General features: G+C 43.7%; 54 protein-coding genes (1 of these 54 running past the window's edge). 36 read left to right on the top strand and 18 right to left on the bottom strand.

Annotation, left to right across the window (positions count from 1 at the left end; genetic code table 11):
* The 3 genes from aroA to gyrA all read right to left on the bottom strand — a co-directional run.
* On the bottom strand, positions 1 to 1,063 hold the 5' portion of the coding sequence (gene aroA / locus MHM87_RS00270; protein ID WP_239257483.1) for a 3-phosphoshikimate 1-carboxyvinyltransferase. 221 nt of this gene lie to the left of the window's left edge; 1,063 of the gene's 1,284 nt are visible here — the first part of the coding sequence; its start codon is at positions 1,061 to 1,063; its stop codon lies off the left edge, out of view.
* A gap of 1 nt (position 1,064) precedes the next feature.
* The gene (gene serC, locus MHM87_RS00265; RefSeq protein ID WP_014949645.1) at positions 1,065 to 2,150 is read right to left on the bottom strand and encodes a 3-phosphoserine/phosphohydroxythreonine transaminase; all 1,086 of its coding nucleotides are present in this window, start codon (positions 2,148 to 2,150) and stop codon (positions 1,065 to 1,067) included.
* 145 nt (positions 2,151 to 2,295) lie between these two features.
* The gene (gene gyrA, locus MHM87_RS00260; protein WP_014949646.1) at positions 2,296 to 5,010 is read right to left on the bottom strand and encodes a DNA topoisomerase (ATP-hydrolyzing) subunit A; all 2,715 of its coding nucleotides are present in this window, start codon (positions 5,008 to 5,010) and stop codon (positions 2,296 to 2,298) included.
* 302 nt (positions 5,011 to 5,312) lie between these two features.
* On the opposite strand from gyrA, the gene ubiG reads away from it, so the two are divergent.
* The 5 genes from ubiG to MHM87_RS00235 all read left to right on the top strand — a co-directional run bounded on the left by ubiG (position 5,313) and on the right by MHM87_RS00235 (position 11,278).
* Positions 5,313 to 6,017 carry a bifunctional 2-polyprenyl-6-hydroxyphenol methylase/3-demethylubiquinol 3-O-methyltransferase UbiG gene (gene ubiG, locus MHM87_RS00255; protein ID WP_239257482.1) on the top strand — a complete coding sequence of 235 codons (705 nt, stop codon included), beginning with the start codon at positions 5,313 to 5,315 and terminating at the stop codon, positions 6,015 to 6,017.
* A 549-nt stretch (positions 6,018 to 6,566) separates the two neighbouring features.
* The gene (nrdA, locus tag MHM87_RS00250) at positions 6,567 to 8,888 is read left to right on the top strand and encodes a class 1a ribonucleoside-diphosphate reductase subunit alpha (protein ID WP_014949648.1); all 2,322 of its coding nucleotides are present in this window, start codon (positions 6,567 to 6,569) and stop codon (positions 8,886 to 8,888) included.
* Positions 8,889 to 9,010: 122 nt separating this feature from the next.
* Positions 9,011 to 10,141 carry a class Ia ribonucleoside-diphosphate reductase subunit beta gene (gene nrdB, locus MHM87_RS00245; protein WP_014949649.1) on the top strand — a complete coding sequence of 377 codons (1,131 nt, stop codon included), beginning with the start codon at positions 9,011 to 9,013 and terminating at the stop codon, positions 10,139 to 10,141.
* A 12-nt stretch (positions 10,142 to 10,153) separates the two neighbouring features.
* Positions 10,154 to 10,426 carry a class I ribonucleotide reductase maintenance protein YfaE gene (yfaE, locus tag MHM87_RS00240; protein ID WP_014949650.1) on the top strand — a complete coding sequence of 91 codons (273 nt, stop codon included), beginning with the start codon at positions 10,154 to 10,156 and terminating at the stop codon, positions 10,424 to 10,426.
* 114 nt (positions 10,427 to 10,540) lie between these two features.
* Positions 10,541 to 11,278, top strand: coding sequence for an SDR family oxidoreductase (locus MHM87_RS00235; protein WP_239257481.1), 738 nt, complete (start codon positions 10,541 to 10,543; stop codon positions 11,276 to 11,278).
* 82 nt (positions 11,279 to 11,360) lie between these two features.
* Here the strand turns inward: MHM87_RS00235 and MHM87_RS00230 are convergent, their stop codons facing one another.
* Entirely contained in the window at positions 11,361 to 11,603 is a 243-nt protein-coding gene (locus MHM87_RS00230) for a DUF2164 domain-containing protein (protein ID WP_014949652.1), read from the bottom strand.
* A gap of 326 nt (positions 11,604 to 11,929) precedes the next feature.
* Between MHM87_RS00230 and MHM87_RS00225 the strand changes: the two genes are divergently transcribed.
* Together MHM87_RS00225 and MHM87_RS00220 are read left to right on the top strand one after the other, a co-directional pair.
* The gene (locus MHM87_RS00225) at positions 11,930 to 12,241 is read left to right on the top strand and encodes a hypothetical protein (protein ID WP_014976674.1); all 312 of its coding nucleotides are present in this window, start codon (positions 11,930 to 11,932) and stop codon (positions 12,239 to 12,241) included.
* Positions 12,242 to 12,571: 330 nt separating this feature from the next.
* Positions 12,572 to 13,669, top strand: coding sequence for an NADH:flavin oxidoreductase (locus MHM87_RS00220; RefSeq protein WP_014949654.1), 1,098 nt, complete (start codon positions 12,572 to 12,574; stop codon positions 13,667 to 13,669).
* Positions 13,670 to 13,706: 37 nt separating this feature from the next.
* Here the strand turns inward: MHM87_RS00220 and MHM87_RS00215 are convergent, their stop codons facing one another.
* From MHM87_RS00215 to dapA, 6 genes are all read right to left on the bottom strand, one after another.
* A complete protein-coding gene (locus MHM87_RS00215; protein ID WP_239257480.1) occupies positions 13,707 to 16,040 on the bottom strand; it encodes an EAL domain-containing protein in 2,334 nt (777 codons plus the stop codon).
* A gap of 65 nt (positions 16,041 to 16,105) precedes the next feature.
* Positions 16,106 to 16,435: a GGDEF domain-containing protein gene (locus MHM87_RS00210; RefSeq protein ID WP_239257479.1), complete on the bottom strand. Its 330-nt coding sequence runs from the start codon at positions 16,433 to 16,435 to the stop codon at positions 16,106 to 16,108.
* A 225-nt stretch (positions 16,436 to 16,660) separates the two neighbouring features.
* Positions 16,661 to 17,536: a DMT family transporter gene (locus tag MHM87_RS00205; protein WP_239257478.1), complete on the bottom strand. Its 876-nt coding sequence runs from the start codon at positions 17,534 to 17,536 to the stop codon at positions 16,661 to 16,663.
* Between the two features lie 188 nt (positions 17,537 to 17,724).
* Positions 17,725 to 18,438 (bottom strand): phosphoribosylaminoimidazolesuccinocarboxamide synthase, encoded by a 714-nt coding sequence (gene purC, locus MHM87_RS00200; protein ID WP_014949658.1) that lies wholly within the window; start codon positions 18,436 to 18,438, stop codon positions 17,725 to 17,727.
* 12 nt (positions 18,439 to 18,450) lie between these two features.
* Positions 18,451 to 19,554 (bottom strand): outer membrane protein assembly factor BamC, encoded by a 1,104-nt coding sequence (gene bamC / locus MHM87_RS00195; RefSeq protein WP_239257477.1) that lies wholly within the window; start codon positions 19,552 to 19,554, stop codon positions 18,451 to 18,453.
* Between the two features lie 12 nt (positions 19,555 to 19,566).
* A complete protein-coding gene (gene dapA / locus MHM87_RS00190; RefSeq protein WP_014949660.1) occupies positions 19,567 to 20,451 on the bottom strand; it encodes a 4-hydroxy-tetrahydrodipicolinate synthase in 885 nt (294 codons plus the stop codon).
* Between the two features lie 178 nt (positions 20,452 to 20,629).
* Between dapA and MHM87_RS00185 the strand changes: the two genes are divergently transcribed.
* Both MHM87_RS00185 and bcp read left to right on the top strand, forming a co-directional pair.
* Entirely contained in the window at positions 20,630 to 21,193 is a 564-nt protein-coding gene (locus tag MHM87_RS00185; RefSeq protein ID WP_014949661.1) for a glycine cleavage system transcriptional repressor, read from the top strand.
* A complete protein-coding gene (gene bcp, locus MHM87_RS00180) occupies positions 21,171 to 21,635 on the top strand; it encodes a thioredoxin-dependent thiol peroxidase (RefSeq protein WP_014949662.1) in 465 nt (154 codons plus the stop codon). The genes MHM87_RS00185 and bcp overlap by 23 nt, the downstream gene beginning before the upstream one ends.
* Positions 21,636 to 21,794: 159 nt before the next feature.
* Here the strand turns inward: bcp and MHM87_RS00175 are convergent, their stop codons facing one another.
* Complete coding sequence (locus MHM87_RS00175) at positions 21,795 to 22,868, bottom strand: AI-2E family transporter (protein ID WP_014949663.1); 1,074 nt, start codon at positions 22,866 to 22,868, stop codon at positions 21,795 to 21,797.
* 344 nt (positions 22,869 to 23,212) lie between these two features.
* On the opposite strand from MHM87_RS00175, the gene MHM87_RS00170 reads away from it, so the two are divergent.
* Entirely contained in the window at positions 23,213 to 24,676 is a 1,464-nt protein-coding gene (locus MHM87_RS00170) for a M48 family metalloprotease (protein WP_014949664.1), read from the top strand.
* 17 nt (positions 24,677 to 24,693) lie between these two features.
* Here the strand turns inward: MHM87_RS00170 and MHM87_RS00165 are convergent, their stop codons facing one another.
* Positions 24,694 to 25,206, bottom strand: coding sequence for a TlpA disulfide reductase family protein (locus MHM87_RS00165; RefSeq protein ID WP_239257476.1), 513 nt, complete (start codon positions 25,204 to 25,206; stop codon positions 24,694 to 24,696).
* 218 nt (positions 25,207 to 25,424) lie between these two features.
* On the opposite strand from MHM87_RS00165, the gene arsC reads away from it, so the two are divergent.
* The 4 genes from arsC to MHM87_RS00145 all read left to right on the top strand — a co-directional run bounded on the left by arsC (position 25,425) and on the right by MHM87_RS00145 (position 28,878).
* Positions 25,425 to 25,778 carry an arsenate reductase (glutaredoxin) gene (gene arsC / locus MHM87_RS00160; RefSeq protein ID WP_049588881.1) on the top strand — a complete coding sequence of 118 codons (354 nt, stop codon included), beginning with the start codon at positions 25,425 to 25,427 and terminating at the stop codon, positions 25,776 to 25,778.
* On the top strand, positions 25,778 to 26,368 hold the full coding sequence (wrbA, locus tag MHM87_RS00155) for an NAD(P)H:quinone oxidoreductase (protein WP_061485949.1): 591 nt from the start codon (positions 25,778 to 25,780) through the stop codon (positions 26,366 to 26,368). The genes arsC and wrbA overlap by 1 nt, the downstream gene beginning before the upstream one ends.
* Before the next feature lie 76 nt (positions 26,369 to 26,444).
* Positions 26,445 to 26,867 (top strand): DUF2069 domain-containing protein, encoded by a 423-nt coding sequence (locus tag MHM87_RS00150; protein ID WP_039220793.1) that lies wholly within the window; start codon positions 26,445 to 26,447, stop codon positions 26,865 to 26,867.
* Between the two features lie 43 nt (positions 26,868 to 26,910).
* Positions 26,911 to 28,878 carry a hypothetical protein gene (locus MHM87_RS00145; RefSeq protein ID WP_239257475.1) on the top strand — a complete coding sequence of 656 codons (1,968 nt, stop codon included), beginning with the start codon at positions 26,911 to 26,913 and terminating at the stop codon, positions 28,876 to 28,878.
* 77 nt (positions 28,879 to 28,955) lie between these two features.
* Here MHM87_RS00145 and hda read toward each other — a convergent pair whose 3' ends face one another.
* Positions 28,956 to 29,693 (bottom strand): DnaA regulatory inactivator Hda, encoded by a 738-nt coding sequence (gene hda, locus MHM87_RS00140; RefSeq protein WP_014979421.1) that lies wholly within the window; start codon positions 29,691 to 29,693, stop codon positions 28,956 to 28,958.
* Positions 29,694 to 29,699: 6 nt separating this feature from the next.
* The gene (locus MHM87_RS00135) at positions 29,700 to 31,151 is read right to left on the bottom strand and encodes a DUF2066 domain-containing protein (RefSeq protein ID WP_239257474.1); all 1,452 of its coding nucleotides are present in this window, start codon (positions 31,149 to 31,151) and stop codon (positions 29,700 to 29,702) included.
* Between the two features lie 304 nt (positions 31,152 to 31,455).
* Here MHM87_RS00135 and purM point away from each other — a divergent pair, with 304 nt between their 5' ends.
* From purM to MHM87_RS00110, 5 genes are all read left to right on the top strand, one after another.
* Complete coding sequence (gene purM / locus MHM87_RS00130) at positions 31,456 to 32,496, top strand: phosphoribosylformylglycinamidine cyclo-ligase (RefSeq protein ID WP_014976688.1); 1,041 nt, start codon at positions 31,456 to 31,458, stop codon at positions 32,494 to 32,496.
* Complete coding sequence (gene purN / locus MHM87_RS00125) at positions 32,493 to 33,143, top strand: phosphoribosylglycinamide formyltransferase (RefSeq protein WP_014979424.1); 651 nt, start codon at positions 32,493 to 32,495, stop codon at positions 33,141 to 33,143. The genes purM and purN overlap by 4 nt, the downstream gene beginning before the upstream one ends.
* A complete protein-coding gene (locus MHM87_RS00120) occupies positions 33,103 to 33,864 on the top strand; it encodes a DUF3108 domain-containing protein (RefSeq protein WP_231506486.1) in 762 nt (253 codons plus the stop codon). The genes purN and MHM87_RS00120 overlap by 41 nt, the downstream gene beginning before the upstream one ends.
* Positions 33,865 to 34,250: 386 nt before the next feature.
* Complete coding sequence (fadE, locus tag MHM87_RS00115) at positions 34,251 to 36,713, top strand: acyl-CoA dehydrogenase FadE (RefSeq protein WP_239257473.1); 2,463 nt, start codon at positions 34,251 to 34,253, stop codon at positions 36,711 to 36,713.
* On the top strand, positions 36,697 to 37,410 hold the full coding sequence (locus MHM87_RS00110; RefSeq protein ID WP_039227628.1) for a CAP domain-containing protein: 714 nt from the start codon (positions 36,697 to 36,699) through the stop codon (positions 37,408 to 37,410). Before fadE ends, MHM87_RS00110 begins: the two co-directional genes overlap by 17 nt.
* A gap of 35 nt (positions 37,411 to 37,445) precedes the next feature.
* Here the strand turns inward: MHM87_RS00110 and MHM87_RS00105 are convergent, their stop codons facing one another.
* The gene (locus MHM87_RS00105) at positions 37,446 to 38,081 is read right to left on the bottom strand and encodes a response regulator transcription factor (RefSeq protein WP_014976692.1); all 636 of its coding nucleotides are present in this window, start codon (positions 38,079 to 38,081) and stop codon (positions 37,446 to 37,448) included.
* Between the two features lie 173 nt (positions 38,082 to 38,254).
* Here MHM87_RS00105 and cmoA point away from each other — a divergent pair, with 173 nt between their 5' ends.
* The 9 genes from cmoA to MHM87_RS00060 all read left to right on the top strand — a co-directional run bounded on the left by cmoA (position 38,255) and on the right by MHM87_RS00060 (position 48,405).
* Entirely contained in the window at positions 38,255 to 38,986 is a 732-nt protein-coding gene (gene cmoA, locus MHM87_RS00100) for a carboxy-S-adenosyl-L-methionine synthase CmoA (protein WP_239257472.1), read from the top strand.
* 53 nt (positions 38,987 to 39,039) lie between these two features.
* Positions 39,040 to 40,038 carry a tRNA 5-methoxyuridine(34)/uridine 5-oxyacetic acid(34) synthase CmoB gene (gene cmoB, locus MHM87_RS00095; protein WP_014949679.1) on the top strand — a complete coding sequence of 333 codons (999 nt, stop codon included), beginning with the start codon at positions 39,040 to 39,042 and terminating at the stop codon, positions 40,036 to 40,038.
* Positions 40,039 to 40,132: 94 nt separating this feature from the next.
* Positions 40,133 to 41,005, top strand: coding sequence for a kinase (locus MHM87_RS00090; protein WP_014976694.1), 873 nt, complete (start codon positions 40,133 to 40,135; stop codon positions 41,003 to 41,005).
* Positions 41,002 to 41,811 (top strand): HAD-IIB family hydrolase, encoded by an 810-nt coding sequence (locus MHM87_RS00085; RefSeq protein ID WP_014949681.1) that lies wholly within the window; start codon positions 41,002 to 41,004, stop codon positions 41,809 to 41,811. The genes MHM87_RS00090 and MHM87_RS00085 overlap by 4 nt, the downstream gene beginning before the upstream one ends.
* 12 nt (positions 41,812 to 41,823) lie before the next feature.
* The gene (locus MHM87_RS00080) at positions 41,824 to 43,047 is read left to right on the top strand and encodes a glycosyl transferase (RefSeq protein WP_014949682.1); all 1,224 of its coding nucleotides are present in this window, start codon (positions 41,824 to 41,826) and stop codon (positions 43,045 to 43,047) included.
* A gap of 5 nt (positions 43,048 to 43,052) precedes the next feature.
* The gene (locus MHM87_RS00075) at positions 43,053 to 44,807 is read left to right on the top strand and encodes a sugar phosphorylase (protein ID WP_061095214.1); all 1,755 of its coding nucleotides are present in this window, start codon (positions 43,053 to 43,055) and stop codon (positions 44,805 to 44,807) included.
* Positions 44,808 to 44,864: 57 nt separating this feature from the next.
* On the top strand, positions 44,865 to 45,578 hold the full coding sequence (locus MHM87_RS00070; protein ID WP_239257471.1) for a phosphoglycolate phosphatase: 714 nt from the start codon (positions 44,865 to 44,867) through the stop codon (positions 45,576 to 45,578).
* A gap of 138 nt (positions 45,579 to 45,716) precedes the next feature.
* Entirely contained in the window at positions 45,717 to 46,931 is a 1,215-nt protein-coding gene (gene glp, locus MHM87_RS00065; protein WP_239257470.1) for a gephyrin-like molybdotransferase Glp, read from the top strand.
* A gap of 100 nt (positions 46,932 to 47,031) precedes the next feature.
* The gene (locus MHM87_RS00060) at positions 47,032 to 48,405 is read left to right on the top strand and encodes an MATE family efflux transporter (protein ID WP_239257469.1); all 1,374 of its coding nucleotides are present in this window, start codon (positions 47,032 to 47,034) and stop codon (positions 48,403 to 48,405) included.
* Between the two features lie 88 nt (positions 48,406 to 48,493).
* Here the strand turns inward: MHM87_RS00060 and MHM87_RS00055 are convergent, their stop codons facing one another.
* Genes MHM87_RS00055 through MHM87_RS00045 form a run of 3 tightly spaced genes read right to left on the bottom strand, consistent with a single transcriptional unit; the run spans position 48,494 to position 51,279 of the window.
* Positions 48,494 to 49,213, bottom strand: a complete 720-nt coding sequence (locus MHM87_RS00055) for a nucleotidyltransferase family protein (protein WP_239257468.1) — start codon at positions 49,211 to 49,213, stop codon at positions 48,494 to 48,496.
* A gap of 48 nt (positions 49,214 to 49,261) precedes the next feature.
* Positions 49,262 to 50,443: a VWA domain-containing protein gene (locus MHM87_RS00050; RefSeq protein WP_014949688.1), complete on the bottom strand. Its 1,182-nt coding sequence runs from the start codon at positions 50,441 to 50,443 to the stop codon at positions 49,262 to 49,264.
* Complete coding sequence (locus MHM87_RS00045) at positions 50,443 to 51,279, bottom strand: MoxR family ATPase (protein WP_039220753.1); 837 nt, start codon at positions 51,277 to 51,279, stop codon at positions 50,443 to 50,445. The genes MHM87_RS00050 and MHM87_RS00045 overlap by 1 nt, the downstream gene beginning before the upstream one ends.
* Positions 51,280 to 51,550: 271 nt before the next feature.
* Here MHM87_RS00045 and cysK point away from each other — a divergent pair, with 271 nt between their 5' ends.
* The 8 genes from cysK (at position 51,551) to MHM87_RS00005 (ending at position 57,446) form a co-directional block, all read left to right on the top strand.
* Complete coding sequence (gene cysK, locus MHM87_RS00040; RefSeq protein ID WP_014949690.1) at positions 51,551 to 52,516, top strand: cysteine synthase A; 966 nt, start codon at positions 51,551 to 51,553, stop codon at positions 52,514 to 52,516.
* 246 nt (positions 52,517 to 52,762) lie between these two features.
* On the top strand, positions 52,763 to 53,221 hold the full coding sequence (locus MHM87_RS00035) for a hypothetical protein (RefSeq protein WP_014949692.1): 459 nt from the start codon (positions 52,763 to 52,765) through the stop codon (positions 53,219 to 53,221).
* A 225-nt stretch (positions 53,222 to 53,446) separates the two neighbouring features.
* Positions 53,447 to 53,758: a hypothetical protein gene (locus tag MHM87_RS00030; protein ID WP_239257467.1), complete on the top strand. Its 312-nt coding sequence runs from the start codon at positions 53,447 to 53,449 to the stop codon at positions 53,756 to 53,758.
* Positions 53,759 to 53,870: 112 nt separating this feature from the next.
* Positions 53,871 to 54,209 (top strand): hypothetical protein, encoded by a 339-nt coding sequence (locus tag MHM87_RS00025; protein WP_239257466.1) that lies wholly within the window; start codon positions 53,871 to 53,873, stop codon positions 54,207 to 54,209.
* A gap of 124 nt (positions 54,210 to 54,333) precedes the next feature.
* Positions 54,334 to 54,747, top strand: coding sequence for a hypothetical protein (locus tag MHM87_RS00020; RefSeq protein ID WP_239257465.1), 414 nt, complete (start codon positions 54,334 to 54,336; stop codon positions 54,745 to 54,747).
* A 119-nt stretch (positions 54,748 to 54,866) separates the two neighbouring features.
* Complete coding sequence (locus MHM87_RS00015; RefSeq protein ID WP_239257464.1) at positions 54,867 to 55,190, top strand: hypothetical protein; 324 nt, start codon at positions 54,867 to 54,869, stop codon at positions 55,188 to 55,190.
* Positions 55,191 to 56,173: 983 nt separating this feature from the next.
* Positions 56,174 to 56,557 (top strand): hypothetical protein, encoded by a 384-nt coding sequence (locus tag MHM87_RS00010; protein ID WP_239257651.1) that lies wholly within the window; start codon positions 56,174 to 56,176, stop codon positions 56,555 to 56,557.
* Between the two features lie 550 nt (positions 56,558 to 57,107).
* The gene (locus MHM87_RS00005; protein WP_239257463.1) at positions 57,108 to 57,446 is read left to right on the top strand and encodes a DUF6694 family lipoprotein; all 339 of its coding nucleotides are present in this window, start codon (positions 57,108 to 57,110) and stop codon (positions 57,444 to 57,446) included.
* Positions 57,447 to 57,671: the final 225 nt, after the last annotated feature.

The following is a 57,671-nucleotide window of genomic DNA, read 5'->3' as shown; positions in this document are numbered from 1 at the left end:
TTTGAAGCTCGGTGGCCATAGCCGCAAGACGATCTGTTTCCTTAACACGCCAGTTATAAATATTGGTCATGGTCGTTGGACCTTCAGCAAACAATGCCGTAGTCGCGATGGTCATGGCCGCATCTGGAATATGGTTCATATCCATGTTCACGCCTTTAAGCGGCGCACCCGTTATTTCAACATACTCATCGTTCCAAACCACCGTTGCACCCATGGCCTCAAGTACATCAGCAAAACGAATGTCACCTTGAATGCTGTTCTGGCCAATTCCGGTTACGCGTACCGTTCCACCTTTAATGGCACCGGCTGCAAGGAAGTAAGATGCTGACGATGCATCGCCTTCTACCATAAATTTACCCGGCGCAATATACTTAGCGTCACCAGAAATCGTGAACGTTTGGTAGTTATCATTTTTAACAGTAACGCCAAACTTCGCCATGGTATCTAACGTGATATCGATATAGGGTTTAGAGACCAACTCACCTTTTATTCGTATAGTCACATCACCTGAAAATAATGGGGCAGCCATTAAAAGCGCAGTCAAGAATTGGCTAGATACGCTGCCGTCTACCGACATTTCACCGCCGTTTAAAGTCTTACCTTTAACTTGTAGCGGCGGGTAACCTTCATTTTTAAGGTAAGTTACTTCAGCATCGGCTTCGCGCAGCGCATCGACTAAGTCGCCAATTGGGCGCTCTTCCATACGCGGCTCACCGGTAAGTACTGTGTCGACATTACTAGCAGCAAGTGCCGCGCACAAAGGTCGCATTGCTGTACCGGCATTGCCTAGGAAAAGCTCTAAGGGCTCAGCTACGTTGAACGCGCCACCGTTACCTTGTACAACACATTGCGTTTTGTCTTCGCTCAAGCGATAGTTAATGCCTAATTTAGTGAGTGCATTTAACATGTGCTCAATATCTTCGCTATCAAGCAAGTTAGTTAATTCAGTTTCACCTTCAGCTAACGCGGCTAGCAGTAGTGCGCGGTTAGACAGACTTTTTGAGCCAGGTACATTGACCTCTCCCGATACTTTTGCAATCGGGTCTAATGTTAACTGCTCCATTTTATCCATTCACTCTTTCAAATTCGCGCATAAATTCAACTAGCGCAACAATGCCCTCTACTGGCATTGCATTATAAATACTGGCACGCATGCCCCCTACTGAACGATGCCCTTTAAGAGCAAGTAACCCTGCTTCTTGTGACTGTTTAAGGAACAATCCGTCAAGTTCAGCATTGGCTAAATGAAACGGCACGTTCATTTTTGAACGGTTGTCAGGGTGAACTTTACTTGAATAGAAGTCAGAGCTGTCGATAGCTGAATACAATAACGCCGCTTTTTCAGCATTGCGTTTAGCCATAGCGTCAACGCCGCCCATATCTTTAAGCCATTCAAATACAAGCCCCGCTAAGTACCAAGAGAACGTTGGCGGTGTGTTGTACATAGAGTCAGACTTTGCCGCTAGTGCATAATCGAAGATAGAGGGCGTTTCTTTACGTGCTTTGCCAACCAGGTCTTCGCGAACAATAACAACTGATAAGCCGCTTGGGCCGATATTCTTTTGTGCGCCAGCGTATATAACGCCATGTTTTGCTACATCTAACGGCTGAGACAATATAGTCGAAGACATATCAGAAACAAGCGGAACCTTGCCCGACTCTGGTAGCCAATCAAAAGCTATTCCGTCAACGGTTTCATTTGGACAGAAATGGTAATACGCGGCAGATTGATCAATATCGCTCAACTGAGGCTGCGCAACGTAGTGACAGCCGTCTTTTTCAGACACTTCACCCACCACTTTGGCGTGGTTGTATTTGTTTGCTTCGTCAACGGCACCTTTAGACCAAGAACCGCTGACTAAGTGAAGACTGGTATCGTTAGCGTTGGATAAGTTGAGCGGTACAGCGGCAAATTGCCCACGCCCACCACCGTGCGTGAACAGCACATGGTAGTTGGAAGGAATGGACAATAAATCTCGCAAATCTTGCTCAGCTTTTGCCGCTATTTCAATGAAGTCTTTACCACGATGGCTTACTTCCATTACAGAGCAGCCTAGATCGCGCCAATTTGTAAATTCTGATTGTGCTTTTTCCATGACTTCTTTTGGAAGCATAGCCGGGCCAGCACTAAAATTAAAAACCTCTTTCATCGCGTTTTTCAACACCTGTAGATAATTACCGTTTAACTCGCTTTTTTTTGAACGTTTTGCGGGTCTATTAGGTAAACAAGCGGCTTAAGCCGCTTGTTTGAAAGAACACTGATAATGCGCAAGTATGAATACCTGCGCCCTATCCCTACTCTTCTGTCGTTGAGCCGTCACCGTCTTCTGCGGTGTTCTCTTGCTCTTGAACAGCAGTTTCTGCTTGTTCTGGCGCATCGTCTGAAATGATTAGGTTACCGTCTTCGTCGAATTCTTGTAACTCTTCCACTTCTTCAATGCGTTGTAACCCTACAACGTGCTCACCTTCTACTGTACGTATTAAGCGAACGCCTTGTGTGTTACGGCCTACTACTGACACTTCGCCTACACGGGTACGAACCAGTGTGCCTTGGTCACTAATAAGCATAATTTCATTGGTTTCGTCTACTTGAACCGCGCCAACCACTTTACCATTACGCTCAGACACCTTAATTGATACAACACCTTGTGTCGCACGGCTCTTCGCAGGGTAATCTTCAAGCGGAGTACGCTTACCGAAACCATTCTCTGTTGCTGTCAGGATTGGGCCGTCGCCTTTAGGAACAATAAGTGATACCACTTTTTGACCATCTTGCAGACGAATACCGCGAACACCTGTGGCTGTTCTTCCCATAGGACGAAGTGCCAGAAGCTCTTCACCCGTCTCTGGGTCACGCTTAACTTCACCGGTTTCGCTGTCGCGAAGCTTCTCGTTGAAGCGAACCACTTTACCTGCATCAGAGAACAACATAATGTCGTCATCACCGTGAGTGATATCAACACCAATCAGCTCATCACCTTCGTTCAGGTTAACGGCGATAATACCGCTTGAACGTGGGCGAGAATATAGGCTCAGGTCAGTCTTTTTAACCGTACCGTTTGCCGTCGCCATCAGTACAAACTTGCCTTCCTCAAACTCTTTAATAGGAAGAATAGCAGTAATACGTTCGTTTTCTTCAAGCGGTAGAATGTTAACAATTGGGCGTCCGCGCGCGTTACGGCTAGCAAACGGCAACTGATATACTTTCAACCAGTACAAACGACCACGGGTTGAGAAGCAAAGTATGTGATCGTGGGTATTCGCTACCAATAATCTTTCGATGAAATCTTCATCTTTCATCTTGGTTGCTGATTTACCACGGCCACCACGACGCTGTGCTTCGTAGTCTGTAAGTTTTTGATATTTCACATAACCTTCGCGAGAAAGCGTTACTACAACATCTTCTTGCTCTATAAGATCTTCAATATCAATATCGTGACTTGCTGCCGTAATTTCAGTTCGACGCTCATCACCAAATTCATCACGTACTTTCTCAAGTTCTTCTTGAATCACTTCCATCAAACGCTCTGGGCTGTTTAGGATGTGAAGAAGTTCAGCGATGATCTCTAGAAGTTGCTTGTACTCTTCTAGAATTTTCTCGTGCTCAAGACCTGTTAGCTTGTGTAAGCGAAGGTCAAGAATAGCTTGCGCTTGCTGTTCTGTCAGGTAGTACTTGCCGTCGCGAATACCAAATTCTGGCATTAGCCAATCAGGGCGTGCAGCGTCATCGCCTGCGCGCTCAAGCATTTGCGCTACATCACCTAAGTCCCAACCTTGTGCTACAAGCGATTTCTTGGCGTCTGCTGGGCTTTGTGACGCTTTAATCAACTCGATAATCGGGTCGATGTTCGCAAGCGCTATCGCCAAACCTTCAAGAATGTGAGCGCGGTCACGGGCTTTACGTAATTCAAAAACCGTACGACGTGTTACTACTTCACGGCGGTGAAGAATAAAGCATTCTAGCGTTTCTTTAAGGTTGAATACCTTAGGCTGACCGTTATCAAGCGCAACCATGTTAATACCGAATACCGTTTGAAGCTGGGTATTCGCGTATAAATGATTAAGTAGGACTTCGGCAGATTCGTTGCGTTTAACTTCGATAACAATGCGCATACCGTCTTTATCAGACTCGTCTCGCAGTGCAGAAACGCCTTCGATGCGCTTTTCTTTTACCAGTTCAGCAATCTTTTCAATAAGACGCGCTTTGTTAACCTGGTAAGGGATCTCGTTAACAACAATGGTTTCTTTACCGTTGCTGTCAGTTTCAATTTCCGCCTTAGCACGAAGATAAATTTTACCGCGACCTGTGCGATACGCATCTTCAATTCCCTTGCGCCCGCTGATCATAGCTGCCGTTGGGAAATCTGGACCTGGGATGTGTGTCATCAAGTCGTCGATGGTAATAGACGGATCTTGAATTAACGCTACGCAGCCGTTGATCACTTCGGTGAGGTTATGTGGCGGAATATTCGTCGCCATACCAACCGCAATACCCGATGAGCCGTTAACAAGAAGGTTAGGCACCTTCGTTGGTAATACTTCAGGAATATGCTCTGTACCATCGTAGTTAGGTACGAAATCTACGGTCTCTTTATCTAAATCGGCAAGTAACTCGTGCGCAATTTTAGCCATGCGAACTTCGGTATAACGCATCGCAGCAGCAGAGTCGCCGTCTACCGATCCGAAGTTACCTTGACCGTCTACTAGCATATAGCGAAGTGAGAACGGTTGGGCCATACGAACAATAGTGTCGTAAACTGCAGAGTCACCGTGAGGGTGATATTTACCAATTACGTCACCTACCACACGGGCAGATTTTTTGTATGGCTTGTTAAAGTCGTTTTTCAGTTCGTTCATTGCGAACAGCACACGACGGTGCACTGGCTTCAAGCCATCTCTTACGTCAGGCAAGGCTCGCCCGACAATAACGCTCATCGCGTAATCAAGGTAAGAGTTCTTTAACTCTTCCTCAATATTAACGGGGAGGATTTCTTTAGCGTTATCAGACATAAACTGCTTAATCCCTTTATCTTGGTTTGTTCTGCGTTATCCAGCACTTCGCTTCACATCATTGTGAAAACAAGGCGTGGGAGCGCACTGTTATTATTATGTGGGTCATAATCGTGCTTCGAGTGTACCACTTGATGACAGAATTATGTAGCGCTTAATTACGCTTATTAATCAACTAAAAGGCAAGCGATTATTTTTCGTTCGACCCTTCTTATAATTTGTCTATTTCTGTTTAAAAACAGTGAAACACAACCTCGATTTACGATATCTTAAAAAGAGATAGATTAAGGATTGTTTTACTCATGACGAACGTCGATCAACAAGAAATCAATAAGTTCTCTGAACTCGCTTCACGCTGGTGGGATCCAGAAGGCGAATTTAAGCCATTGCACCTTATTAACCCACTTCGCTTAGACTTCATTAATCAACACAGTGAAGGCCTGTTTGACAAAAAGGTCGTCGATATTGGCTGTGGTGGCGGTATTTTAGCAGAGTCTATGGCGTGTGCAGGCGCGACGGTAACCGGCTTGGATATGGCTGAAGCCTCGTTAGAAGTAGCGAAGCTGCACGGTTTAGAATCAGGGGTAAAAGTTGACTACGTATGTTCAACTGCCGAAGCATTCGCAGAAGCAAATGCGGGACAGTTCGACGTGGTAACCTGTATGGAAATGTTAGAGCATGTACCCGACCCGGCTTCTGTTGTATTGGCCTGTGCTAAGTTGGTTAAGCCTGGTGGCCATGTTTTCTTTTCTACGCTTAACCGAAACCTAAAGTCTTATCTGATGGGGATCGTAGGAGCGGAATATATCCTTAAACTGGTTCCAAAAGGCACCCACGATCACAGTAAGTTCATCAAACCATCTGAACTTATGGCGATGACCGATAATGCTGGTTTGCTGCCTCGAGATATGACAGGTCTACACATGGACCCAATTTCTCAAGGCTTTTATCTTTCTGCGAATAATGTCGACGTTAACTACTTACTATATACAGTAGCGCAAAATTAATTTAACACTATATATTGGGTTGCGGCGATATTTTAAACACCATATATCGTGTTTATATAAAAACTATTTTCTAAGAATAAATTAATTTTTATGTCGAAGAAATAATTAAAAATGCTTGCAATCCAGATATTTTACGCTTGTAGAACGCTAAAAAGTTAGTTGTTACTAACATAAATTTCATGCCAGATTGAGTGCTTGAAATACCACCAGATATTGGGTTGCATTAAGACTAAAACCTCACTATCTTGTGTTTAATTCAGCACGTGATCCCAATGCAGATTTTCTGGGATCGCACAGATCGCTAACGAGATTATGGCAATGCCATATGAAGTGTGTGACATCAACCTCGCTGAAAATATAAATGCAGTGAAAAAATTAAATGAGCAGTCTCTACTTTGTACTTTCGGTATTGGTTTAGGCCGCTTTCGTGTGTGTTGTTATCTGGCGTGAGCCGATGGTGATAATGTCACTCACACTCAATAAATTAAAAATGAAAATGGGCATTACATAGCCCACGCATCAAGCGCTAACAGACAAACGGCCAGTAACATGAACAACAACTTATTAGTCACCAAACGCAACGGTGAAAAAGAGTCCATCGACTTAGAGAAAATCCACAAAGTCGTGACATGGGCAGCCAAAGGACTTAAAAACGTTTCAGTTTCACAAGTTGAAATCAAGGCACAAATCCAGTTTTATGACGGTATCAATACTAGCGAGATCCATGAAACCCTGATCAAATCAGCGGCAGATCTTATTTCTACCGATGCGCCAGATTATCAATACCTAGCTGCGCGCTTGGCCATTTTCCACCTTCGCAAAAAAGCCTATGGTCAATTTGAGCCGCCTGCCCTACTTGAGCATGTAGGTAAGATGGTTGATATGGGCAAATACGATAAGCACTTGCTTGAAGACTACACGCCTGAAGAATTTGCTGAAATGGACTCGTATATCGACCATTGGCGAGACATGAACTTCAGCTACGCTGCAGTTAAACAGCTTGAAGGTAAATACCTGGTTCAAAACCGAGTTACAGGTGAAATCTACGAAAGTGCACAGTTCCTATATATCTTAGTGGCGGCATGCCTTTTCGCAAATTACGATAAAGCGACGCGTATGGACTACATCCGCCGCTTCTATGATGCCGCTTCAACATTCAAGCTGTCATTGCCTACACCTATTATGGCTGGCGTACGTACGCCTACTCGCCAGTTTAGCTCATGTGTACTTATCGAAACCGGCGATAGCTTAGACTCAATCAATGCAACGGCAAGTGCCATTGTTAAATACGTAAGCCAGCGTGCGGGTATCGGTGTAAACGCAGGCCGTATTCGCGCACTAGGTAGCCCTATTCGCGGCGGTGAAGCATTCCATACGGGTTGTATTCCGTTCTACAAATACTTCCAAACAGCCGTTAAAAGCTGTTCACAAGGTGGTGTTCGTGGTGGCGCTGCTACGCTGTTCTACCCTATTTGGCATATGGAAGTTGAATCACTGTTAGTGCTTAAGAACAACCGTGGTGTTGAAGAAAACCGTGTACGTCATCTAGATTACGGCGTTCAGTTCAACAAACTAATGTACCAGCGCATGATGAAAGACGGCTATATCTCACTATTTAGCCCATCTGACGTTCCAGGTCTTTACGATGCTTTCTTCGCTGACCAAGAGAAGTTTGAAGAGCTATACGTTAAATACGAAAACGACGACAGCATCCGCAAAAAGCAAATTAAAGCCATGGAGCTATTCAGCTTGTTCATGCAAGAGCGTGCAAGCACAGGTCGTATTTATCTACAAAACGTTGACCACTGTAATACGCACAGCCCGTTTAACCCAGAAGTTGCGCCAGTTCGTCAGAGCAACCTGTGCCTTGAAATTGCGCTACCTACTAAGCCGCTTCAGCACGTTAATGATGAGAACGGTGAAATTGCACTATGTACGCTGTCAGCGTTTAACTTAGGTGCGATTAAGTCACTGGACGAGTTTGAAGAGCTGTCTGACCTTGCAGTACGTGCGCTAGATAACCTGCTTGATTACCAGGACTACCCCGTTCCTGCTGCATATAACGCTACAATGGGACGTCGTACGCTAGGTGTCGGTGTTATCAACTTTGCATACTACCTTGCTAAAAATGGCGTTAAATATTCTGATCACAGCGCGAACGGTCTAGTTCACCGCACATTCGAAGCAATGCAGTACTATCTACTAAAAGCGTCGAACAATCTTGCGAAAGAAAAAGGTGCGTGTCCTAAGTTTAACGAAACCACCTATTCTCAAGGCATCATGCCAATTGATAGCTATAAGAAAGATCTTGATAGCGTATGTAATGAACCACTTCACTACGACTGGGATGCACTTCGTGAAGAAATCAAAACTCACGGTTTGCGTAACTCTACGCTGTCAGCATTAATGCCGTCAGAGACGTCTTCTCAGATTTCTAACGCGACAAACGGCATTGAGCCACCGCGTGGTTTTATCAGCATTAAGTCGAGCAAAGATGGTGTACTTAAGCAAGTTGTACCTGAGTACGAAACGCTAAGAGACCAATACGAGCTACTTTGGGATATTCCTTCAAACGATGGTTACCTACAACTTGTTGGTATCATGCAGAAGTTTATCGACCAAACTATCTCAGCGAATACCAACTACGATCCAAGCCGTTACGAAGGTAACAAGGTACCAATGAAGCTTCTTCTTAAGGATCTTCTTACTACGTATAAACTGGGCGTTAAAACACTTTACTATCATAACACTCGCGACGGCGCGTCAGACACATCTGCTCTCGATGCTAAAGCGAGCGAGCCTATGCCACGTCAAGAAGAAGTGGTTGTAGAGGAAGATGATGATTGTGCAGGTGGTGCGTGTAAGATTTAGAACACGCCCCCTGTTTAAATGGCAAATGCATAAAAGGAGTTAACTGCATTTGCCATTAACGTTTCGCAGCAAGAACACAAACAATAATACGCGTTAATCATTAAGTTTTTAGTTAGGCCATCATGAAATACACTACGTTTAATCAGCAAAGTACTAATCCATTGATCGAGCCGATGTTTTTCGGTAACCCCGTAAACGTTGCACGCTACGACCAGCAAAAGCATGCCATATTCGAAAAGCTTATTGAGAAGCAAATTAGCTTTTTTTGGCGCCCTGAAGAAGTTGACGTTTCTCGCGACCGTGTTGATTTCCAAAAATTGACCGACCCAGAAAAGCACATCTTTATTTCAAACCTTAAGTACCAAACCCTGTTAGATTCGGTGCAAGGCCGTAGCCCGAACATCGCGTTCTTGCCTATTATTTCATTACCAGAGTTAGAAACTTGGGTTGAAACATGGTCTTTCTTCGAGACTATTCACTCACGTTCGTATACTCATATTTTGAGAAACTTGTTCTCAGACCCAAGCGAAATATTCGAAGATATCGTAGTGAATGACGAAATTAAGCGACGTGCTGCTGATATTTCTAAATATTACGATGATCTCATTTTCGCCACTCAGCTTTGGCAGACACAGGGTGAAGGCGTACATACAGTGAATGGTGTTGCACACACTATCAACATGTATGAGCTTAAGAAGAAGCTTTACCTATGCATGAACTCGGTGAACGCACTGGAAGCAATCCGTTTCTACGTGTCTTTTGCCTGCACATTCGCTTTCGCTGAGCGGAAGCTGATGGAAGGTAATTCTAAGATTATTCGTTTGATTGCCCGTGACGAGAATCTGCACTTATCTTCAACACAGCATATCCTTAATTTGTGGGCTAAGGGTAAAGATGACCCTGAAATGGCGCAAATTGCAGAAGAGTGTAAAGAAGAAGCGCGCGCTATCTTCATGAACGCTGTTGAGCAAGAAAAGCAGTGGGCTGACTACTTGTTCCAAAACGGCTCAATGATTGGTTTGAATAAAGAAATTCTTTGCCAGTACGTTGAGTACATTGCGAATCAACGTATGTCTGCTATTGGTCTAGACACCCCGTTCGAGATAAGCAGTAATCCACTTCCATGGATGAATAACTATTTGAATTCAGACAACGTGCAAGTGGCACCTCAAGAGTCTGAAATCAGCTCTTATCTTGTTGGTCAAATCGACTCTGCCGTGAGCGAAGACGACTTTGCTGATTTTGAGCTGTAAAACTACAGCTTGATGAGCAGCAACGATAAATCACTCCGCATCGACGTTGTCGATGTGGGGGCGATTATTTCCCCTTCTGATTCCACTATCTTAAACGCCCTTGAAGCAGCGGACGTTCATATTCACTACCATTGTCGTGAAGGCTTTTGTGGTGCATGCCGCACAAAGCTAATTGAAGGCGAAGTTGAGTACACCACAGATCCCCTCGCCTTCATTGACGACGATGAAATTCTTCCTTGTTGTTGCGTGGCTAAATGCCCGCTAAAAATAAAAGTACCGCTGTAAAATCTTCATTCATCGTTCTCACTATCACTCTCACAGTGTTTCTGCGCGTTAGAGTAATCCACTTCAATAGTTTTACGTAGCAACTTAACACTAATCAAACGTAAGGATAATGTTATGAGCGAAGTTTCTGGAAAAGTTGTCATCATTACAGGTGCAAGTAGCGGGCTTGGAGAAGCAACGGCGAAAATGCTTGCGGATAAAGGTGCTAAATTAGTGTTGGGCGCCCGCCGTGAAGACCGTCTTAAAAAACTTGTAGATGAAATTGAATCTTCAGGTGGCCAAGCTACTTATCAAACGGTAGATGTCACGAAAAAGGATGAAGTCAAGGCGCTTGCGAAAGCGGCCATAGATGCCTATGGGCGTATTGACGTGCTCGTCAACAATGCTGGTCTTATGCCACTCGCTCCGCTTGACGAGATGAAAGTTGACGAGTGGGATCAGATGATAGATGTAAACATAAAAGGCGTTATGTATGGAGTAGCAGCTGTATTAGGACAAATGCGAGAGCAAAAAAGCGGGCATATTATCAATCTTTCCTCTGTGGCAGGTCATGTTGTGTTCCCTAGAGCAACGGTTTATTGCGCAACTAAATTCGCTGTTAAAGCAATAAGTGAAGGCATTCGCAGAGAGTCAAATGGTGAAATTCGCTCTACCAACATCTCACCTGGTGCAGTGGCGACAGAACTTACTGACCACATTTCTCACAAAGACTCAAAGCAAATGGCAGATGATATGTATGACGATGCTATAGATGCAGATGCTATTGCACGTGCAGTAACGTTTGCCATAGAGCAGCCTGGCGACGTAGACATAAACGAAATGATCATCAGACCTACCCGTCAGGAACTCTAATACAGCTCATTTCTAACGTAATGGTATAGATTGGCCATCTAATAATTAAGCCTGCAAAAGCAGGCTTAATTTATTTCTGAATCTAAAGTACTTTTTCGATGGCATACAATTCTTCATCGATGACCTGTAAGCGAGATGCAACAACGGCTCTCGCGTCGTTTACGCCTTTATTATAAAACGATGCGCCCATTTCTTTACTAATGAAGTCCAGAAGAAATTCTCCGTCAAATTGACCAAGTTCCACGCTTAATTCATCATCAAAATATCGTTGCAGTTTAGCGACTAGCGCGTCTTTTTCCTCACGGGTAAATGCAATATCACTCATTGTCATCCTTCATTTGTCACTTATAAAATGTCACGTTCTTTGTGTTAGACTCAACTATCGTTTTTCTTGCTCGTTAGCAATTATAAACGTTTTAACGTTAACACGCCGCACGCCTAATTTTAGATTTTTTTAGCATGTAGACTCGGCCTGGTATGATTTTCGTATACACCTTGTAGGCTTCTCTATTTTTAATTGCTGATTGTCTAAAAACAGTTATTTTAATGCAGAGTCTACATGCCCTTTTGTTCAAAGCACTAGCGCAATAGTTTGCGTAGATAATTACATCAAAATGGGGCATCGCTTTCACGTAATTTGCGAGGTTAACAATGAAAGTTCTACCTATTATCGGAATAACAACCGTACTAGCAGCAAATAGTTTACCTGCTTGCGCCAACCCTAACCCTCATAAAGATAAATCACTCCCTCCGGGTATAGAGAAGAAGTATGAACGAACAGGTGAATTACCGCCGGGTTGGGAAAAAAAGCTAGCCGTTGGAAATCGTTTAGATCGTGATATTTACAACCATGCCCGCATCATTGTGCCTTTGGGAGAAGACGGGTTAGTAACAGTTCGCATTGAAAACAAAGTGGTACGCCTTATTCAAGCCACAAGGGAAATTGTAGAGATTTTAGATTAAGCCTGCTCATAGCTGAAAGAGAGCTTCTGATATGGAGCTCTTAGCTCACTTTTACTTATGGCTTACTATCAACATTTGAAAATTGACTTGCCCTCACTCGACAGTAGTATCTGGAATCAACCATAGTTTTTTAGTTGGGTAGCCATCATGTTATCCCTGCAACACATCACGCAGGATATACTAGAGCCAGTTATTCTTTGTTGTACATCAAGACTCAACAATCCCCAACTTAATGACTTGTTTAACACTTCTATAATAATGGCGGCGTTTCATTTTCTATGATGAAAGTACAAACGGCCCCAATTGCAATAAAGAAATCAGGAACAAAAAATGGCAGCTAACGCACTGTTTAAGCCTTACTCAAAGGGCAACTTATCGTTAACCAACCGAATTGTTATGGCCCCCATGACTCGTCAATTTTCGCCTAACGGCGTACCTACCAACGATGTAGCTGGTTACTATAAACGCCGAGCTCAAGGTGGCACAGGTTTGATTATCACCGAGGGCACTACAGTAAACGATAAGGTAGCTACGATGGATGCAAATATCCCTCAATTCCATGGCGATGAAGCGCTAGCCGGTTGGAAAAATGTGGTAGATGAAGTTCACAGTGTCGGTGGGAAAATTATGCCTCAACTATGGCACGTGGGTATGGCGAGGGTAGCGGAAAAAGCGCCTTATCCTGAACTTCCAAGTGCAGGGCCTTCAGGTTTATTCAAACCAGGAAAACAGGGCGCTGAACCTATGACCGTTGAACACATTGAATCCGTGATTACTGCCTTTGCACAAGCAGCAGCAGATGCCAAAACTATCGGTATGGATGGAATTGAGATTCACGGTGCTCATGGTTATCTAATCGACCAGTTCTTCTGGGAAGGCACAAACCAGCGAACTGACAGTTGGGGCGGTAACATGGAAAATCGTGGACGATTTGCGGTTGAAATAATTAAAGCCATACGTGATGCAACCGGTCCCGATTTTCCGATCGTACTGCGCTATTCGCAGTGGAAACAACAAGATTACACCGCTCGTTTAGCGCACACGCCCCAAGAACTAGAACAGTTTCTTCTTCCGCTAAGTGAAGCTGGTGTAGATGTTTTTCATTGTTCTCAGCGCCGCTATTGGGAAAACGAATTTGAAGGCAGTGATTTAAACCTTGCAGGCTGGACGAAAAAATTAACTGGAAAGCCCACCATAACGGTAGGTTCAGTTGGGCTAAATGACGACTTTTTCGGCGCATTCAAAGGGCAAGATTCCAGCACTCGCTCAGTCGATGATTTACTTGAACGTTTAGACGCTGGCGAATTTGATCTGGTTGCTGTAGGAAGAGCGTTACTACAAGATCCGAACTGGGCAAACAAAATAAAAGAAAACCGCACCAACGAACTAGAGCAATACTCTGGTAAAGCGTTAGCAACGCTGTCTTAAGCCCGATTAAATTAAGCACTAGCGCGGCAAAGTTGCGCTAGTGCCTCTCCCAAAATGACTCAAAGTCTGATTTGCTGAGCGGTTTTGCAATGAAATAACCCTGCGCATAATCACAGCCCATGCTTTTTAGAATATCGTATTGTTCTTGTGTCTCGACACCTTCCGCTACTACCTTTATTCCGAGTTTATTCGCCATCACAATAATGGCTTCGCACAGCACCTTATCATTGCTAACGTCAGTCATCGACTTCACAAAGCTCCTGTCAATCTTGATAAAGTCTGTAGGAAAGCGCTTTAAATAAGAAATAGAGCTGTAACCTGTACCAAAATCATCCAACGCGATATCAACGCCCGCTTGCCTAAACTGGAAAAGCTTCTTGGACACCATCTCATTGGCTTCCATTAATAAGTTTTCCGTGACTTCAAGAAGTATAGAACGCGCAGAGATCTTCTGGTCTAAAAGCAGGTTTAACCATTGAGTTATATTAGATTCTAAATTGAAGTAGTGGCTAGGTGACGTATTAATACTCACCTGCAGCTCTTGACGGTTTTGGGCTTTCCATTGTTTGATATTGGCACAGACTTCATTAAATACCCAATTACTGATATCAATGATGAGTCCAGATTCTTCAGCAAGTGGAATAAATTCATCGGGTGTAATTCTCCCCTTCGTGGGATGCTGCCATCGAAGTAACGCTTCAGCTTTCATCACTTTCTGGCTGCTGAAACATGCAATTGGCTGGTACTCAATAAACAATTCTTTGTTCTTAACTGCATAGCGCAAATCATTCAACAAGGTCATTCTCTTGATTGCTGCAGTTTGCATGTCGTGGGTATAATACTGATAGTTGTTTTTACCGAGATCTTTAGCACCGTACATCGCTTGGTCGGCATTCTTTAACAGGCCTTTGACATCTTTTGCGTCGTCCGGATATAAGGTGACACCTAGGCTCGCGCTAGTATGCACACGTTCCAGCTCTAAACTATAAGGTTTTACGATCTCGCCAAGTAGCTTTTGTACGACCAGTTCTATAGAACTTAGGCCTTTAATGCCGTTTAGGATAATGACAAATTCGTCACCGCCTAATCGGGAAACGGTGTCATCTGAACGCAAACACTGCTTTATTCTTCTGGCGCACTCAATTAAAAGCTTATCACCTATATCGTGACCAAGCGTGTCATTAATATCTTTGAAATTATCAAGGTCCAAGAATATCACCGCTACCTTATCGCTCTCTCTATCGGCAGCCTTAATGGCTAACTGTAAGTGATCCAACATAAGGTTTCGGTTAGGAAGTCCTGTCAAAGAATCAAAGTTGGCTTGCTTCCATATAAGTTGATTCGCCAGCTCTCTTTCAATAGCGATGCTAGCGATATGCGCGAACTGCTCGATTAAGCGCATTTCTTCCGCTGTCGGTACTGCTTTTTCTCTATGATAAATTGCAAAAGTACCAATAGCGTCACCATTAGCTCCTTGTATTGGTTGTGACCAACAAGAGCATACACCAGCGCGCAATGCTAAATCTTTCCAATCGGTCCAAAAGGGGTGCGTACTGATATCTTCAACAATGGTCGGTAAGTTCGTCGCGGCTGTATTTCCACATGATCCCCTGCCTACACCAAACTCAACGCCATCGATAGCGTCGTTATAAAAGTCGGGTAAAGAAGGCGCAGCACCCTTTTTCAGCTTGCCATCTTCTAATAGCAGGATACTGCAAATTTGATCTGTGTATTCGGCCTCTATAGCATTCACAATGTCGTGGAGTACGGTATGCAATGACTCTGCATTTACCACTTTCTCTAAAATAGCGCTCCTCACACGGGTGATTTTTTGTGTTTGAGCTAGCTTAAATTGGTACTCTTCCAACTGAGTTGAGAGATCATTGAATTCTTGTCGCTGTAGTTCCGACTCTACAAGTTTTGCAAGCTGCTCTAATTGCTGTATTTGAACGCAATTGAATATTTTTGGATTATTATCCGACACACATAGCGTTCCCACCGCAAACCCTTCTATCATCAGCCTAACACCCGCGTAAAAACGAATGCGAGGATGACCAACCACAAAAGGATTGCTTTTGAAGCGAGGGTCCTCTTGAGTATCTGGAACGACTAAGGTTTTGTCCTGCGCTATAGCATGGGCACAAAAGGCGACATCCCTTTCTGTTTCAGTCATATCGAGATTAATAGCCGACTTAAACCACTGCCTACTGTCATCGACAAATGTGATGGATGCGAATCTACAATCAAAAATGCTACTTGCTAGTCGAGTAATACGGTCAAAGCGCTCTTCTGGTGGGGTATCGAGCACTCTCAGTTTGTTGAGTGCGGCTAGCCTCTCATGTTCATTTACAATAGTCGGGGGTGTGCGCACAACTCACTCCTAAATCCAACACGGTCGAATTGCGCACATTGTGCAACACGCTTTCAATAGCGTGGTTAAGCCAGTTGGACATTATTTCTGCCGCTCTCTTTGGCTTTATATAATGCGTCATCGGCTTCCGATAGTGCTGACTCAATAGTGTCATGATGTTCTTTTACATAAGATACACCCGCACTAACAGTGATATCAATAAACTTCCCATTCACATCTAGAGGGTTTTTACTTATTCGATCTCTTAACTTTTCAGCTAACTTGAAGGCGCCTGCGCGGTCGGTATCAGGCAATAAAAGTACGAATTCCTCGCCGCCAATGCGCGCTACGCAATCTGCATTACGCGAAGACATTTTTAAAATTTTTGCTACGTGTTTAATCGCTTTATCACCCATGTCGTGGCCGTGAGTGTCGTAGATACGTTTAAAAAAATCGATATCGAATCACCACTGACAGCGATCGCTTGTAGCGGTGACTAGCCGCTATTGCTTGTTGGAAAATTCAAATATTGCTCTTTAGTCTAGAAATATGCGTTAACGCTCCCCCATTAAACTCTATAGAACTATTTCGCCACGGCGGAAAATAACGCTTTTTCTATTTTAAACGTAGCGTATAAAACGCTATTTTTTTATAACCAAGTAGATGCCACCCAACGTAGCTATTGAAGCAACCAGGATCTGCATTGTGAGTGGCTCACCAAGCGCTATCCACCCCATCAGCGATGCTATGACAGGCACGCTCAGTTGCACTGTCGCGGCGGTGGTTGATTTGATAAGGGGAAGCGCGCTGTACCAAATAGCGTATCCGCAACCCGATGCAAACACCCCTGATGCAAGCGCGTAATAAACACCCTCGCTGTCTAAGACAAAATTATCTGCGCCCACGAAGCAAACCACACCAACCAAAGGAACACAGAAAAATGCGGCATAGACGAAATTACCCGATGTAGATAAAAGGGCTGAGCTACTTTTTTTACCCAATAGCGAATAGACGCCCCAAGCCATACCCGCCAAAACCATAACCGCGCCTGCTAAAAGAGGCGGTGCTGCCGCGCTAGGCAACAGTAAGATAACAAGGCCTAAAAATGCCAACACAAACCCCAACCACTGCCATTTTTTAAATCGCTCGCCATTGAACAACCCTACGGAAATCATAGTGAGTTGCACAGCACCAAATAATAAAAGTGCCCCCGTTCCCGTGGACATTGAAATATAGGCATATGAAAAGCAGATAGCGTAAACGAACAACGAAATGCCACCGAGTACGCTGGCGTTGATTTTTAGGCCATGAAAAAGGCCTTGAGAAGGCACGCTCTCACTTTTGCGACGTTGGAAATAAGATGACAAAAGTAATAACGCTATCGCCCCGCTCGCTAAGCGTAAGATAGTAAAACTAGCTGGATCTATATCGGTGTTAGCAAGAGCCATGCGGCAAAGTAGCGAATTAGCAGCAAATGCAATCATGGCAATAGCGACCAATACAAAGGTTTTCAACAAACCGAATCTCCCTAGTTTTAAACGCAAAAATGCTTAGCGGTACACTAACTTATCCCTTAATGCATCGAAAAGTAAATGCTTAAACGCAAGAGACAATATTTTACAACGACGTAGACAAGTCAAACAGCCTAAAACGAAAAAGAGGACCGAAAGGTCCTCTTTAAATTAGTAATTACTTGATGAGAGTTTTAAAGCGATAAGCCTAAGCGCTCAGCCACTTCAATATAGGTCTCGACTACAGAGCCCAAACCTTGTCTAAAGCGGTCTTTGTCCATCTTTTTACGGGTTTCTTTATCCCACAAGCGACAGCCATCTGGTGTGAACTCATCACCTAGTACGATATTGCCATCTTTGTCGACACCAAACTCTAGTTTATAGTCTACAAGCAACATACCCGCGTCATCAAAGAGTGCTTTCAAAACACTGTTAACCTTGAAGGTCAATGCTTTCATTTCAGCAATTTGCGCTTCGGTTGCCCAACCAAATGATAAAATATGGTAGTCATTTACCATTGGGTCGTGAAGTGCATCATTCTTTAAGAAAAACTCGAAAATAGGTGGGTTAAGCTCTTTGCCCTCTTCCACACCCAGTCTGCGAACTAAAGAGCCAGCAGACAAGTTTCTCACCACACACTCAACAGGGATCATGTCAAGCTTCTTAACCAAAGACTCAGTGTCAGAAACCAGCGCCTCAACTTGCGTTGCAATGCCTGCTTCTTCAAGCTTTGTCATAATAAAGTGATTAAACTTGTTGTTTACTTCACCTTTGCGTTCTAGCTGTTCAATCTTCTCACCATCAAACGCCGAAGTGTCGTTTCTAAAGTGAAGAATAAGTTTATCGCTATCATCAGTGTAATAAACAGTTTTTGCTTTACCGCGGTAAAGCTCGTCGCGTTTTTCCATTCTCAGTCTCAGTTATATATCAAGGTTATCTTCTGACATGACCTCAGCAAATGCACTGTAAAGGTCGGAAACCTGATTTGCTTCAAACGGTACACTTTCATTATTCATGAAGGTAACTGACGTGCGATCTGCACCCGCTCTTGCAACTTTCAAACGATAGTCACCTTTCTTTAGTAACTCTTTATCGCTTGAGAATAAACCATCCCACCAACTACCTTGATCACCATTGTAAGTGACAAATAATAGGCCGTTTGATTTATCTAAATCTTTAACGTCAAAACCAAGCTTACGCAGTACTAACAGCATTCTTGGCCACGCTACATCATACTTAGCTTCTACGATATACGCCGCATCACCATCGGCATTAAAGCCCATCTCGGTATTGATACCCTGACGGATACGAGCAATTCTTCGTGTCTCTGCTAGCTGAATTTGGTACTCATAGTGACCAACAACTTGGTTCAACACCTCAACTTCTTCGCGACGTTCTTCCATTGAAGAGACTTCTGCAACCACGTCGTTGCCCAATGTTTGCATATAGTCCTTTAATTCAACAGTAAGCGCAGCACTACGGCCGTGAGGTTTAACGTCTAAGCTGAATTCAAAACGTCGACCGATTTCGCTTTCTTCATCTATAAAGCTATACCAAGGACCTTCGACTTCTCTAGTTATCACCATCCAGTCAGTAACCAGCACTTTCTCTTCTGGACTAAAGCTATCTACACCAATACCTTGTTCATCTAAGAAACTTAAAAGCGAGTTCCAAATTGCTTGGCTTAGCGGCTGACTATCGTCAACCTGGTCAAACCAAATGGTTGCTGAACTCTTACCTTCCTCAATGTGAGAACCCGTAACTAACGGTAAAACTAATGCTGGCGAGCGAACCATCAACGACTTGCCCACCAAATTTGAATCGGCCTCTTGACCTAACTCAGGTAATACAAAATCACGAGAAAAAGCAGGTGCATCTAAGTCAGAAGGTACTTTTAGCGATTCTTGTTCTTTAGTTTTTAAGTATTCGTAGCTGCCAGACGCGGTCTTTCTATCTATTTGGCTTGAACAACCTGCAAGTGCAACTATCGCTACTGAACTTGCTATAGCCAGCGTTCTTTTCATCTGTGTTCCTTATTAACCAGAAATCAATGCGTATTTTTTTAGTAGTTCTTCGATACGTTTTTGGCTTGATAGTTCCGGTAAAACCATAGGTAATCGCATAACTGCGCTTTCCATCATGCCCATTTTATACAATGCCCACTTCGGCATTACTGGATTTGGTTCAATAAATAGTTCGCTGTGAAGTAATTTAATGGTTTCATCGATATCGCGACATTTATCAAAATTATTTTCTAGCGCAGCTTCACACATTTGTGCGATTGCTTTAGGCACTATGTTAGCCGTTACGGAGATAACGCCATGACCGCCTTCACACATAAACTCGCAGCTTGAACCGTCATCGCCGCTAAGTAAAACGAAGTCATCGGGAACCAAAGGCTGAGTAGCCTTAAGGCGTGCAATATTGCCAGTCGCGTCTTTAAGACCAACGATATTTTTGTGCGTTGCTAATTTAGCCACCGTTTCAGGCAGCATGTCGGCTACGGTGCGGCCTGGCACATTGTAAAGAATAACAGGTAAGTCACTAGCGTCTGCAATTGCATTAAAGTGCGCGACCATACCCGCCTGTTGAGGCTTATTGTAATAAGGTACTACGCTTAGGAAACCGTCTATACCTGTAGAGCCTAATTGCTCTGTAAGAAAAATAGCCTCTGCCGTAGAGTTTGCGCCACTGCCGGCAATAACCGGAATTGCTCCCGATGCCATAGCAACGGTTTCTTTAACCACATTGATGTGTTCATCAAAAGGTAGCGTTGCTGACTCACCAGTAGTTCCAACCGACACTATACCGTGGGTGCCCTGCTCTACATGAAACTTCACAAGTTTCTCTAAAGACTTGTAATCAATATCGCCGTTTTCGAACATCGGCGTGACGAGTGCTACGTAACTACCAGTAAACATAATCTCTCCGAAAAATGTGAGCGCACATGGTAAATATGTCGGTGCTTAAACACAAGTAATAGCGCAAGTAAAATGACAAGAATTTGACAATATCTTATTCAAAGGCAAGAAAAAGGCGCTGACTTATAAAAAAACTCTGTGCTAACATCCCGACATTATTAACATTGAAGTGAAGTAGATGTCGAAACACCAACTTATCGTCACCATCTTGGGGACAGACAAAAGTGGCATTTTAAGCGAAATTGCAACGACGGTATCAGAAGCTCAGTGCAATATTCTAGATAGCAGGCAAGCCATTTACGGCAAAGAGTTCTCGTTGACCATGATCATAGAAGGAACGCAAAGCGCTATCACAAAAGCTGAATGTATTTTACCTGCGCTATTTCAGCGTCTTGACCTGCTTTCTATGATGAAGCGCACTAGCCATCACGAAAAGCAAAACCTTGCCCATCTTTTTAATGTCGAGTTTAGTGGCGAAGATGCAGCTGGCTTGATTAAAGCGGTGACCGGCTTTTTTGCCGAGCGTCACGCAATGATAAGCGCATTTAGACAACGCACATTTAAAGACAAAACATCGGGTAAAGACAACATGCGCTGCAAATTTGTTGTTTCTCTTCCCTCTAATGAAAATGTAGACGCACTAGAATCTGATCTAATGTCCCTGTTCACTTCGTTAAATGTGACAGGCAAAGTTGTAGACAAACAAAAAAAGGATCCCAATGAAAACGTTACAAGCTGGTGATAAAGCCCCACAATTCTCATTGCAGAACCAAAATGATGAAACCGTATCTTTAGCTGATTTCGCAGGTAAAAAAGTACTGGTTTATTTTTACCCTAAAGCGATGACGCCTGGTTGCACAGTACAAGCCCAGGGCTTACGCGACGTAAACGAAGAACTGACGGCGAAAAATGTGGTTGTGCTAGGAATTAGCCCAGATGCAGTTAAACGCCTGCCTAAATTCATCGAAAAAGAAAACCTAAACTTTACGTTGCTTTCTGATGAAGACCACGCCGTTGCCGACGCTTTTGGTGTGTGGGGACCTAAAAAGTTTATGGGTAAAGAGTATGATGGCATTCATCGCCAAACATTCCTCGTGGATGAAAACGGTGTTATTGAGCACGTTTTCAACAAGTTCAAAACAAAAGAACACCACACCGTAGTACTTGATTATCTAAACAGCTAAACCGGTATAGAATTTAAAAAGCCCCGATAACATTTGTTTTCGGGGCTTTTTTATACTTACTCAATTCGTATCAGTGTTTACCTATAACGCCTATTTGAATCAGTACTCGTTTTGAATCTCGTACTGGATGGCGCTGACTGGTTCGCCAAATGGGAATAACTACTTTGCCTCTTCGGGTACAATAACGGGGTTACTAGACCACGCTGTAATTACCGCCTTCACGAGGGTAGCGAGAGGAATAGCGAAAAATACGCCCCAGAACCCCCAAAGACCTCCAAACACTAATACTGCAACGATTATATAAAGCGGATGCAAGCTAACCGCCTCCGAGAATAACAGCGGTACCAACAAGTTACCGTCTAACGCCTGAATAATGCCGTATGCTATCATTAAATACCAAAATTCTGGTGAAATACCCCACTGAAACATAGCGACAACGGCCACGGGTATAGTAACCACTGCTGCACCGATGTACGGAATAAGTACTGAAAATCCCACCAATACGCCAAGCAAAATAGCATAACGTAAGTCCATCAATACAAACGTTACGCAGCTCACCGCGCCCACAATTATAATCTCGATCACTTTGCCGCGAATATAGTTGGCAATTTGAGAGTTCATTTCGTGACCAACTTGCGTAATTAAGCGTCGCTCCTTAGGCAGCAAGCGAGATATGCTGTCTAAAAAGAAAAGCTTATCTTTTAGCATGAAAAACACCATAAGCGGTACGAGGATCACGTAAACGAGCAACGCAGCTAAGTTGGCGATATTACTAAACGAAGCAGAAATAAGGGTTTCGCCCACCTCAACCAATTTGTCATTTAAACCTTCCATCATTTGATGGATTTGATATACCTGAACGTAATCTGGATATTTGTCCGGAAGCGTTAATATCCATTCTTGTGCTTTCTGCCATATTAGCGGCGTTTCTTGAATCAAGTTAACGCTTTGCTTTGATATAATTGGAACAAGGCCAATTAAGGTTAATATGGTTATAGTGATAAAGCCGAGCATTACAACGACGCAGGCGAGCGTTCTACTTACGCCGACATTTACCAAGCGACAGACTGGCCAATCGAGTAAATACGCAATCACTGCTGCAACCAACACAGGCATAATTAGCCCGCCCCACAATAGCAACACTGCCGTGGTCAAAAGGATCAAGATAAGCAACATTGCTGCATCAGGATCAGAAAATTTGCGTCGGTACCAACGACCAAAAACGCTAATCATATAAACGCCTAGAAATTACTAAGAATAGGACACGCATCATAGTTGATAGCGCTAGCACTTAGCAATAAGTAGCACTTAAGAATCTTTCAAAATCAAACTGGTATGATGTTTTTACAGTATAAGCATTAATGTGTAGAGTGGTTGTTACAACAGTAAAAGAATAAACTGGATGCGTTTGTGTCGCATTGGTATAACTGACGTGTCATAAACGAGATGGCATAGGCGATATTGCCTTGTGTCTTCGAAAATGATGCATATAAGAAAAAAATAAAATTTGAAACTGTTTAGCAACTTTGCGCTCTAAGGATTAAGCAGTATTAACCGTATACAATGATTGTAGGTTCATGAGAAAAAAGTTTTCAGCATCTTTGGTTGCCCTTTCCTTCGTGCTCACATCGAGCCTAACGGCTGTTGCACAAGATGCCAATTACAGCAATAAAAATGCGTTACCTGAAATAGGTGTTGTTGCGTCAGACGCCATATCGCTTGATAAAGAGATGATTGTAGGCGATGCCGTAATGCGGCAAATGCGCGGTCAAAGTCCTGTAATCTCAGATCCGGTGCTGGATGAATATCTACAGGATGTAGGCAACCGATTGGTTGTCCATGCTGACAACGCCAAGTTTCCTTTTGAATTTTTCTGGGTAAATAATGATGCCATTAACGCGTTTGCGTTTTTTGGCGGTCACATTGGTGTTCACACAGGTTTAATGCGTCGTGCTGAAAATGAAAGTGAACTGGCTTCGGTGCTAGCGCACGAAATTTCTCACGTAACTCAACGCCACATAGCACGACGTATGCAGGCGCAGCAGCGCTCATCTCCCCTTGCCTTGGCGTCACTTATCGGCGGGGTGCTAATTGCAATGGCCAACCCAGAAGCGGGTATTGCGGCCATGCAGGCGGGAACCGCAGCCTCTGCACAATTGCAAATCGACTATACCCGTTCGAATGAACAAGAAGCCGATAGAATTGGTATCGCAATGCTTGCTCGTGCGGGCTTCGATCCGAGTGCGGCTGCTTCATTCTTTTCTACCATGGCGGAAGAGTACCGCATGGTTTCTCGTCCACCCGCAAGGCTGCTTACTCACCCTTTAACCGAAACCCGTATTGCTGACGCGAGAAATCGCGCTGGTGACTACCCTAGACGCTACTTACCCATTAACAAGCAATTCGAGTTGGCAAAAGCACGTATAAAGGCACGCTACTCGTTTAAAGCTGATTACGCTGTAGAATATTTCGAAGCGGCCGTGGCACAAGACGTACAGCGCAGTAAAGAAGCGTCATTATATGGTTTAGCGCTTGCTTATATGCGCGCCGAAAAAATCGAAAAAGCCAAAGACATTATGGATGAGTTAATAGCAAAAGATAGAGGAAACCTCTTTTATCTCGACGCTATGACAGATATCTATATTTCGCAAGGTGAGCCTTTAAAAGCCGTTGAAATGCTAAGACCTCACGTTACGCATAACCCTAGAAATCAAGTATTGGCACTAAACCAGGCCAATGCTTACATAAGCGCAAACAAATATGAAGAAGCGGTGTCTCTACTTAAGGATTTCCTGCTGGTTAAAAAAGATTATCAATTGGCACATCAGTTGATGAGTGAGGCGTATCAGAAGTCGAAACGTTTCTCGCAAATGCATCAGAGCAAAGCGGAAGTATATGCATTGTATGGTGCATATAACCGCGCGGTTGACGAACTTCAATATGCGTATAATTTCGCAGGCGATGATCACCTTGAAAAACAAAGAATCAGAGCGAGAATAAAACAATTTCGCGACCAAGAAGAGCGTTTACAACGACTCTAGACCATCGCACTTCCCTGCTATTCGTCAGCGCCTTTCAATTCAGCTAGGCGCTTACGCAGATGCGCTGCCGTAATTTCTCCCATTATCGTATCCTTTATTTTCCCATCAGGTCCAAGAATAAACGTTGCTGGTAAATAAGGGGGTTTTTGCATGGGCAGTTTAGTGTCTGGCGAACTTATAATAACAGGCAAATCAACATCAAACTTCTCAGCCATGGCTTTGAGTTCAGGCTTCGTTTTAAGGTCGTAGTTAATAGCAAAAAGACGGGTATCGTCAGGTAGCGAATGATTAAATGTGACGAGCTCAGGCATTTCTCGTAGACATGGTGCACACCATGGCGCAAAGTAATTTACCACAACCCACTTCCCCTCAAGATCTTGCCAAAGGTAAGCAGTTCCATCTAATGTTTCAAAGTCATGTTGAAGACGCTGATACGTATATGCACCGGCAAACGCAACAAGCGCTAACAGCACTAGAAAGAGTATAGGCTTTATTTTTCCTGCATTGCTTTTTGGCTGTGACAACAACATATAACCTTCTAATTTTGATTATTCTTTCATAGTGCCAGATTCTTACTTCGCGCACTAACATAAATTCAACCACGCTTTTTAAACACCGTTTTCCAAAAACGATGCTGTAAATAAAGAATAGTACGAATTTATTACCCGTTATCGGTAAACTGCTTGATATTCTATGGCAAAAACGCAATAGTTCGCGCCAATCCATATAATCATGAACAAGAGTATTTATGACAGACATTACCATTATTCACAATCCTCGCTGTTCAAAGAGCAGACAAACCCTAGCATTACTTGAAGAGCAAGGTATAGCGCCTGTTATTGTTGAGTACCTAAAGCAGCCTCTAGACGCAAAAGAACTGAAAGAGATATTTAAAAAACTTAACCTTGGATCGGTTAGAGATATGATGCGTACTAAAGAAGCAGAATATAAAGATGCTAACTTAGGTGACAGCGCACTGTCTGACAATGCGCTTTTTGAAGCTATGGCTCACACGCCCAAGTTGATAGAGCGTCCAATTGTTATTAACGGCGAGAAAGCCAGAATTGGTCGTCCACCCGAATCTGTTTTGGAAATTGTATAGTGCAACCTGTTCTCGTACTTTATTACAGCCGCAACGGCAGCACAAAGCGATTAGCTGATGCCATCGCCCAAGGTGTATCGTCATTAGGTGCTCCTGTGATAGTACGTACAGTCAAGAGCATCAGCGATGCAGCTAATGACGCGGCATCTAGTGCTGTACCCGAGGTTTCCCTTCAGGAACTCGAACAGTGCAGTGCCCTGGCGTTAGGTAGTCCTACGCGTTTCGGCAATATGGCAGCGCCAGTAAAACACTTTTTGGATTCTACAAGCAGTCAATGGTTAAAAGGCGCGTTGATTGACAAGCCTGCGTGTGTATTTACATCTTCTTCTTCCATGCACGGCGGCCAGGAATCCACATTACTTTCCATGATGGTTCCGCTTATCCATCACGGCATGGTGATTTGCGGGCTACCTTACAGTGAGCCTGCGCTACACAACACCACAATGGGTGGCAGCCCTTACGGTGTAACACACGTCGCTCATCACAGTTTAAGTGCACCAGAGCAATTGAGTGCAGATGAAAAAGCGCTATGCATTGCTCAGGGTAAGCGACTTGCAATGTTCGCTAAAAAACTAGCAGACAACGCCTAACAGTTACGTTATTTGGCGCATAAAACGTAGACCTTATAAAGAACATTAAAAAACAAACTGTTTCGGAGACATTACCATGGCACCAGATACGCGTTTTTATCGCTATCTCGCACTTATAAGCCACACCGGGTTAATCGTATGGATAACACTGTGGCAATTTACATTTACTAAAGAGCATACTTACTCTCCTTTGTTTATTGCCTTGTTTTATATTTTACCTTTATTGTTACCTTACTGGGGTATTTTAAAAGGCAAGCCATATACTCACGCGTGGGCCAATTTTGTCGTTTTGTTTTACCTCATTCACGGATGCACTGTGGCATACGCTGTACCTGATGAACGTTGGTATGCAGTGGTAGAGATTATTCTATGCACGGGTATGTTTGTCGGCTGTAGTGCGTTTGCTAGAAAACGTGGTCGTGAATTGGGTTTGGGCCTTAAAAAGCTTAAAGAAGAGATGCAAGAAGAAAAAGCACGCTTTGAGCAAGGTCAACAATGATCATGTAATACACAGCGAAAACACATGCTGCCAAGGGGTTAATATGACACGCCATTTGCCTGAACTTACATTAGTAATCGCATCATTATCGTTACTTGCAGCATGTGGAGGCTCTGGTTCAGGCGATAGTTCAGCCCCAAGCACTCCTTCCGTTCCTCCAACCATTAGCATTTCAGGCCCTACAAACGCCGTTGTAGGCGATGCGGTCGACTTTGCTGTCGCCTCGCCTACTGGCCACGCTATTGTAGATATCGATTGGCAAGTCTCAGGCGTATCACAGCAGCCTCTCAGTGCTCACACGCAGGCTATCGGCTTTGATGTTACCTCTTCAGGTAGCTTTGATATCGCCGTAAACGTTAGCTTAGAAAATGGCACAACTCTTACAGACACCATAACGTTACAAACGAACGAAAGTACCGCGCCGCTAGCCGCATTACGATTGGGTCATGAGGCATCCGAAGGCGGCAGAGTTTCTCTTCGCGTTGACACCGTTAACTCGCAAGGGTTAACAATCTCAAATATCACGTGGCAACAAACGTCTGGACCAATCGTCAATAACTTCAACTTTGATGAAGGCGATTATTCTCATTCGATATATTTTCAAGCGCCTCGAGTCAGCAACGACACAATCATTGAAATAGAAAGTACCGTTACACTCTCAAATGGCGAGGTGTTAACCGATAGCGCGCAAGTTCTAGTGAAAAACATCGACATTAACAATAGCGGCTTTTTTGTAGATGACGAGACAAGTATTCCCGAAACGGTAAGCGCGCATATGCAGCCCTATAGAGCCGACAGCCCTTACGCGTCGGCACTTGTTGATTGTGTTTATAACAATCAGGTTTCAAACAGCTGCACGTTCTCTCAGCTACCACTGATTGGCCAAGTCACCGAAAGCCCCACTATCGACGATATTTTAGATAGAACATACGTCTCGCATCCGTGGATGGGCGATGCATTTAGAACGTATTTAGAAACTTCAGCAACCCGTGATGACATGCTTAAGTTACTACGCGCAACTAACGCGATTGTGATTTCTTACGATATCCGCCCGTCATTTTATTGGGTTGCCACTGGTGCCATTTACTTAGATGCCAACAACTTTTGGCGCACACCGCAAGAGCGAGACACGCTAAATACTCGCCCAGATTATAGAAGTGGTTTTGGTAGTGAGCTCGATTTTACGACGTCATGGCGCTACGTGAAAAACGGGGCCTATTATTTCCCTAATATCAGCACAGCGAACGTAGCAGATAGACTTCCACGTGACGTGAGCGACGTAGAAGCAGCATTAAGCTATTTGCTATACCACGAGCTAGCTCACGCCAATGACTTTTTCGACTACTCCGAATGGCAACAACTCAGCAATAGCGCGAGCCCACTGTCGTCTTATGATGACAGCTCTCCCATTTCTACGGGGCTAACAACTTCATTGCCTCTTACGTCGTCACAACTCCATGCTTTGGCCGAAGTTCGATACGGCGGTGCAACCGCTTCAAGCGTGCAGCGAAATTATACCGCGCTACAAGTGGCAAATTGGTTTGAGGATGATGGTGCGGTTGCTTTCTATTCTTACTTTACGGAACGAGAAGATCTCGCCATGTTATTCGAGCGCTTCATGATGCTTTACCGGCTTGAGGCAGAAGCGGATGTAGGCGTATTTACAAGAGAGACACTGGAAGACGGCAGTTTCATTCCCACTTGGGCTCAGAGAAACCGTGTTAATGATGATAACGTTACTATGCGCGTAGATTACGTATTAAGTAGAATTTTACCCGAACTCGATGTACCTGCTATTCAAGCGTCACTTCCAAGCCCTTATCTGCTTCCGAACGATATTACCTGGCGGGACTCTGCGTCTAGTACAAATCTAAACGTACAGTCTGCGAGCGATAAGTTAATGCTACAGAACGGCGGAAACAATTCGGTTACTTCCGATGGAACTCTAATGACGGTAGCAGAAGAATTTAGCACCACATCAAGCGCTCATAGTTTAAGAAAAGAACAATAAACGGCAACACAGCAGCGCTTTGACTAACGCAGGTTAAACTCGCGCTTTGGCTAACTTAGGTTAAGCTCGCGCTTTGGCTAATTTAGGTTAAGCTCGCGCTTAACCATGCCCACCGATAAGCGTTTTTGTTCTTGGAGTGAGCGTGTGTCTAAACGGGCTAATAGTGACATGAGGCTTTTTAGGTCTCGTTCACTATGGTGTAAAAGAAACTGTAGTGCTTGGTTTGATAGCTTTAATCCACGTTCCGCTGCACGTAAGCGCACGGCTTCTTCACGACCATTGTCATCCAGTTGGTTTACGTGATAAATAACCCCCCACGCCAAGCGAGAACGCAAGTCAGGTAAAACAAAAGCAGGGTTAGATGGGCCTAGGTGACTAGAACAAAGTACCATGGTTTGTTTAGTCTCAATCACTCGGTTTAACAAATCGAATAACGCTTCTTCCCAACGTAAATCGCCGGCTATCGCGTGAATGTTGTCTAATGCGATTAACGAAAGATTCTCTAGGCCTTCAAAAATATCGAGCGACCACGCTTCATAATTATTAAGATTTAAATAAAGGTGACTAACCGATTTTTCGGCTAGTTGATGACAAGTGGCAAACAATAAGTGGCTTTTACCGATAGCGGTACTGCCTAGTAAAGTAAGCAAAGGCAGCTGAAGCGATGCTAATGGCCCCAATTCAGGAGCCTCGCGCCAGTGTGGCAGCGCATCTGCAATCTGCTTAAGGACTGAAACTACTTCTTCGTTACCCGTATTGACAAAACTGTCGAAGTTTTCGTCAACAGGTAGCGTGACAGGCAAAGGCAGCTGCATGCTAAATTAATTGCTCCAATAGAAACTGTGTCCTTTCACGGTTTGTCCGTACGAATCGGTTACGGGGCGTAATTTGCTTTCTAGTTTAATACTGTTAAGTAAATCGTCCACCGTTCCAATTAATGTAAGTGAGTACGTGGCAACAGAACCAGATTGCTCTACTAGTGTAGCGTTTTCAATCACACTTAAACTATTTAAATAGTCAGTAGCGCTGGCGTAACTTTTTACCGAGCCAATATTGGCAATCGATACCTTGATAACTTCTCGCTCAGACGCTTCGATTCCTACGATGGCATAAAGCGACGATAAGTAATTTGAGTAGGCATCGATTAACTGATTGCCAAGAGCTTCGGGCGAATCACCGTATATGCTGCCATAGCTAACCTTACCGCCACCAACGAACACCCAGTCTAGTGCATAGTCACCTTCATCGGCACGCTTCGCATAGTTGGCAAACTCGTTCATGGTAAACGGCATCGTTGTGCTCTCTTCCTGCGCCAGCTCCTTCGCCGAGGTTCCGTCAGCATTATTCAAGTTTTGGTTTGTTTCGTCATAACCGTCGTTTAACTGAGCATCAACACCGTTATTCATCGCACCGGACTCAACGTTATCTGAAAAAGTGCGCTGTGCGTCCGTATTATCTACACGCGGATTTCGCTCATCGAAACTTTGTTCATCAGATTGTGCTCTAAACTGTGCTTCTTCATCTAGCACGCTATCAAGAGATTCTACTGTGCCAGAAGGCACAACATTTTCCGGCAAATCAGGAATTGCACTCGCGTCGTTACGATAAACTCTGGCACCAATAATGTTGTCGACGCCATAGCGTGTAGAAGCTTTGCGCAAAGGCTCAACAAATCGTCCCCACACATCATAAGTAGAAATATTTACATTGTCGGTAAGGTCCATTAAAGGCAAGCTTAATGGTACGCCTCGTTCTTTCGCTGTTTGTTTGAGCGTATGTTGTAATTCTGTATTGAGAGATTCATCTAAGATGACGCGAGTTTCGTTTTCGTCTTCTTGCGCAAGCCACACTATCGTTTCAGGGCGTCTATCACCCCAGAGCGGTAGCATTTCACGCTGAAGAAGTTCATTGAGTTTTGCTTGATCGAACTCCGCAACGTAATACGTTCTACCTTTGTCAAAAGCAAATCGATAGGAACGAAGCAGCGATTGAGGCGACGATAACGCTGCTCTAACACCGGCATTATCGAGCACGATTGTGCTGCCCGACATCTTCACAAAAACCTGCCTTAATGCTTTTTTAAGCGCGTTTTGTTGGGTACGCTGAGCTTGATCTTCAACTTGAATCTGCGCTTCGTTGACCACAACGCGTTGAGCCGCATTTATAAAGGGGGCGTAAGTCAGCGCAGCAAGAAATGAAATGCCCAGAATGCCTTTCAAGCTAACTCTCGTTAAATTAGTTCCATTGGTGTTACGCTTTACTGCCGTTAACATTGACACTCCATACTCTCTTAAAATCAATTCCTTACCTATCGAATCGTCAGTTAATCTCGTTTACCTATATACGGTAAACTTGGACTAACCTGCGCGCAATTCACTCTACTTTTTAGAGCGAGACATTTTATCAAGCAAGATGTTCACCAAAAGATAGCCTTCTATTGTCTTTTATATTGGGTTTAATTTCACCCCTAAAATAAAAAAGATCAAAAAGCGCATAAAATAGCCTTCACAAATTGGACTTGTGACGACTTGCTGGTAGAATCCGCGGTTTTCTACCTCTTAGTTTCAGGGCCCAACCGTGAGCGAAAATAAAACCTCTTTAAGTTACAAAGATGCAGGCGTAGATATCGATGCAGGTAATCAACTTGTTGAACGCATTAAATCTGTTACCAAGAAAACCCATAGACCAGAAGTAAAAGGTAATCTGGGTGGTTTTGGTGCACTTTGTGAACTGCCTACTAAATATAAAAAGCCGCTACTTGTTTCAGGTACTGACGGCGTGGGTACAAAACTAAGAGTTGCTATGGATGCTAACCGTCATGACGGTGTTGGTATCGACTTAGTAGCAATGTGCGTAAACGACCTTATTGTTCAAGGTGCTGAGCCCCTATTCTTTCTAGATTACTACGCAACTGGCAAGCTTGACGTTGATGTAGCCGCGTCGGTTGTTACCGGCATCGGCGCCGGCTGTGAGCAAGCAGGTTGTGCTTTAATTGGTGGTGAAACAGCCGAAATGCCTGGAATGTATCACGATGGTGACTACGATATTGCAGGCTTCTGCGTAGGCGTGGTTGAAGCCGATAAGGTTATTGACGGCACTAACGTTAAACCAGGTCAAAAACTAATTGCACTTGGTTCATCGGGCCCTCACTCAAACGGTTACTCATTAGTGAGAAAGATTATTGAAGTTAGTGGTGCAGATGTAAACGCCGACCTAAACGGCAAGCCTATCATCGACCAACTTCTCGAGCCTACTCGCATCTATGTTAAATCGGTATTGGCATTGCTTGAAGAAGTGCAAGTAAGCGCTATTTCTCACATCACGGGCGGTGGTTTTTGGGAGAACATCCCTCGCGTGCTACCTGAAGATGCGAAAGTGGTTATTGACGAAAGCACCTGGGAATGGCCTGCAATCTTCTCTTGGTTACAAGAAAACGGTAACGTGACTCGCCACGAAATGTACCGCACGTTTAACTGTGGTGTTGGCCTTGTAATCGTTGTTGACGAAAGCGATACCGATGCTGCACTGAATATTCTTAAACAACACGGTGAAAATGCTTGGGTTATTGGTGATATCGCAGCAAAAGATGGCGAAGAGCAAGTAGAGATCAACGCGTGAGTAACAGTGTAACCAAACTATGCGTACTTATTTCAGGTAATGGCAGCAATTTACAAGCCATTATCGATGAAATAAAAGCAGGCCGTCTGAACGCGGAAATCAGCGGCGTGATCAGTAATCGCCCTACTGCTTATGGTCTGGAACGCGCTAAAGAAGCCGGGATCAATGCGGTTTGCTTAGATCATACAGGCTTCGATTCACGAGAGTCTTATGACGGGGCGCTCAAAGCACAAATTGAGGCTTTTGGCGCAGACTGTGTTGTTCTTGCGGGCTTTATGCGTATCTTAACACCGGAGTTCGTCGACAGCTTTGCTGGAAAATTAGTGAACATTCATCCATCTTTGTTGCCGAAGTACAAAGGTTTGAATACGCATCAGCGAGCTATCGACAATGGAGACAAGGAGCACGGCGTTAGCGTGCACTTTGTTACACCAGAACTCGACGGCGGCCCTGTTATCATTCAAAGCCGCGTACCTGTGTTTGAAGACGACACAGCAAGCGACCTGGCCGAGCGTGTTCAAGAACAAGAACGTCGTATCTATCCGCTTGTGCTATCTTGGTTTAGTGCAGGCCGATTATCGATGCGAAACAATAAGGCAGTTTTAGATGAGCAAGAATTACCAGAATCTGGTTATGCAAGCGACTAAGCCTTTTGCTTTAGGCGCACTGTTAGCAGCATCGCTTTCAGTGGCCGCACAAGCAAACCCTAGTACAGAAAATACGGATAGTGCAGAGCTACCGCTTCAGCCCTACAAGGCAACCTATACCGCATACAAATGGGGTGACGACGTAGGCGAAGCGAATATTGAGCTGTCGAAATTAGGTGACCAACAGTATTCTCTAATTTACACGTCAAAAGTGTCTAAGTTTTTCTTGTCTGACAAACGAAGTGAACATTCTATTTTTACTGTTAATGATAATACCGTCGTACCCTCTGAGTACTACTATAATCGTTCTGGCACAGGACCTGATAAAGAGCTTAAGGTAACGTTTAGTCATCAGGGACAAGGCAAAATTGCAGTCGAGAATGGCGAAACATTTGATTGGAACGGTGAATTTGATAACCAAATATATCGTATTGACCTTGCAAAACAGTTAGCGGAAGGTAAGACATCTTTAGAATACCACTTCGTGAATTATCGTGGCGAACTTCGTCACTACGGCGTTCAAGTGGTGGATGAAGAGGTATTGTCTTTACCTTTCGGTAAAATTGAAACTGTAAAAGTTAAGCTTATTCGCGACTCAAATAAGCGTGAGACGTTTGCTTGGTTTGCGCCATCACTTAACTACACGTTAGTTCGTCTGCAACAGTTCAAAGAAGGCGATGAACAGGGCGATATCAAACTGAAATCGTTTGAGACGCAGTAAAGCGTAAAGATAAACCGTTTTTTGTCTCAACAACTTTTTCACAATTGTTGAATAAAGCACGTTATGAACTAGCATTCAGACGTGCTTTTTTATTTACACTGTTGCTGTCTTATCCTCACGTAACCTCTTCTCGTTTCGCAACACAATTCACATTCTAAATCAGTATTTATAAGCAACGACTATACTTATAGAGCGGATAACGCACTACCCTATTATTTATGTCGTTGTTAATAGAATATTCATGTAAAAATCTTGATCTTTGCCCTATTAAATAATAGGTTTACAGCATGCTGGTCTGACCTCGATCTGTGACTGCTTTTCATAAAGCAACTCACTATGCTCGAGTTAAGACTAGCGTAACGTTTAACGCCTTTCAGGAGTGAAGTATGGCAGATTTTATATGGTTTTTACTGGTCGTTCTGACACTAGCGGTAGCTAGTTATCAGCGAACCAGCTTGGTAACAGCGGTTGCCATGGGCGCAGGTGTTATGATTTTAGGCACCCTTTTCGGTGACATCGGCCTGCTTGGTTGGGTAGTGTTCCTTGCTATAACACTGCCGTTCACACTTGCAAATATCAGACAGCAGCACATCTCTAAGAAGCTGCTAGCCTTCTACCGCAAAGTTATGCCTGAAATGTCGAGCACTGAGCAAGAAGCTATCGACGCAGGTACGGTATGGTGGGACGGTGATATTTTCAGCGGCAAGCCAGACTGGGATAAATTACACCGCATTCCGAAAGGTCGACTCACTGCTGAAGAGCAAGCATTCTTAGACGGTCCTTGTGACAAAGTGTGCTCAATGGTCGATGAATGGCAAATAAACCATAAAGATGCTGATCTTTCACCTGAAATTTGGCAGTTCCTTAAGGAACACAAATTTTTCGCTATGATCATCAAGAAAGAGTATGGCGGTCTAGAGTTTTCGGCATATGCCCAGTCTCGCGTTCTTCAAAAACTTGCAGGCGTAAGCGCGGTGCTATCAAGCACAGTCGGTGTACCAAACTCATTGGGCCCGGGCGAATTACTTCAGCACTATGGTACAAAAGAGCAACAAGATCATTATCTTCCCCGTCTTGCTGCCGGTGAAGAAATCCCTTGTTTTGCATTAACCGGCCCAGAAGCTGGCTCTGATGCAGGTGCGATCCCTGATGTTGGCGTTGTATGTAAAGGCGAGTGGAATGGCGAAGAAGTGTTGGGTATGCGCCTAACGTTTAACAAACGCTACATCACCCTTGCGCCTGTTGCTACGGTTATTGGTCTTGCCTTTAAACTTCAAGATCCTGAAGGTCTTCTAGGTGATAACAAAGAGCCGGGCATAACATGTGCCCTTATTCCTCGCGACACTAAAGGTTTAGAGATTGGTCGCCGTCACTTCCCACTCAATACGCCATTCCAAAATGGCCCTATTAAGGGTGAAGATATTTTCGTTCCAATCGATTACATCATTGGTGGTCCGAAAATGGCAGGTCGCGGCTGGCGCATGCTGGTTGAATGTTTGTCGGTAGGTCGCTGTATTACCCTTCCTTCATCTGCTGCTGGTGGTGCTAAATCAGTATCTCTTGCAACGGGTGCATATGCACGTATTCGTCGCCAGTTCCGTATGCCTGTAGGTCATATGGAAGGTGTTGAAGAAATGCTTGCACGCATTGGTGGTAATGCATATTTGATGGATGGCGTAACACGCTTCTCAACGGTGGGTGTAGACCTTGGTGAGAAACCTTCCGTTATCTCGGCTATCTGTAAGTACCACTTAACCGAGAAGATGCGTCAAATCATTAATGATTCGATGGATGTTCACGGCGGTAAAGGCGTTATGCTTGGGCCAAACAATTACCTTGGTCGCGGCTATCAAGGTGTACCAGTATCAATTACGGTTGAAGGCGCAAACATTCTAACCCGTAACATGATGATCTTTGGTCAAGGTGCAATGCGTTGTCACCCTTACGTGCTTAAGGAAATAGAAGCTGCGTCTATCGAAGACAAAAAAGAAGCGTTGAAAGCGTTTGATAAAGCGGTATTCGGTCATATTGGCTTTGCGGTAGCTAATACTGTTCGCAGTATTTGGTTTTCGTTAACCAATGGCGCATTCAGCAGCGCACCGTTCACTGACGAAACGGCGCGTTACTACAAGCTACTTCAAGGCTACAGTGCAAACTTAGCACTACTAACCGATGTCTCTATGGGTGTGCTTGGTGGTGATCTTAAGCGTCGCGAGCGTTTATCAGCGCGTTTAGGTGACATCCTAAGTGGCCTTTACATGGGTAGTACAACGCTTAAACGCTTCGACGAAGAAGGTCGTCTAAAAGAAGATTTACCGCTTTTACATTGGGCAATGCAAACTACATTGCACGATATCGAGACAGCAATTGATGACTTCTTGGCTAACTTCCCTAACCGCGCAATCGCTGCAGCGCTTCGCGTTATGGTGATTCCGTTTGGCCGACGTATTGGTAAGCCTTCAGACAAGACAGAACATGCTATTGCACAAATGCTTCAAACGCCTTCAACTGCACGTAGCCGTTTAGGTTATGGTCAGTACCTCACCCGTGAGGAAGGAAGCTTGTTTGGCGATCTTGAGCAAACTCTTGATGATGTACTAGCAAGTGAGCCTATCTTCGAACGTATTTGTAAGCACAAAAAAGCTAAACTACCGTTTACCCGTTTAGATGTGCTTGCTGACGAAGCGCTAGCAGAAGGAATTATTAACGAAGAAGAAGCGAATCTACTTCGTAAGACTGAAGCTGGAAGACTTCGCACTATCAACGTCGATGATTTCGACCACGAAGAATTAGTAGCGAAGGTTAATTCCAACACCACTGCTAAGAAACGAGGTGGCAAAGCTGCTTAATTTCATACCCAAACAAAAGGGCCGCTCTCGCGGCCTTTTTCGTCAACGATTCATTCTATTAACATCACTCACCTACGTATTTTCTAGCCTTTGCTTGGCCGACCAAACAACCTGCGGAAATACCGAACAGGCGAGAGAACTCTCTTTATTAATTGCTAACGACAAAGGTCAACAACGTTCGGTACTAAAATGTAATCCTACGCTTGTTATGCTGGCTGAAACAAAAGCCAAAGACATGGCTGAAAGAGGCTTGGTGTCTCACTTTTTAGGCGGCAGTCCGAACACTCGCATTCGCAATGCTGGTTTAACATTACCAGAATATTATGGCGATGCGATGAGCAATCAAGTGGAGGCCCTTGCTGGTGGTTATATAACAGCTGATGACGTGTGGTACGCACTTAAAACATCGACTTCACACCGTCAACACTTGTTAGCAGAGTTACCTTTTTATCAAGAACAAGATCAAATAGGTATTGCCTTTTACAAAGATTACTCAACGCCTCACGTTGAATACTGGGCTATATACTTGACCAAACTGATTGACACAGAAACGTCTAACAATGACTTAAAGGATGACACAACAACTACGCTTCTAATAAAGCGTCAAAAGAAGTTTGACCATGTCCCTGATAAAGGTCTTGGGATCGTCACGGAAAGTGGTGAAATTATTTTACAGCCAAAAAAACCGGATGAATAATCCGGTTTTTTATTAGCGCTAGATAAATACTTAGTTTAACTAAGTTGGAGTTTATCCATCAACAATACGGCTTGCGTACGCGTGTTGATCTCTAGCTTGCGAAGAATGGCACTAATGTGTGCTTTAATGGTTGCTTCCGTAACGTTCATCTCGTGAGCGATTTGCTTGTTCATTAAGCCTGCGCGTAAGTAAGAAAGCACTTGAATCTGTTTAGGTGTAAGTTCACGGAAGCGCTGAAGTAGAACTTTTAGCTCATCGTCAACTTTCTCTAGTTCTTCTTCCATACCTTCTGGAAGCCACTTTTTGCCACCAATAATGTCTACAATAGCCTGAGCAATTTCTCGTGTTTGCGACACTTTGGGGATAAAGCCCTGAGCACCTAGGCTCATTACTTGAGCGACAACCTCAACAGTATCGCTGCCCGAAACAACACCAATAGGGATATTCGGATATTGTTCGCGCAGCGTGATAAGGCCGTTAAAATATTCACCGCCAGGCATATTAAGGTCAAGAAGGATCAGCTCAACACCGTCGAATTCGTTTAGCTTCGCCATCGCATCATCCAAGCTTCCTGCTTGAATTATCTGTGCGTTTTCAAAGTAAGGTTCCAACGCGCCGCTCAAAGCTTCGCGAAACAATGGGTGATCGTCTGCTACTAGAATTCTTGTCATTAGCGTTACTGCTTCCTTATTGTATTATGAGTATAGATTAATACTTTAGATCATTAACGAAAAGCCCTAAACCAGAAAAATCACGCAAAATATAACAAATTTGGTGTTTTCCATTGGCATTTACGTATCAAACGGTAAAATTGCGCCCCAAATTAGTTAATTGAAGACCCACTGTGAAGAAACACGACAATATATACGCAAAGGCACTCAATAAAGTAGATGACTTTAAATTTGACGAGTCTGTCGTTGATGTGTTTCCCGATATGATTCAGCGCTCAGTGCCTGGATACGAAACCATTGTTCACACCATAGGCGAATTGGCTAAAATTGCCGTTACGCCCAATACCGTCGTTTATGATCTTGGCTGTAGCTTAGGTGCTGCAAGTTTATCTGTGGCAAGAGCTGTACCTAACGATACATGTGAAATTATTGGTGTGGATGCTTCAGAAGCAATGGTAGAGCGCTGCAAACGCGTCGTACAGACCTTCACACTGCCAAACCCAATTGTTATTCAGCTTGGGTTTGCACAAAGTGTAGAAATTAAGAATGCCTCTTTGGTTGTGATGAATTTCACTTTGCAATTTATCCCACCCGCTGACCGCGAAGCGTTATTAAAGCGCATTTATGATGGGTTAAACCCCGGCGGTATGTTGGTGCTATCAGAAAAAATACGCCACCCTACCCTTACTGGCAATGAGCTGCTGGTAGATTTACATCATCAATTTAAGCGCGACAACGGTTATAGTGAACTAGAAGTGAGCCAAAAGCGCGCCGCGTTAGAAAAAGTTATGCTAACCGATACATTTAACGAGCATGATACTCGCTTGAGAAAAGTCGGGTTTACCGATGTTGTGATGTGGTACAAATGTTATAACTTCACGTCTATGGTTGCCATTAAAGGCTAAACAAATCTCGCTACGTCCGTCTTTTCGCAACGCCAACACATATTAAGAACAGTATGAGCAAATTAGAACAAACTTGGTTTACCGATTGCTACAAATCGTTAATAGACAGCCCGCTATCACATTGGCTTCAAACGCTGCCGGCACAAATGGACACCTGGCAGCGAACTGCTAAACACGGTGAGTTTGATAAATGGTGCCGTTTACTTTCGAAGCTGCCGACTACGTCGCCGAGTTGTGTTGATTTAGCCTCAAGCGTTTCCATTGGCACCGAAAATGACGTAGATGAATATGTCCAAAAACAAATTGAAGGATTACTAAAGCAGTTTATGCCCTGGAGAAAAGGGCCATTTAATCTTCATGGAATTCATATTGATACAGAGTGGCGTTCGGACTGGAAATGGGATCGCGTAGCACCTCATATTAGTTCGCTGAAAGACCGAAACGTTTTAGACGTAGGTTGTGGTAGTGGTTATCACATGTGGCGCATGCTGGGTGAAGGTGCCAATAACGTAATAGGTATAGATCCTACCCAACTGTTTCTTATTCAGTTTCACGCCATTAAACAATTTATTAGTAAAAGTAGTGCGCCTTCCGAGAATATCCATTTTCTACCGATGGGCATTGAAGACATGCAGCCACTGAGAGCTTTCGACACTGTGTTTTCTATGGGTGTACTTTACCACCGTAAAGACCCAATGGCGTTTCTGCAGCAACTTAAAGACCAGCTAAGAAAAGGTGGCGAACTGGTTCTTGAAACCCTTGTTGTGGATGGTGATGAAAATACAGTATTGATGGCGGGTGAACGCTATGCACAAATGCGAAATGTGTGGTTCTTACCGAGCACTGCAGCCCTATCTGTTTGGTTAGGCCGCTTAGGCTTTGAAAATATTCGCGTTGTAGATATCAACCACACAACCCTAGATGAGCAGCGCGCAACGCCTTGGATGGAAACGCAATCTTTGAAAGATTTTCTCGATCCGGAAGATATTACTCGCACTATCGAAGGTTACCCTGCACCACAAAGGGCCGTTATTGTCGCTAACAAGAAGTAAGTCGTAAGTCCACGCCTCTGTTACCCTATTGGCACAAATGTTGTTATCTTAATCAAGAAGAACGTGCGAATTCTGCATTGATTAAGGTGACAACATGGATATACATGGCTTTCTAACGACGCATCAATTGCCAAGTACCTATGCAGAAACTGCACAAAAATGGTTCACCCCATTATGTGAGCAACTGCTTAAGCACCAAGACGGTGCAACACAACCATTTATCGTGGGCATAAATGGCAGTCAGGGTTCAGGTAAATCAACTCTGACCAGTTTTATCGAGTCCTTCCTTACCTCGGTCCACAACAAAAAAGTGGTATCACTCTCAATTGACGATTTTTACTACGACCAGTCGCAGCGAAATGCGCTAGCAATAAAAGTTCACCCGCTTCTAGCAACTCGTGGTGTACCGGGTACTCATGACATTCCTCTAGCGTTAAATACGTTTCGCAGTTTAGAAAAAGGCACGCGTACATCGCTGCCCCGCTTTAACAAAGCTACAGATAACCCGTTCCCCAAAGAACAGTGGCCTGTAATCGAATCTTCACCCGATTTCATCATACTTGAAGGATGGTGTGTGGGCGCTATTGCGCAAACATCTAGCGAACTTAAACGGCCAGTAAACCACCTTGAAGAAGTAGAGGACCCATTGGGCATTTGGCGCTCTTTTGTAAACACTGAACTAGCAGGCGATTATCAGACGTTGTTCGACAAAATAGACTACCGCATTATGCTAAAAGCACCGAGTTTCGACTGTGTGTATCAATGGCGGTTAGAACAAGAACATAAACTCGCCCAAAAAGCGTTAAAAGATAGCGATGGAGTGATGTCTGATGAAGAAGTGGCAAACTTTGTGCAACACTATCAACGCATCACTGAACACGCATTAAGTCACTTGCCTGAAAAGTGCGACACCGTGTTTTATCTAGATGAAACAAGAACGATAACTAAACAGGACGTAAAACGATGACGAAAACGCTTGTTTTCACCGATATGGACGGCACGCTGTTAGACCACCATACCTACTCTTTCGAGGCGGCGAAACCGGCTTTAACGGCATTAGAAAAAAAGGACATTCCCGTTATTCCCACTACCAGCAAAACCTTTGCTGAATTACAACCGCTGCGCGAGAGTATTGGTTTAGACGGGCCTTTTATTATTGAAAATGGCGCCGCTATTTTCATCCCTCATGGCTTTTTCAAACAAAAACCCAGCGGTACGGTTTGGATAGATGGCTACTGGTGTAAGGCGTTTATCTCAAACAAAAATTACTGGATTAAGCTACTTGAAAAAATAGGTAGCGAATTTGACGGCAAGTATAAACAATTCTCAAAAATGTCGATTCAAGAAATTCAGGAATGTACTGGGCTTGACGAAAGGTCAGCGTCACTTGCTGCCAAACGCCAGTTTGGCGAGCCGGTTTTGTGGCTTGGCACTGACGAAGAAAAACAACGCTTTTTAAAGGTAGTAAAAGATCGCGGTGCTTTCCCTCTAGAAGGCGGCCGCTTCATTCATATTTCAGGTAATTGCGATAAAGGCCAGGCTCTCAAGTGGCTGGCCAATGAATATCAAAAGCAACATACCACCAAAGTTAACACTATTGCCCTTGGCGATGGTAAGAACGACGTTGCAATGCTTGAAGCGGCGCACGTCCCCATTCGCATTTTATCCCCGGTAAATCCTCCACCAGCAGTAAAAAAAGAAGAGGTCTATACCAGCACCCTAACCGGCCCTGAAGGCTGGAACGAAATGCTTACTCAATTGCTATCCCTATGATCAGGAGGACACATGGCTGATTTTTATCAAAATGGTGTGGTTACTACGTTACATAACTTAGCTCGTCGTCCTACCGAAGAGCTTGAAGCAGAGCTTCTCCAGTTTTCACAGAAGCGCCCTATGGCACTTATTTTACCGTCGCTCTTTTCTGAATTAGAAGGCGACGCACTTCCACATATCGTCAACGAATTAACAGACGTGCCCTACTTATCAGAAATTGTCATCGGTCTGGACCGAGCCAATGAAGAGCAGTACAAACACGCACTAAAATTCTTCGGCAAACTTCCTCAGCATCACAGAGTGCTATGGAACGACGGTCCTCGCCTTAAAGCACTTGATGAAGAGCTTCAGGCTCAAGGCTTGGCGCCAAAGGAGTTAGGTAAAGGCCGAAACGTTTGGTACTGCATGGGCTACGTACTAGCATCGAATCGCGCAGAGTCAGTTGCGTTACACGATTGCGATATTGTTACCTATAACAAAGATTTGCTCGCCAAGCTTATCTACCCTGTAGCCAACCCAATGTTTAACTACGAGTTTTGTAAGGGTTACTATGCGCGTGTGGCTAACGGCAAAATTAATGGCCGTGTTTCTCGACTTCTTGTTACGCCATTACTTCGTGCATTAAAACGCATTATGGGAGACAACGAATACTTGGAGTTTATGGATAGCTTCCGCTATCCATTAGCGGGTGAGTTTTCGTTTAGACGCGACGTACTAAACGATATTCGCATTCCAAGTGACTGGGGCTTAGAAATTGGTGTGCTGTCTGAAATGCACCGCAACTATTCGCACAACCGCCTGTGTCAGGCAGATATATGTGATATTTACGACCATAAACATCAGGATTTATCGCTTAATAACGACCAAGGTGGTTTGTCTAAAATGTCTATCGACATTACCAAAGCCATTTTCAGAAAACTTGCCACGCAAGGCTATACGTTTAGCAACGAAATGTTCCGCTCAATTAAAGCCACCTATTTCCGTATTGCGCTAGACTTTATAGAAACCTACCACAATGACGCGGTAATGAATGGCTTGAACTTAGACATTCACAGCGAAGAGAAAGCAGTAGAAATGTTTGCCAGTAACATCATGAAAGCGGGGCAAAACTTTTTAGAAAACCCTATGGAAACGCCGTTTATACCAAGCTGGAACCGCGTGACCAGCGCGGTACCCGATATTTTAGAGCGACTATTAGAAGCGGTTGAAGCCGATACTGCAGAATATATGGAGTAAGTAATATGGCATGGGACCATCTCCATGACAAAGTAAAACACCATTTAGAAAGCATTTATGCCGATGTATCGCTGGACGTCTCGTATGAGACGCTAGCGACTGAGTTAATGAACACTATAGGCATTCAGCAGCAAACGGATATTGCTTCACCTCAGTCTCATCACAACTATTGGGATGAAGATGACATTATCATGATTACCTACGGTGATAGTGTCATTGACGAAGGGGAGCGCCCGCTGGTTACGTTAAATAAGTTTTTGCACCGCTACTGCAAGAACACCGTTAATAATGTTCACATCCTGCCCTTCTTTCCGTACAGCTCAGACGATGGGTTTTCGGTTATCGACTACTCTACGGTGAATGAAGCACTAGGGTCATGGGACGATATTGAAGTCATTGCTGAGGATTATGGCTTGATGACCGACCTAGTTATCAATCACTGCTCTGCAAGAAGCGTGTGGTTTGATAACTTTGTGAAGGGTGAAGGACCAGGATCTGACTTTTTCTTCACAGCAGATCCATCCGATGACCTCTCCATGGTAACTCGACCTCGTGTGTCGCCCTTGCTGCGAGAAACGGAAACCGCCAACGGTACAAAGCATGTATGGTGCACGTTTAGTCACGACCAAGTTGACTTTGACTTTAGAAACCCCAAGGTGTTGTTAGCGTTTATCGATATCATCAAGCTGTATATTGATAAAGGCGCTAAAATCTTTCGCTTAGACGCAGTGGCATTTCTTTGGAAAATTGTAGGTACAAACTGCATTAATCTATTCCAAACCCACGAAGTCATACGTTTGATCCGAACGCTGATTGAACATGTGGATCCTTCCATCATAATCATTACCGAAACCAATATTCCCAACAGGGAAAACCTAACGTACTTTGGTAATGCTAACGAAGCCCATGCTATCTACAACTTTTCGCTTCCGCCGTTACTTGTAAATACATTAGTAACGGGTGATTGTACGTATTTGAAAAGCTGGATGATGAGTATGCCACCGGCGCAAAACGGCACAGCCTACTTTAACTTTATCGCTTCGCACGATGGTATTGGCTTGCGTCCGGCGGAAGGCCTACTGTCAGATGAAGAAATTTCAGAGCTTGTGCATACAATGCAGCACTTTGGCGGTAAGGTGTCGTGGCGCGCTTCTGATCACGGTCAGCAAAAGCCTTACGAGATAAACATCACCCTGTTCGACGCGCTGCAAGGAACCACGAAGGGCCCTGATAAGTATCAAGTGGACCGATTTATTTGTGCTCACGCCATAATGTTAGGTATGGAAGGTATACCAGGAATTTACATTCACAGCTTACTCGGCACATCCAACGATTACGAAAAGGTCGCTAATACAGGACAAAATCGTTCAATCAACAGAAAACGTTGGGACTTTAACGAGTTAGAGGCTCTGTTAGACTCGCCCTTTTCACAGCATCATAAAGTACTCACTCGAATCTCGCAGCTTATACGCATACGTAAAGCGCAGCCCGCATTTCACCCCAATGCAACGCAGTTTACATTGCAGCTTGGTAATCAATTATTTGGCTACTGGCGACAAAGTCTCGATAGAAAGCAAAGTATTTTCTGTATTAGTAATATTTCAGACGAAGAACAAACAATTTTGCTGTCTGACATAAATCTTATTGGCACAGATAATTGGATTGATCTCATCACCCGTGACGAGATAGCCCTTTCTAGTGGTTTCTTACAAATGAAACCTTATCAAGTGCTTTGGATCAGCAACCAAGATTTTGAATGAATCTTTGAGCTTATAACGCCAGTCGACCAATAAATCTACCGCGGTAAGGATACTGCGGTGTTATGCTTGTCACACGAGTTAGCAAATCAAAAGTTTGTAATGCAGGAAATTAATACCTTTTTTTTCGATTTAGATGGAACATTAGTGGACTCTGTTCCTGATTTGGCAACAGCGTTAAATCAAACATTAAACGACTACCAATTACCAACGTATAACGAGCAGACAATTAGACACTGGGTTGGAAATGGTGCTCGTGTTCTGGTAGAACGCGGATTGAGCGGCAACGCAGAGATCAGACACCATTACACATCAAACGAGATTGATGCCGCTTTAGAAAAATTTCTTTTCTATTACCGAACGCTAGATACTAAGAGTACAGTGCTGTACGACGGCGTGTTCTCAACACTTCACGCGCTAAAAGAACAAGGGTTCACGCTAGCATTAATCACTAATAAACCTTCGGAATTTATTGAGCCTATTCTTTCATCGTTCTCAATATATTCGTTGTTTTCGCTTACCATTGGCGGTGATAGTTTACCGGAAAAAAAGCCTTCTTCCCTTCCCCTTGTGCATGCCTGTGAAAAGCTTAGTGTTTCACCCTCACAGTGTGTAATGGTTGGAGATTCTAAAAATGACATTGTTGCCGCAAAAGCCGCGAACATAAAGAGTATAGGGCTTACCTATGGGTATAACTATGGTGAGAGCATCGCAAAATATAAACCTAACTGGGTTTTCGACGACTTTGAAGAGATATTAACGTTCGCTTCTTAATTCATCTGACATAGCCGTTGATGAAACTTCAATTGCGTCGTTTACGCATACTTTCTTTTATTTCACGCTTTAACCTTTGGTATAAGGCCGCTTTTTCTGTAATATCCGCGTGTTAAATCATTTCATGGAGTTGTTGGTATGTCATCTAAATGGCTTTCACTAGAAGAAGCCCTCACTAAAGCATTAGACGCTGCAAAAGCGATAAACGACGTTGAGCAAGTGAGCATTTTTGACGCCAACAACCGCATCTTGGCCCAAGATGTAACTGCCCACGTTGATGTCCCGCCATGGGATAATTCAGCAATGGATGGCTATGCCGTAAATGCGGAAGATCTCAAACACAGTGATAAACTCGAAGTACAGGGTGTAATTACAGCTGGCATGAGTGCTGATGAGCCGCTTGAAAAAGGCAAAGCCTTTAAAATAATGACGGGGGCCCCGGTGCCTGCCAATGCTAACGCCGTTGTAATGGTAGAGAATACCGAAAGTCATGATGGCGCGGTTTTGATCAATAAAATTCCATCGGCGCAAGAGAATATACGTAAAAAGGCCAATGATATCGCCAGTGGCGATACACTAATAAGCAAGGGCACGCGCCTTCACGCCGAACACCTTATGCTGCTGTCCTCCCAAGGAAACAGTAAGGTGGCAGTATTCAGAAAACTTCGCGTTGGTGTAGTCGCGACTGGTTCTGAACTTGCTGCACCTGGCGAACCCTGTAAATCGACACAAATTTTCGAGTCTAATCGCGTTGGTGTAAGTAGTATCTTAAGCAATGAAAATGTAGAGCTTGTTGATTTCGGCATTGTAGAAGACGACGAAGCATCTTTGCGTAAACTCTTCATTGAGGCGAGCAAGTGTGTAGATGTAATGGTAAGTAGCGGTGGCGTATCTGTGGGCGATGCCGACTATGTAAAAGATATCATCGCTGAATTGGGCACTATCGACTTTTGGAAAGTCGCGGTTAAACCGGGTAAACCCTTTGCACTGGGCAAAATAAACAACACGTTGTTTTGCGGTTTGCCTGGCAACCCTGTGTCTTCATTTGTTACCGCAAAATTATTGGTTGTGCCTGTTATCAAAAAAATGCAAGGGCAAGTACAACCGCACGAGCAGTTCTTTGTTAACGCTAGCATTACGACACCTCTTAAGCGACGTGCAGGCCGCCGAGACTTTCAGCGTGCAACCATGGTAAGAAATAATCAAGGTGAATGGGAAGTCACACCATTTAGGTCACAAAGCTCTGGCGTTATGACTTCAATCACTTCTGCTAACTGCCTAATGGTAGTACATGAAGATATAAGTGAGTTAAAAGTTGGCGATACGGTTCCGGTTATACCGCTACATTTTTAACAAGTTCGTTGTTGAAACGCTGCTTCGTTAAGGCTTTTAAGCTCGTTTTTATTTTCTGCATTTTTATCGCCCTAGGCGACCCATATAGAGACACATTACCGTGAATAAGAAACGCTTTCTTTTAGAAGGAAGAGACATTTTAAAACTAGCATGGCCATTGTTGGTTGCGCAGATTACTCAAATGCTAATGGGCGTTAGCGATACTATTATGGCTGGGCGTTACAGTGCAACCGACATGGCAGCGGTAGCACTAGGATTTAGCATCACCGTGCCACTGCTTTGCTTTATACAGGGTATAGCGCTGGCACTTCCCCCAATCATTTCACGGTTGCAAGGAAACAAAAATTTAAGTGGTATTGCCGACGCAAGTCAGCAAGCTGGTTATCTGGTATTCTTTGTGGGATTAGCGGTAGCAGGCTTAATTCCATTTACTGAAAGCATAGTCGCGCTGTTCCCTATGGCGCCCGAGCTATTTAGCATTACCGTAGACTACGTACTTTATGTGCTGTTCGCTATGCCTGGATTTGCACTTTACCAATGGCTTAGAAACTATTGTGAAGGCTTGGGTAAAACTAAACCCACTATGATTATTACGGTTATCGGGCTGATGGCGAACATTGTAGGGAACTACCTGTTTATCTATGGTGTAGGCCCATTACCAGCTATGGGCGGTGCGGGTTGTGGTATTGCAACGGCCATTGTTATTTACACTATGCTTATAGCAACCGTTATCTATGTTCGTTTTGCCCCTGCCCTGCAAAAGTACAATTTGTTCGGACAATTGTATAAACCTAACATGGTAACCATAAATCGCACCTTCAAAATGGGCTTGCCCATTGCTATGACTATCCTATTTGAAGTGACGCTGTTTTCACTGGTTGCATTGTTATTAGCCCCTTTTGGTGCCACAACGGTAGCGGCCCACCAAGTCGCACTGAACTTCTCGGCCCTAATGTTCATGTTTCCTATGAGCATTGGTATGGCAGCAGCAATTCGCATTGGCTATCGCATAGGGCAAAATAACCCACGACAGGCAAAAATTGCAGCTCGAACCGCTATTCTGATCGGTTTTTTCACCGCTGCGTGTACGGCTAGCTTCACCCTGCTAGCAAAGGGATTCATTATTGGCCTGTACACCAGCGACGAAGCCGTATATACCTTGGCAAATGCGTTATTGATTTATGCGGCGTTATTCCAATTGTCTGATGCGGTTCAGGTGATTTCGGCTAATGCATTACGCGGCTATAAAGACACAACAGCGATGTTTATTATTACCTTTGTGTCCTACTGGTTAATAGGTCTACCTACAGGCGTTATTTTAGGTAGAACAAACTGGATAACGGCAGAACCAATGGCCGCAGCAGGGTTTTGGATTGGCTTCATTGTAGGATTGAGTGCCGCAGCTGTTATGCTAGGTGCACGTCTTCTTTACATCCAAAGGCCCAGTGTTGTGCATCGTATCGCGAATGCATAATACCAATCCGCATAGATCATTGCCCACTCAGAAGCTTGCCAGACCTTCCCGAGGGGCGAGTTTAAAATGTTCAATTGAACCAAAGCAGTTACCCCTTGCTTTTTAGTTTGTCCCAGTCTTGTGGCGTGTCTATATCAAATTGTGCGTTAGGTATAGACACAGCCGTTACCCTACCTAATTTCGCATACTTCTTAATAACCGGCTTAGCCCCCATATCGCCACTTAGCGCTAGCAGTTCACTAAATACCGCTTCAGGAAAGATAGCAGGTACGGTTAATCGACTATTGTTCTCTCCCTGCTTTTGCCATTCACTGCATACTATGTGATTAGGGTTCGCATAAGAAGTGTTGATAAGGCGAACGAAGTCTTGTGCATTAAGACTCGGCAAATCGGCCAACGTGAATAGCACGTGAGTAGGTCTTGTACACAAGCCCTTTGCTGTCGGGGATACTGATTTCGACAGTGATGAAAGGCTTAAAAGATGCGTGAGTCCAGTGCGAATACTTGATGCAAGGCCTTCATCCCAATTAGCGTTGCGAACGACACTGATGGGTAGTTCAGAAACCTTAGATGGAGAGTGTTCTAGCTGCGTATTTACGGAATCATGCCATTTACCCGTAACAACAGTAATGGGTAATGCACTGGTTAACGCTAAGTCATTGCGCGCACTAACTACCTCCCCCACACTGTGTTGTATAAGAGAAAGCGCAGAAATTGGGTGTTCCGATAAAAGCTTATTACCCTTGTAGCGAGCGCTCTTTCCGCCCGCCAACACCACAAGTGCTACGGCATAATTTTCCGACTTCAATTCAACATCCGTTATATCAAAGAAATAAAACGTTACACGTCAAAGGGCTTAGCGGCTTCTGCTAAGCCCTTTGATAGCAGCCGTTAACCCTTCAAGCGTTAGCCCATACATTCTGTCTTCCATAATTTCACGAATAATTTTGATAGACGAATAATACGGCCAATAATTCTCAGCTTGCGGATTAAGCCACACAGCGTTGTTAAAGTGGTTCAATAAACGCTGCATCCACACACTGCCCGGCTCTTCATTCCAATGCTCTACACTGCCACCTGGATACGTTATTTCATACGGCCCCATGGTAGCGTCACCTACGAAAATAACCTTGTAGTCTTTACCGTAGCGATGAATGATATCCCAAATAGGAATGCGTTCTTTATTGCGACGAAGGTTATCTTTCCACACCTCCTCATACACGCAGTTGTGGAAATAAAAGTACTCTAAGTATTTAAACTCGCTTTGCACCGCAGAGAAAAGCTCTTGAGTACTTTTTACGTGTGGGTCCATAGAGCCTCCCACATCAAAAAACATCAACACTTTTACCGCATTGTGACGCTCTGGTGCCATGTGGATATCGAGTAAGCCGCCTTTTTTAGCTGTCTCACCTATGGTCGTTGGCACATCTAGCTGCTCACTGGCGCCGGTGCGAGCAAACTTGCGTAGCTTCCTAAGAGCCACTTTTATGTTACGCGTACCCAGTTCTACATCAGAGCTTAGGTTTTTAAACTCGCGTTTATCCCATACTTTTACTGCCGAAAACTTTCTGTTTCCCTTTTGCCCTATTCGCACACCTTCTGGATTGTCGCCATAAGCGCCAAACGGGGATGTTCCGCCGGTGCCTACCCATTTATTTCCACCTTGGTGACGCTTTTCTTGTTCTTCTAAGCGCTTTTTCAACGTTTCCATCAGTTCTTCAAGGCCACCGGCTTTACGCAGTGCCTCACGCTCTTCAGGGCTTAAATTTTTCTCAATTTCTTTACGCAGCCATTCCTCAGGAATGTCTTTGCCAAACAAATCGACAGATTCAACACCTTCAAAATATTCAGCAAACGCCCTGTCGAACTTATCGTACTGAGTTTCGTCCTTCACCATTATGGTACGCGACAAACTGTAGAACGCTTCGATATCGGCATACACCACGTGCTTTTCAAGCGCACTAAGCAAATCCAGCAACTCGCGCAGCGTGGTTTTCACCTGATATTTTCGCAGTGTATAAAAAAACTGAATAAGCATTAGCGACGCGCCATAAAGACCAGTTTTTCAAACAAATGTATGTCTTGTTCGTTTTTAAGCAGTGCCCCGTAAAGTGGTGGAATAGCAGCTTTTCCGTCTTTTGAGTGAAGCGCTTCTGGTGGGATATCTTCAGCAACTAAAAGCTTCAACCAGTCGATAAGTTCAGAGGTAGAAGGCTTTTTCTTAAGCCCTGGTACATCTCGAATTTCAAAGAAAGCCTTTAACGCTTCATCAAGCAGCTTTTTCTTTAAATCTGGGAAATGTACGTTAACGATTTCTTGCATTTCCTCTGGATTCGGGAACTGAATGTAGTGGAAGAAACAACGGCGCAGGAAAGCATCTGGCAGCTCTTTTTCGTTGTTCGATGTAATAATAACAATCGGACGCTGCTTCGCGACTACACGTTCTTGTGTTTCGTAAACGAAGAATTCCATCTTATCGAGCTCTAGCAGCAAGTCGTTGGGAAACTCAATGTCAGCTTTATCAATTTCATCAATTAATAGTACCGGGCGCTTTTCTGCGCTAAAGGCTTCCCATAATTTACCTTTTACGATGTAGTTGCTGATATCGTGAACGCGATCATCACCAAGTTGAGAGTCACGAAGACGTGACACTGCGTCGTATTCGTACAAACCTTGCTGTGCTTTAGTGGTTGATTTAATGTGCCACTGAATTAGTTCGGTGCCTAAACTCTCGGCCAATTCTTCAGCAAGCATGGTTTTACCTGTGCCCGGCTCGCCTTTAATTAAAAGCGGACGCTCTAGCGTAATAGCTGCGTTAACCGCCAGCTGTAAGTCTTTGGTTGCGATATAATTAGACGTGCCACTAAAAGCCATTATTGTTGTACTCCGTATAATTTTTCGTCTTTGCAATTTTAACTATAATATCAAGGCCTTCTCATGATTGCCCATAGATATAACATATAGCTAAAAAGCACTTTGCATTTTACTGATTGGGACCAATGATATAGGGGTATGACGAAATCCCCTAATTCAGGCTGTGAATTATTAACTATCACACGCGTTGAATTATTAACTATTAAAAAGGTCGTACAGATCACGACAGACGGGGTTTCCTATAAAATAAGGAACGAGGTAAGGATTTATAATGAACGTATTTGACGACAATTCCCTATCTATTGGCCGCACGCCACTAGTTAAGCTAAATCGCGTAACATCAGGTAATGTATACGCAAAAATTGAATCGCGTAACCCAAGCTTCAGCGTTAAGTGCCGCATTGGCGCAAACATGATTTGGGATGCTGAAAAGCGCGGTGTCCTTACCGAAGGTAAAGAAATTGTAGAACCGACCAGTGGTAACACAGGTATCGCTTTGGCGTTTGTTGCAGCGTCTCGCGGTTATAAGCTAACGCTAACCATGCCTAGCAGCATGAGCCTTGAGCGTCGCAAACTTCTAAAAGCTTTGGGCGCAAACCTTGTTCTTACTGAAGCGCCTAAGGGCATGAAAGGTGCCGTTGCCGCTGCACAAGAAATTGTGGCATCAGATCCAGACAAATACGTATTGCTTCAACAGTTCGACAACCCGGCTAACCCGGCTATTCACGAAAAAACCACTGGCCCTGAAATTTGGGAAGATACAGACGGTAAAGTAGATGCATTCGTAGCTGGTGTAGGTACGGGTGGTACAATCACGGGTGTAAGTCGCTACCTTAAAAATACGAAAGGTAAAGCAATTACTTCTATTGCCGTTGAGCCAACAGACTCTCCAGTAATTACCCAAGCGCTTGCGGGCGAAGAATTAACCCCTGGCCCACACAAAATTCAAGGTATTGGCGCAGGTTTCATTCCAGGTAACCTAGACCTAGACCTAATTGACGAAGTTGAGCAAGTTACCAACGAAGAATGTATGGACATGGCGCGCAAGCTAATGACCGACGAGGGTATTCTTGCAGGTATTTCTTCTGGTGCAGCCGTTGTTGCCGCTAAGCGTTTTGCTGAACGCCCAGAAAACAAAGACAAAGTGGTTGTAGTACTTCTAGCAAGCGGCACAGAACGTTACCTAAGTAGCCCTCTGTTTGCTGGTGCGTTCGACGAACAAGAAGAAGTTCAGTAACCGCCAAAATGTTTCAATTATTTAAAAACGAGGCCTAGTGCCTCGTTTTTTTTATGCCTACTCTCTTCTGTTTCTCCTGAAGTTTCATGAACACAAACACCTGAGTTTTACGCTGTATTACTTTGCTTTTGTGCACAATATTGTGAATAATCAAAGCATAGATTAGCGAAGCGGCGAACACATTGACTTCGTTGAGATATAAAACTATCAATAAGAAACGGACCTCTTTATATTAAGGTAATACAAATGAAAACGCGTATGTGGTACGCCCTGTTCGGGCTTTTTACAGTGTTGATTTTATCCGCTTGCGGTAAAAAGGAAGAAGGCATCGGGCGGTACGGCATGCTTGATGAAAGTACCCCTGAGTACACCACCGTAGCGTTTCTCAAAAGTGTTTATGAAGATGACAACCTTGATACAGCAATTCGCCTATCAAGCGAAAAGCTGTCTCGTATATTAACGAGATACCACACTAACAGTAACGTTCAGCGCCACCTCTTAAACCTTAAATATGACACCGTCACCATTACTCCTCAAAGTGCAGGCCGAGTTGGCCGCAACGAGTTCGCAGAAAAATCGACAATCACCGTATTTTTAAGTGGAACATACAACGACGATAAAATTGAAGACTTGCGTAGCCTAGACTTGATTAAAGAAGACGGTGAATGGAAGGTTAATAAAATTCATCCAGATGCCTATTTATAACGTGTAGATAAACGCTGTTTTTATGGCCAGCAACGTAGCTTTTTACAAATGAAGAAAATAAAAAGGATGTTTTCCGGCTTTTATGCTTAAAAGCGTTTATTTTTTGTTTAATGGGTTGTTTTATAGTAATAATTTTGAAACACCCCTGAGTGATATACGGATAGTTTCCACCTTGCATAAAGGATTTTTTCTGTACATTAAATTGTTATGTTTCATGGAGGAATTTTGGATAATCAATTAAAAAATAAAACTTTGAAAAGTATTCTTTCTTCGATAGAGAATCCAGAAAAACACGCATTAAAACTAAAAAGGAAAAGTTTGCTTTTGACTGGTATATCATGGCTTGGGCTTATGATTGTTTTCTTGTTGCACTTCCAAGGTTCTACTGGATTGTACTTATTGGCAGTATCAGCTTTTTCTGGAATTGCTTATGGTTTTGTAATCTACCTAGACTCTGCACGTAAGCAATGGCAATTCATAATTCCACATATTGATATCGAGTCGGTTAAAAAGGAAGTTTTGAGTGACGAAACATAACAAGCAAATTAAGTCACTCACTCCGTTCGCTGGGACGCTAACATGTGGGCTGCTCACTTCGTTCGGATTTTAGCCCACATGCCTGCGCCCCTTATTTAAAAGTTAGGTGCTTATGGAAAAACCTACACATTTACTCACTAAAAAACCAATTTTCATTTTAGGAATTCCAGCTCTAATACTTATTCTTCTGGCTGTTCTATTTCAATTTACAGTAGTCACAGGAATCGAAAAAGGCACTCTAGAAGGAAAGGTATACTCTATTTCTCAACGTCCACTTGGAGGTGGCAACCAAAATGTTCGAAAAGTAGATCTAGCTAAGGTGAAAATTCTGGACGGAACGTTCATTATGGTGAGGTGTGAAAGCTATTGTCAGTTAGACCAAGAAATCAAAGTTACGGTTTACAAACCCTTATTTAGCAGCGAACTTAGGTATGTTTATGAGCGCACCTAACAAACAAATTATGGCACTCGCTGCCGCTCGCTGGGACGCAAACACGTGCGCGGCTTCGCCATTATTGCACTCGTGTTTGCGCCCCATATTTGGAAGTTATACGCTATGAGCATCAAGGATAGAAATGCAGCTTAAAAAACCTAAGTACCTTCTCATTACTCAAAAATCAGGGCTTAAGTTACCACTAATTTGGTGTGGTTCAGCGCTTTTAATCGGCGTGTTTACCCAAGAAATAGCAGCTGCAATCTTCATTTCATTCTCATCTTTTTTCTTAACTTGGCTTATTTGTAAACTTTCAGGCTTTTTCTTCAGCTTCCAAGAACACAGCGGCATTCTAAAAAACCATATTTACGATAACGTTTTAAAAGCAATTTGGTTTATAGCCCTGTTTTGCCTCGTAGTGAATTTCTTTAAATCTCTACTCTTAAAAACAGGAAGTGGAGCATTCTTGGGCTGTGTATTTTCAATCGTTTATTTTGCCTTTATGCTTTCTGCATCAAACCGCTGGGGTATGCACTTCGTTGAAAAACGCGTATAACAAAAAAATTAAGTCACTCACTTCGTTCGCTGGGACGCATACACGCAGGGCGGCTTCGCCATTATGCCCTACGCGCCTGCGCCCCTTATTTAAAAGTTAGCCACTAAAAAGGATTTTCCATGGATACAGGTTTTCTAATTCTTTTAATATCCTGCTTAAGCGGCTTCATATACTTAACTATTGGCTATTTGCTTACCTTTAATCAAAAAGCGGATGTACTTAACGGCATCGACTTTTCTAAAATTGCCGACTTACCTGCTTTCTGCAAATACGTAGGCAATAGCTTTTTATTATCTGGTGCTGTACAAATCTTAGTTGGGGTGTTGGCTTACTTAGCTTATTTAAACCTTATTCTGTTCATAGCTATTTTTGTTCTCTTCTCGACATTGCCAATTGTTAATGTCGCTAAAGCTATGCGTAAGTTTCAAAAAAGTGCTTCGTAAGCAAAGCGTGGCTAACAAGCCAATCAACACACTCACTTCGTTCGCTGGGACGCATACACGTGGGGCGGCTGCGCCATTATGCCCCACATGTCTGCGCCCGTTATTGGAAAGTTATAAGGCGTCAGCCTAAGCTTCGTTTGGCTATATAAAAATTCCAGTAAAACTACCCTCACCTGTTTTCATTAGCATCGCTCTGGCTTGTGGTAGGTTTATATCCGCCGCTTTCAATTCAAAGGTTGCGCATTAGGCGCTTTATCGCCAAGTTATTAATCAACGTCAACAAGCGCCAATGCGTTTGACAGTTCAAATGGCGGCTAGCTTCAGTCAAATCAAAAACATTTGTGTACAGTCGTTTTGCTTGTTTGTGTTAACAATCAATCGTATGCTGGCTTAATCAGTTTTTAAACAGACCAAAGGAACTGGCTCTGCTTATAACAAAGCGCTTAAGACCACTCCCTTCGGTCGCTCGGACGCATTTACGCGGGGCGGCTTCGCCATTATGCCCCACGCAACTGCGCCGCTTAGCTTAATGTTAGGTGCTATTAGCGAAAGTCAGCTGGATCAAGCTTTGCTTAAGCTTCTCAAGTGTAATTTGGATGAAACCATTTATGAAGAAACACTCAAAATCCGACAAGGTTCTTTTAGTTTTTTGTGGTCTGTTTTTCATCTCTTTATTTATTCATGGACTATCTACTGGAAAAGTCTCCCCTAAAGGTGGCGAGGACTATTCTCTAGAAACCAGCCCAAACATGTTTTACTTTATTTTGGGTGTGTATGCGGCATTAACTGGTGCATGTATATTTCAACTAGTAAGAAACAAAATGCAGTTTAAATGAGCACGCACCTAACAAAAAAATTAAGTCACTCACTGCGTTCGCTGGGACGCATACATGCGGGGCGGCTTCGCCATTATGCCCCACATGCCTGCGCCCCTTATTTAAAAGTTATACACCCAAAAGGAAAAAATCATCGATACAGAGTTTTTGGTCAAAGCAAGGAAACAGTTTCAATTCTTAGTTAGCTCTTATGGATTCAAAGAAGTTAACTCCAGTGACTTCGAATTGAACTATGCGAAGAGAACCACCAAAGTTCGTATAGAGGGGATTAATTGGGGTCTTAACTCAAGAGTTGCTTTTGGAACAACAACTGATAACTTTGAAGATTATGGTTTGTTTGACATCATCCCTTATTACGGTTGTTTTAAGATAAAACTCAAACCCAACATTGGGCAACAAGAACAATTACCTATACTAGCATCATTAGTAAACACGTATGCTAGACCAATACTTCGTGAAGACATATCTTCATTTGTCTATGCAAAAGCCCAGCAAGAAAAGCGAGCAAAGCAGTTTCGTGCTCTTATTTAGCCGGGTGTATAACAAAAAAATAAAGTCACTCGCTGGCGCTCGTTGGGACGCTAACACGCGGGGCAACTTCGTTATTATGCCCCACGTGCCAGCGCCCCTTATTTAAAAGTTAGAAGGCGTCAGCCTAAACTTCGTTTGGCTGTATAAAAATCCCAATGCAACTACCCTCACCTTTCTTCACTAACATCGCTCTGGCTTTTGGTAGTTTTAATATCGCCGCTTAAAATTCAAAGGTTGCGCATTAGGCGCTTTGTCGCCAAGTTCTTATTTTGGGTCAGCAAGCGCCAATGCGTTTGTTAGTTCTAATGGCGGCTTACTGCAGTTAAATCAAAAACATCTCCGCGCTGTCGTTTCACTTGTTTGCTTTAACAATCAATCGTATGCTGGCTTCAATAGTTTTTAAAAAGGCCAACGGAACAGGCTCTGCTTCTAACAAAGCGCTCAAGCCGTTCCCTTCGGTCACTGGGACGCTTACACGCGGGGCAACTTCGTTATTTTGCCCCACGTGTAATCGCCCCTTAGCTTAGCGTTATATTCAAAAAGGAATTTTATGAAATCTTTATTTTTTACACTATCTTTTTTACTTATTACTGGTTGCGCCAGTGTAGATGAAAACTTGGTATTGAATGGAAAATCTGCTGCTGCACTCGAAAACGATATAAATACTATCGTAGAATCTCTCCCAAAAAAGAAGAAACTTGAGTTTATGATTGCTCTGCTATCTATTCAAATGGATGTAGCTCAAAGCCCATTGGCTTTTTTGGGTAACCCAGATGGCAACGCAGTAAATTACGAATTACTGTCACAACACCTAGATGGCCTAACTTACAAACAGGTGCTAGAGCTTGCCTCTAAATCAAAAAGTTCGGTCGAAGTTTTAACAGATTGAATATAACAACTCAATTAACGCACTCACTGCGTTCGCTGGGACGCATACACGCGGGGCGGCTTCGCCATTATGCCCCACATGTCTGCGCCCGTTATTGGAAAGTTATGTGGCTCAGGATATTCATGGATAGAAATACTAAAAAAGCACTGAGATGGGATTCTGGTTACAGAACTAAACCAGTCAAACCAGACAAAGCTTCTTTTTCAAGTGGTAAGTATTCTATGG

Origin of the sequence: Alteromonas sp. Cnat3-28, from assembly GCF_022348265.1 — a bacterium.
Lineage (GTDB): Bacteria > Pseudomonadota > Gammaproteobacteria > Enterobacterales > Alteromonadaceae > Alteromonas > Alteromonas macleodii.
Note: the sequence above shows the minus strand (reverse complement) of the source record. Positions and strands in the feature narration are given on the sequence as shown.

Bases quoted from the DNA above. Each gene is read 5' to 3' on its own strand.
- arsC (WP_049588881.1), top strand. From the start codon at position 25,425: ATGACAGACATTACCATTATTCACAATCCTCGCTGTTCAAAGAGCAGA.
- MHM87_RS00020 (WP_239257465.1), top strand. From the start codon at position 54,334: ATGCAGCTTAAAAAACCTAAGTACCTTCTCATTACTCAAAAATCAGGG.
- MHM87_RS00175 (WP_014949663.1), bottom strand. From the start codon at position 22,868: ATGATTAGCGTTTTTGGTCGTTGGTACCGACGCAAATTTTCTGATCCT.
- MHM87_RS00105 (WP_014976692.1), bottom strand. From the start codon at position 38,081: ATGACAAGAATTCTAGTAGCAGACGATCACCCATTGTTTCGCGAAGCT.
- MHM87_RS00080 (WP_014949682.1), top strand. From the start codon at position 41,824: ATGGCTGATTTTTATCAAAATGGTGTGGTTACTACGTTACATAACTTA.
- MHM87_RS00120 (WP_231506486.1), top strand. From the start codon at position 33,103: ATGAGCAAGAATTACCAGAATCTGGTTATGCAAGCGACTAAGCCTTTT.
- MHM87_RS00035 (WP_014949692.1), top strand. From the start codon at position 52,763: ATGAAAACGCGTATGTGGTACGCCCTGTTCGGGCTTTTTACAGTGTTG.
- nrdA (WP_014949648.1), top strand. From the start codon at position 6,567: ATGAACAACAACTTATTAGTCACCAAACGCAACGGTGAAAAAGAGTCC.
- cmoB (WP_014949679.1), top strand. From the start codon at position 39,040: ATGAGCAAATTAGAACAAACTTGGTTTACCGATTGCTACAAATCGTTA.
- bcp (WP_014949662.1), top strand. From the start codon at position 21,171: ATGAAAACGTTACAAGCTGGTGATAAAGCCCCACAATTCTCATTGCAG.
- MHM87_RS00050 (WP_014949688.1), bottom strand. From the start codon at position 50,443: ATGCTTATTCAGTTTTTTTATACACTGCGAAAATATCAGGTGAAAACC.
- MHM87_RS00170 (WP_014949664.1), top strand. From the start codon at position 23,213: ATGAGAAAAAAGTTTTCAGCATCTTTGGTTGCCCTTTCCTTCGTGCTC.
- MHM87_RS00150 (WP_039220793.1), top strand. From the start codon at position 26,445: ATGGCACCAGATACGCGTTTTTATCGCTATCTCGCACTTATAAGCCAC.
- ubiG (WP_239257482.1), top strand. From the start codon at position 5,313: ATGACGAACGTCGATCAACAAGAAATCAATAAGTTCTCTGAACTCGCT.
- MHM87_RS00145 (WP_239257475.1), top strand. From the start codon at position 26,911: ATGACACGCCATTTGCCTGAACTTACATTAGTAATCGCATCATTATCG.
- MHM87_RS00230 (WP_014949652.1), bottom strand. From the start codon at position 11,603: ATGAGTGATATTGCATTTACCCGTGAGGAAAAAGACGCGCTAGTCGCT.
- MHM87_RS00075 (WP_061095214.1), top strand. From the start codon at position 43,053: ATGGCATGGGACCATCTCCATGACAAAGTAAAACACCATTTAGAAAGC.
- yfaE (WP_014949650.1), top strand. From the start codon at position 10,154: ATGAGCAGCAACGATAAATCACTCCGCATCGACGTTGTCGATGTGGGG.
- dapA (WP_014949660.1), bottom strand. From the start codon at position 20,451: ATGTTTACTGGTAGTTACGTAGCACTCGTCACGCCGATGTTCGAAAAC.
- serC (WP_014949645.1), bottom strand. From the start codon at position 2,150: ATGAAAGAGGTTTTTAATTTTAGTGCTGGCCCGGCTATGCTTCCAAAA.
- MHM87_RS00235 (WP_239257481.1), top strand. From the start codon at position 10,541: ATGAGCGAAGTTTCTGGAAAAGTTGTCATCATTACAGGTGCAAGTAGC.
- MHM87_RS00185 (WP_014949661.1), top strand. From the start codon at position 20,630: ATGTCGAAACACCAACTTATCGTCACCATCTTGGGGACAGACAAAAGT.
- MHM87_RS00090 (WP_014976694.1), top strand. From the start codon at position 40,133: ATGGATATACATGGCTTTCTAACGACGCATCAATTGCCAAGTACCTAT.
- MHM87_RS00025 (WP_239257466.1), top strand. From the start codon at position 53,871: ATGGAAAAACCTACACATTTACTCACTAAAAAACCAATTTTCATTTTA.
- cysK (WP_014949690.1), top strand. From the start codon at position 51,551: ATGAACGTATTTGACGACAATTCCCTATCTATTGGCCGCACGCCACTA.
- MHM87_RS00015 (WP_239257464.1), top strand. From the start codon at position 54,867: ATGGATACAGGTTTTCTAATTCTTTTAATATCCTGCTTAAGCGGCTTC.
- fadE (WP_239257473.1), top strand. From the start codon at position 34,251: ATGGCAGATTTTATATGGTTTTTACTGGTCGTTCTGACACTAGCGGTA.
- purC (WP_014949658.1), bottom strand. From the start codon at position 18,438: ATGGAAAAACGCGACGAGCTTTACCGCGGTAAAGCAAAAACTGTTTAT.
- MHM87_RS00005 (WP_239257463.1), top strand. From the start codon at position 57,108: ATGAAATCTTTATTTTTTACACTATCTTTTTTACTTATTACTGGTTGC.
- glp (WP_239257470.1), top strand. From the start codon at position 45,717: ATGTCATCTAAATGGCTTTCACTAGAAGAAGCCCTCACTAAAGCATTA.
- MHM87_RS00045 (WP_039220753.1), bottom strand. From the start codon at position 51,279: ATGGCTTTTAGTGGCACGTCTAATTATATCGCAACCAAAGACTTACAG.
- MHM87_RS00220 (WP_014949654.1), top strand. From the start codon at position 12,572: ATGGCAGCTAACGCACTGTTTAAGCCTTACTCAAAGGGCAACTTATCG.
- MHM87_RS00225 (WP_014976674.1), top strand. From the start codon at position 11,930: ATGAAAGTTCTACCTATTATCGGAATAACAACCGTACTAGCAGCAAAT.
- MHM87_RS00165 (WP_239257476.1), bottom strand. From the start codon at position 25,206: ATGTTGTTGTCACAGCCAAAAAGCAATGCAGGAAAAATAAAGCCTATA.
- gyrA (WP_014949646.1), bottom strand. From the start codon at position 5,010: ATGTCTGATAACGCTAAAGAAATCCTCCCCGTTAATATTGAGGAAGAG.
- bamC (WP_239257477.1), bottom strand. From the start codon at position 19,554: ATGAAAAGAACGCTGGCTATAGCAAGTTCAGTAGCGATAGTTGCACTT.
- nrdB (WP_014949649.1), top strand. From the start codon at position 9,011: ATGAAATACACTACGTTTAATCAGCAAAGTACTAATCCATTGATCGAG.
- hda (WP_014979421.1), bottom strand. From the start codon at position 29,693: ATGCAGCTGCCTTTGCCTGTCACGCTACCTGTTGACGAAAACTTCGAC.
- MHM87_RS00085 (WP_014949681.1), top strand. From the start codon at position 41,002: ATGACGAAAACGCTTGTTTTCACCGATATGGACGGCACGCTGTTAGAC.
- MHM87_RS00210 (WP_239257479.1), bottom strand. From the start codon at position 16,435: ATGGGTGATAAAGCGATTAAACACGTAGCAAAAATTTTAAAAATGTCT.
- MHM87_RS00135 (WP_239257474.1), bottom strand. From the start codon at position 31,151: ATGTTAACGGCAGTAAAGCGTAACACCAATGGAACTAATTTAACGAGA.